Annotated in this window: 53 protein-coding genes, 1 other RNA gene and 2 pseudogenes (2 of these 56 only partly in view); 36 read left to right on the top strand and 20 right to left on the bottom strand. The window is 60.4% G+C overall.

The genetic code is table 11. From position 1 onward, the window contains the following. Both M0D69_RS07980 and M0D69_RS07975 read left to right on the top strand, forming a co-directional pair. Positions 1-301, top strand: partial view of a cation diffusion facilitator family transporter gene (locus M0D69_RS07980; RefSeq protein WP_301781502.1) — the 3' end only. It extends 737 nt beyond the left edge of the window; only the last 301 of its 1,038 coding nucleotides appear in the window; its start codon lies off the left edge, out of view; its stop codon occupies positions 299-301. 66 nt (positions 302-367) lie between these two features. Next, complete coding sequence (locus M0D69_RS07975) at positions 368-2,119, top strand: FAD-dependent monooxygenase (protein WP_301781501.1); 1,752 nt, start codon at positions 368-370, stop codon at positions 2,117-2,119. A gap of 4 nt (positions 2,120-2,123) precedes the next feature. On the opposite strand, the gene M0D69_RS07970 is transcribed toward M0D69_RS07975, so the two are convergent. The 4 genes from M0D69_RS07970 to M0D69_RS07955 are packed head-to-tail and all read right to left on the bottom strand — an operon-like array spanning position 2,124 to position 7,355. Continuing rightward, positions 2,124-2,372 (bottom strand): formate dehydrogenase subunit delta, encoded by a 249-nt coding sequence (locus tag M0D69_RS07970; protein ID WP_301781500.1) that lies wholly within the window; start codon positions 2,370-2,372, stop codon positions 2,124-2,126. Between the two features lie 2 nt (positions 2,373-2,374). Further along, entirely contained in the window at positions 2,375-5,287 is a 2,913-nt protein-coding gene (gene fdhF / locus M0D69_RS07965) for a formate dehydrogenase subunit alpha (protein WP_301781499.1), read from the bottom strand. Positions 5,288-5,301: 14 nt separating this feature from the next. Beyond that, complete coding sequence (locus M0D69_RS07960; protein ID WP_301781498.1) at positions 5,302-6,858, bottom strand: NADH-quinone oxidoreductase subunit NuoF; 1,557 nt, start codon at positions 6,856-6,858, stop codon at positions 5,302-5,304. Beyond that, complete coding sequence (locus tag M0D69_RS07955) at positions 6,855-7,355, bottom strand: NAD(P)H-dependent oxidoreductase subunit E (protein WP_235442669.1); 501 nt, start codon at positions 7,353-7,355, stop codon at positions 6,855-6,857. Before M0D69_RS07955 ends, M0D69_RS07960 begins: the two co-directional genes overlap by 4 nt. Positions 7,356-7,482: 127 nt before the next feature. On the opposite strand from M0D69_RS07955, the gene M0D69_RS07950 reads away from it, so the two are divergent. The 4 genes and pseudogenes from M0D69_RS07950 to M0D69_RS07935 all read left to right on the top strand — a co-directional run. Continuing rightward, positions 7,483-8,571: a substrate-binding domain-containing protein gene (locus M0D69_RS07950; protein WP_301781497.1), complete on the top strand. Its 1,089-nt coding sequence runs from the start codon at positions 7,483-7,485 to the stop codon at positions 8,569-8,571. 226 nt (positions 8,572-8,797) lie between these two features. After that, a complete protein-coding gene (locus M0D69_RS07945; protein ID WP_301781496.1) occupies positions 8,798-9,061 on the top strand; it encodes a hypothetical protein in 264 nt (87 codons plus the stop codon). A 472-nt stretch (positions 9,062-9,533) separates the two neighbouring features. Then, positions 9,534-10,610: a glycosyltransferase family 4 protein gene (locus tag M0D69_RS07940; protein ID WP_301781495.1), complete on the top strand. Its 1,077-nt coding sequence runs from the start codon at positions 9,534-9,536 to the stop codon at positions 10,608-10,610. A gap of 9 nt (positions 10,611-10,619) precedes the next feature. Next, positions 10,620-11,250: pseudogene (locus M0D69_RS07935) on the top strand (IS5 family transposase); the annotation flags it as partial. A 127-nt stretch (positions 11,251-11,377) separates the two neighbouring features. Here M0D69_RS07935 and M0D69_RS07930 read toward each other — a convergent pair. The 7 genes from M0D69_RS07930 to ompA all read right to left on the bottom strand — a co-directional run bounded on the left by M0D69_RS07930 (position 11,378) and on the right by ompA (position 16,507). Continuing rightward, on the bottom strand, positions 11,378-11,977 hold the full coding sequence (locus tag M0D69_RS07930; protein ID WP_301781494.1) for an RES family NAD+ phosphorylase: 600 nt from the start codon (positions 11,975-11,977) through the stop codon (positions 11,378-11,380). A gap of 2 nt (positions 11,978-11,979) precedes the next feature. Next, on the bottom strand, positions 11,980-12,786 hold the full coding sequence (locus M0D69_RS07925; RefSeq protein ID WP_301781493.1) for a hypothetical protein: 807 nt from the start codon (positions 12,784-12,786) through the stop codon (positions 11,980-11,982). A gap of 287 nt (positions 12,787-13,073) precedes the next feature. Further along, on the bottom strand, positions 13,074-13,481 hold the full coding sequence (locus tag M0D69_RS43710; protein WP_367619694.1) for an Arm DNA-binding domain-containing protein: 408 nt from the start codon (positions 13,479-13,481) through the stop codon (positions 13,074-13,076). Between the two features lie 234 nt (positions 13,482-13,715). Continuing rightward, positions 13,716-14,084: a transfer-messenger RNA gene (ssrA, locus tag M0D69_RS07920) on the bottom strand. Positions 14,085-14,164: 80 nt separating this feature from the next. Further along, on the bottom strand, positions 14,165-14,881 hold the full coding sequence (gene gph / locus M0D69_RS07915) for a phosphoglycolate phosphatase (protein ID WP_301781508.1): 717 nt from the start codon (positions 14,879-14,881) through the stop codon (positions 14,165-14,167). A gap of 77 nt (positions 14,882-14,958) precedes the next feature. Beyond that, complete coding sequence (gene ubiG / locus M0D69_RS07910) at positions 14,959-15,657, bottom strand: bifunctional 2-polyprenyl-6-hydroxyphenol methylase/3-demethylubiquinol 3-O-methyltransferase UbiG (protein WP_301781492.1); 699 nt, start codon at positions 15,655-15,657, stop codon at positions 14,959-14,961. A 196-nt stretch (positions 15,658-15,853) separates the two neighbouring features. After that, positions 15,854-16,507 carry an outer membrane protein OmpA gene (gene ompA / locus M0D69_RS07905; RefSeq protein ID WP_047844859.1) on the bottom strand — a complete coding sequence of 218 codons (654 nt, stop codon included), beginning with the start codon at positions 16,505-16,507 and terminating at the stop codon, positions 15,854-15,856. Between the two features lie 645 nt (positions 16,508-17,152). On the opposite strand from ompA, the gene gyrA reads away from it, so the two are divergent. The 17 genes and pseudogenes from gyrA to cysM all read left to right on the top strand — a co-directional run bounded on the left by gyrA (position 17,153) and on the right by cysM (position 36,808). Then, positions 17,153-19,849 (top strand): DNA gyrase subunit A, encoded by a 2,697-nt coding sequence (gene gyrA, locus M0D69_RS07900; RefSeq protein ID WP_301781491.1) that lies wholly within the window; start codon positions 17,153-17,155, stop codon positions 19,847-19,849. A 119-nt stretch (positions 19,850-19,968) separates the two neighbouring features. Continuing rightward, complete coding sequence (locus M0D69_RS07895; RefSeq protein ID WP_301781490.1) at positions 19,969-20,574, top strand: DUF2059 domain-containing protein; 606 nt, start codon at positions 19,969-19,971, stop codon at positions 20,572-20,574. A 200-nt stretch (positions 20,575-20,774) separates the two neighbouring features. Continuing rightward, positions 20,775-21,857: a 3-phosphoserine/phosphohydroxythreonine transaminase gene (gene serC, locus M0D69_RS07890; protein WP_301781489.1), complete on the top strand. Its 1,083-nt coding sequence runs from the start codon at positions 20,775-20,777 to the stop codon at positions 21,855-21,857. Positions 21,858-21,922: 65 nt separating this feature from the next. After that, the gene (gene pheA / locus M0D69_RS07885; RefSeq protein ID WP_301781488.1) at positions 21,923-23,005 is read left to right on the top strand and encodes a prephenate dehydratase; all 1,083 of its coding nucleotides are present in this window, start codon (positions 21,923-21,925) and stop codon (positions 23,003-23,005) included. A 431-nt stretch (positions 23,006-23,436) separates the two neighbouring features. After that, on the top strand, positions 23,437-24,552 hold the full coding sequence (hisC, locus tag M0D69_RS07880) for a histidinol-phosphate transaminase (protein WP_301781487.1): 1,116 nt from the start codon (positions 23,437-23,439) through the stop codon (positions 24,550-24,552). Between the two features lie 44 nt (positions 24,553-24,596). After that, complete coding sequence (locus M0D69_RS07875) at positions 24,597-25,565, top strand: prephenate dehydrogenase (protein WP_367619693.1); 969 nt, start codon at positions 24,597-24,599, stop codon at positions 25,563-25,565. 31 nt (positions 25,566-25,596) lie between these two features. Further along, positions 25,597-26,901, top strand: coding sequence for a 3-phosphoshikimate 1-carboxyvinyltransferase (gene aroA / locus M0D69_RS07870; RefSeq protein WP_301781485.1), 1,305 nt, complete (start codon positions 25,597-25,599; stop codon positions 26,899-26,901). A gap of 76 nt (positions 26,902-26,977) precedes the next feature. Beyond that, the gene (cmk, locus tag M0D69_RS07865) at positions 26,978-27,652 is read left to right on the top strand and encodes a (d)CMP kinase (protein WP_301781484.1); all 675 of its coding nucleotides are present in this window, start codon (positions 26,978-26,980) and stop codon (positions 27,650-27,652) included. A gap of 179 nt (positions 27,653-27,831) precedes the next feature. Further along, the gene (gene rpsA, locus M0D69_RS07860; RefSeq protein ID WP_031361047.1) at positions 27,832-29,547 is read left to right on the top strand and encodes a 30S ribosomal protein S1; all 1,716 of its coding nucleotides are present in this window, start codon (positions 27,832-27,834) and stop codon (positions 29,545-29,547) included. Between the two features lie 21 nt (positions 29,548-29,568). Then, a complete protein-coding gene (locus M0D69_RS07855) occupies positions 29,569-29,907 on the top strand; it encodes an integration host factor subunit beta (RefSeq protein WP_047844852.1) in 339 nt (112 codons plus the stop codon). 392 nt (positions 29,908-30,299) lie between these two features. Further along, entirely contained in the window at positions 30,300-30,593 is a 294-nt protein-coding gene (locus M0D69_RS07850; RefSeq protein ID WP_301781483.1) for a LapA family protein, read from the top strand. 75 nt (positions 30,594-30,668) lie between these two features. Beyond that, positions 30,669-31,844 carry a lipopolysaccharide assembly protein LapB gene (gene lapB / locus M0D69_RS07845; protein ID WP_301781482.1) on the top strand — a complete coding sequence of 392 codons (1,176 nt, stop codon included), beginning with the start codon at positions 30,669-30,671 and terminating at the stop codon, positions 31,842-31,844. A 128-nt stretch (positions 31,845-31,972) separates the two neighbouring features. Beyond that, positions 31,973-33,364, top strand: coding sequence for a UDP-glucose/GDP-mannose dehydrogenase family protein (locus tag M0D69_RS07840; protein ID WP_301781481.1), 1,392 nt, complete (start codon positions 31,973-31,975; stop codon positions 33,362-33,364). A 4-nt stretch (positions 33,365-33,368) separates the two neighbouring features. Then, positions 33,369-34,331 (top strand): D-glycero-beta-D-manno-heptose-7-phosphate kinase, encoded by a 963-nt coding sequence (gene rfaE1, locus M0D69_RS07835; protein ID WP_301781507.1) that lies wholly within the window; start codon positions 33,369-33,371, stop codon positions 34,329-34,331. A 7-nt stretch (positions 34,332-34,338) separates the two neighbouring features. Further along, positions 34,339-35,331, top strand: coding sequence for an ADP-glyceromanno-heptose 6-epimerase (rfaD, locus tag M0D69_RS07830; RefSeq protein ID WP_301781480.1), 993 nt, complete (start codon positions 34,339-34,341; stop codon positions 35,329-35,331). A 74-nt stretch (positions 35,332-35,405) separates the two neighbouring features. Next, positions 35,406-35,735, top strand: a pseudogene (locus tag M0D69_RS07825) (ComEA family DNA-binding protein). Positions 35,736-35,905: 170 nt separating this feature from the next. Then, the gene (gene cysM / locus M0D69_RS07820; RefSeq protein ID WP_047844847.1) at positions 35,906-36,808 is read left to right on the top strand and encodes a cysteine synthase CysM; all 903 of its coding nucleotides are present in this window, start codon (positions 35,906-35,908) and stop codon (positions 36,806-36,808) included. Positions 36,809-36,927: 119 nt separating this feature from the next. Here the strand turns inward: cysM and mltB are convergent, their stop codons facing one another. Then, positions 36,928-38,100: a lytic murein transglycosylase B gene (gene mltB, locus M0D69_RS07815; protein ID WP_301781479.1), complete on the bottom strand. Its 1,173-nt coding sequence runs from the start codon at positions 38,098-38,100 to the stop codon at positions 36,928-36,930. Positions 38,101-38,408: 308 nt separating this feature from the next. Between mltB and M0D69_RS07810 the strand changes: the two genes are divergently transcribed. After that, positions 38,409-39,332, top strand: a complete 924-nt coding sequence (locus tag M0D69_RS07810) for a histone deacetylase family protein (RefSeq protein WP_301781478.1) — start codon at positions 38,409-38,411, stop codon at positions 39,330-39,332. Between the two features lie 30 nt (positions 39,333-39,362). On the opposite strand, the gene M0D69_RS07805 is transcribed toward M0D69_RS07810, so the two are convergent. Beyond that, positions 39,363-40,259, bottom strand: a complete 897-nt coding sequence (locus M0D69_RS07805) for an alpha/beta hydrolase (RefSeq protein WP_301781477.1) — start codon at positions 40,257-40,259, stop codon at positions 39,363-39,365. A gap of 315 nt (positions 40,260-40,574) precedes the next feature. Between M0D69_RS07805 and M0D69_RS07800 the strand changes: the two genes are divergently transcribed. The 3 genes from M0D69_RS07800 (at position 40,575) to M0D69_RS07790 (ending at position 44,159) form a co-directional block, all read left to right on the top strand. Then, positions 40,575-41,324, top strand: coding sequence for an electron transfer flavoprotein subunit beta/FixA family protein (locus M0D69_RS07800; RefSeq protein ID WP_301781476.1), 750 nt, complete (start codon positions 40,575-40,577; stop codon positions 41,322-41,324). 13 nt (positions 41,325-41,337) lie between these two features. Further along, on the top strand, positions 41,338-42,273 hold the full coding sequence (locus tag M0D69_RS07795; protein ID WP_301781475.1) for an electron transfer flavoprotein subunit alpha/FixB family protein: 936 nt from the start codon (positions 41,338-41,340) through the stop codon (positions 42,271-42,273). Between the two features lie 95 nt (positions 42,274-42,368). Then, positions 42,369-44,159 carry an acyl-CoA dehydrogenase gene (locus M0D69_RS07790; RefSeq protein ID WP_301781474.1) on the top strand — a complete coding sequence of 597 codons (1,791 nt, stop codon included), beginning with the start codon at positions 42,369-42,371 and terminating at the stop codon, positions 44,157-44,159. A 102-nt stretch (positions 44,160-44,261) separates the two neighbouring features. Here the strand turns inward: M0D69_RS07790 and M0D69_RS07785 are convergent, their stop codons facing one another. Continuing rightward, positions 44,262-45,554: a D-amino acid dehydrogenase gene (locus M0D69_RS07785; protein ID WP_301781473.1), complete on the bottom strand. Its 1,293-nt coding sequence runs from the start codon at positions 45,552-45,554 to the stop codon at positions 44,262-44,264. A gap of 151 nt (positions 45,555-45,705) precedes the next feature. On the opposite strand from M0D69_RS07785, the gene M0D69_RS07780 reads away from it, so the two are divergent. Continuing rightward, entirely contained in the window at positions 45,706-46,194 is a 489-nt protein-coding gene (locus M0D69_RS07780) for an Lrp/AsnC ligand binding domain-containing protein (RefSeq protein WP_301781472.1), read from the top strand. Positions 46,195-46,262: 68 nt separating this feature from the next. Then, the gene (locus M0D69_RS07775; RefSeq protein ID WP_301781471.1) at positions 46,263-47,417 is read left to right on the top strand and encodes a PA0069 family radical SAM protein; all 1,155 of its coding nucleotides are present in this window, start codon (positions 46,263-46,265) and stop codon (positions 47,415-47,417) included. Positions 47,418-47,469: 52 nt separating this feature from the next. Here the strand turns inward: M0D69_RS07775 and M0D69_RS07770 are convergent, their stop codons facing one another. Next, positions 47,470-47,964, bottom strand: coding sequence for an NINE protein (locus tag M0D69_RS07770; RefSeq protein WP_301781470.1), 495 nt, complete (start codon positions 47,962-47,964; stop codon positions 47,470-47,472). A gap of 151 nt (positions 47,965-48,115) precedes the next feature. Then, on the bottom strand, positions 48,116-49,222 hold the full coding sequence (locus M0D69_RS07765; RefSeq protein WP_301781469.1) for a sorbosone dehydrogenase family protein: 1,107 nt from the start codon (positions 49,220-49,222) through the stop codon (positions 48,116-48,118). Between the two features lie 307 nt (positions 49,223-49,529). Between M0D69_RS07765 and rpsP the strand changes: the two genes are divergently transcribed. The 6 genes from rpsP to M0D69_RS07735 all read left to right on the top strand — a co-directional run bounded on the left by rpsP (position 49,530) and on the right by M0D69_RS07735 (position 53,796). Further along, positions 49,530-49,784, top strand: coding sequence for a 30S ribosomal protein S16 (gene rpsP, locus M0D69_RS07760; RefSeq protein ID WP_047844837.1), 255 nt, complete (start codon positions 49,530-49,532; stop codon positions 49,782-49,784). 79 nt (positions 49,785-49,863) lie between these two features. Beyond that, positions 49,864-50,571, top strand: a complete 708-nt coding sequence (rimM, locus tag M0D69_RS07755; protein WP_301781468.1) for a ribosome maturation factor RimM — start codon at positions 49,864-49,866, stop codon at positions 50,569-50,571. Positions 50,572-50,598: 27 nt separating this feature from the next. Then, complete coding sequence (gene trmD, locus M0D69_RS07750; RefSeq protein ID WP_301781467.1) at positions 50,599-51,369, top strand: tRNA (guanosine(37)-N1)-methyltransferase TrmD; 771 nt, start codon at positions 50,599-50,601, stop codon at positions 51,367-51,369. A 141-nt stretch (positions 51,370-51,510) separates the two neighbouring features. After that, positions 51,511-51,897: a 50S ribosomal protein L19 gene (gene rplS, locus M0D69_RS07745; protein WP_301781466.1), complete on the top strand. Its 387-nt coding sequence runs from the start codon at positions 51,511-51,513 to the stop codon at positions 51,895-51,897. A 159-nt stretch (positions 51,898-52,056) separates the two neighbouring features. Next, positions 52,057-52,743, top strand: coding sequence for a CoA pyrophosphatase (locus tag M0D69_RS07740; RefSeq protein WP_301781506.1), 687 nt, complete (start codon positions 52,057-52,059; stop codon positions 52,741-52,743). A gap of 114 nt (positions 52,744-52,857) precedes the next feature. Continuing rightward, entirely contained in the window at positions 52,858-53,796 is a 939-nt protein-coding gene (locus tag M0D69_RS07735) for a CobD/CbiB family protein (protein WP_301781465.1), read from the top strand. A 21-nt stretch (positions 53,797-53,817) separates the two neighbouring features. Here M0D69_RS07735 and M0D69_RS07730 read toward each other — a convergent pair whose 3' ends face one another. Genes M0D69_RS07730 through M0D69_RS07720 form a run of 3 tightly spaced genes read right to left on the bottom strand, consistent with a single transcriptional unit; the run spans position 53,818 to position 56,389 of the window. Beyond that, positions 53,818-54,144 carry a DUF2007 domain-containing protein gene (locus M0D69_RS07730; protein ID WP_301781464.1) on the bottom strand — a complete coding sequence of 109 codons (327 nt, stop codon included), beginning with the start codon at positions 54,142-54,144 and terminating at the stop codon, positions 53,818-53,820. A gap of 53 nt (positions 54,145-54,197) precedes the next feature. Continuing rightward, the gene (rsgA, locus tag M0D69_RS07725) at positions 54,198-55,124 is read right to left on the bottom strand and encodes a ribosome small subunit-dependent GTPase A (protein WP_301781463.1); all 927 of its coding nucleotides are present in this window, start codon (positions 55,122-55,124) and stop codon (positions 54,198-54,200) included. Next, positions 55,121-56,389 (bottom strand): M48 family metallopeptidase, encoded by a 1,269-nt coding sequence (locus tag M0D69_RS07720; RefSeq protein WP_301781462.1) that lies wholly within the window; start codon positions 56,387-56,389, stop codon positions 55,121-55,123. The genes rsgA and M0D69_RS07720 overlap by 4 nt, the downstream gene beginning before the upstream one ends. A gap of 123 nt (positions 56,390-56,512) precedes the next feature. Here M0D69_RS07720 and orn point away from each other — a divergent pair, with 123 nt between their 5' ends. Next, positions 56,513-57,133 carry an oligoribonuclease gene (gene orn / locus M0D69_RS07715; protein WP_301781461.1) on the top strand — a complete coding sequence of 207 codons (621 nt, stop codon included), beginning with the start codon at positions 56,513-56,515 and terminating at the stop codon, positions 57,131-57,133. A 23-nt stretch (positions 57,134-57,156) separates the two neighbouring features. On the opposite strand, the gene mog is transcribed toward orn, so the two are convergent. Next, positions 57,157-57,191, bottom strand: the 3' end of a protein-coding gene (gene mog, locus M0D69_RS07710; protein ID WP_301781460.1) for a molybdopterin adenylyltransferase. Its footprint extends 586 nt past the window's final position; 35 of the gene's 621 nt are visible here — the last part of the coding sequence; the start codon falls outside the window, past its right edge — the gene reads right to left on this strand; the stop codon is at positions 57,157-57,159.

Below are 57,191 nucleotides of genomic sequence, written 5' to 3'. Positions count from 1 at the left end.
CGCGGTCCCGCCCGGCGTGGACAAGCCGGGTATCGAACGGTATCTGGCGGGTTTGCCGGGCGTGACCGACGTCCACGATCTCCATGTCTGGGCACTGTCCACCACGGAGAACGCGATGACCGCGCATCTGGTGATGCCGCAAGGCCATCCCGGCGATGTATTCGTGGATGCCATCGTGGGGACCTTGCGCCGCGATCACGCGATGAACCACGCCACGCTTCAAGTCGAGCGGGGCACGACCGAGCATCGCTGTGCGCTGCACGAACGCTCGCCGGCACCGCCTAAGGCGCACGTGCATTGAGTGAGCAGTCGTTGGCGCGAACCGACCGGCGTACACTTGGCACTGTGAAGTTTGAGGGAGACGCGCATGCTCGCGCTGAAGCCGAATCGACACAAAGTCCTCGATGTGCCGCCGGTTCTGATCGCCGGCGCCGGTCCGACGGGCCTCGCCGCCGCCATGAGTTTGTCGCGCGCCGGCATTCCCGTGCGTCTTATCGATAAAGCCCGTGAACCCTCGCCGTGGTCGCGCGCCATCGGCATCCAGGCACGTACGCTCGAGCTTTTCGAGCAGCATCGGCTGGTTGAACCGTTTCTCGAACTCGGTCACCGGGGGCGCGTCGCCAACCTCTATTCGAACGGCCAGCGCCTCGCGCGGCTCGATTTCGATCCTCTGCAAACGCGTTATCCGTATCTGCTGTTCCTCGATCAATCCGTCACCGAGCGCCTGATGACGGAGCATCTTGCGTCGTTCGGCGTGCGCATTGAACGCGGCGTGGAATTGACGCGGTTTCGGGAAGGCTCAGCGGGGCTGGAGGCGGCGCTGCGGCACTCGAACGGAGCTGAAGAATCGTTGCGCCCGTCGTACCTGATCGGGGCGGATGGTGCGCACAGCACCGTGCGCCATGGTCTCGACGTCGAATTCGCCGGCAAGACTTTCGAACAAACCTTCCTGCTAGCCGATCTGCTCGCCGACACTGAATGGCCCGACGACGAATTCCATATCTTCGCGTCCGGCGAGGGTCTCGCCACGTTGTTTCCGATGGGCGGTGGCCGGGTGCGCCTGATCGCGGACAAGCGCGTGATATCAACTTCAAGCGCGACATCAAGCGTGACATCAAGCGCGCCGTCGAGTGAGGCGGTGGAAAGCCTGAATAAAAACGCAGTGCCGACGTTCGACGAGTGCCGCGCGATTATCGAGCGGCGCATTCACCATCGCGTGACGGCGAAAAGCCTTGAATGGTCATCGTATTTTCATCTGAATAACCGCATGGCCGAGCAGTTGCGTTCAGGCCGCGTTTTTCTCGCCGGCGACGCCGCGCATGTCCACAGTCCGGCCGGTGCGCAGGGCATGAACACGGGGATTCAGGAGGCGTTTAATCTCGGCTGGAAGATTGCGCGGATGCTGGCGGGCGTCGCGCCGGATCGCTTGCTCGATACGTATCACGCCGAGCGTCATCCGATCGAGCGTGAAGTGCTGCGGCAATCCAGTTTCATGACGCAGATGGCAGCCGCTGAGCACGGGCCAATGAAGCTGCTTCGCGATCACGTGATGCCGGCGTTATCGGCGATTGGCCCATTGCGCGATGCCGCGCGGCGCACGGTCAGCGAGCTGTCGATTCAATACCGGCGCAGTCCGCTCACGCTGGACCGTTCGCTCGATGGCGGTCCGCGTGCGGGTGAACGCGCGCCGGACGCGTGGGTGCATGTCATCGATGGCCCGCTCGGACGGGCGCCGGGTGTGGGCTGTCTTTTCGATCTCCACGATCCCGCGTGTTTCTCGTTGTTCTTGCTGGTGAATCCATCGCCGGAAGACGATATCGCGCTGGCGCCCGCAACGCTCACCGTCGCGCACGCTATCCGCGATAAGGATCTGGACGAGCTGGCGGTATCGGTGGAAGAGGTGTTGCCGAACACGGTGCGCGTGTGGCGCATCACCGATAAAGAAGGCGACGGCACGCGTTCGCTCACGGATGCGTATGGGCGCACGCGGCCGTGTTTTTATCTCGTGCGCCCCGATGGATATATCGCGGCGAGAGGGCGCGCGCCGTCGGATACGCAAGCGCTGCTGCGGCATTGTGAAACGTGGTTCGGTTCGACGCAGCCGCGGGGAGAGGGGTGAGCGATCAGGCGACCGGCGCCGCCGCCGGCGTCAACGCCAGCCGATGTTTCGTCAGCGCTTCCACCACGATCGGTTCAAGCGCGGCAACAACGCTCGGATCATCCAGCCCGTTAAGCAACGCGATTCGCATCCGTGGCGCCCAGAACCGGTGAATGTGATCGGCGACACTATCGACCGCTTCCGGGCGATCCGGCATCGAATCGAAAAATTCACCGATCTGGTTCGCCATTTCGATCAGGCTGTTCACATCCATGATTATTTCCCCGACGACGTGACAACCACATCACGCAGCTGGAGAAACTCCAACTGCTGCGTGTTGAAACGCGAATAATCCTTCTGCCATTGCGACGGTTGCTCCACCGGCATCACCTGCACCGCCGTCACCTTGTACTCGGGACAATTCGTGGCCCAATCGGAGGAGTCCGTGGTGATCACATTCGCGCCGGATTCAGGAAAGTGGAACGTTGTATACACCACGCCCGGCTGCATCCGCTCGGTAATCTTCGCGCGCAGCACGGTCTGCCCGGCACGCGATTCAATGCCCACCCAATCGTCCGCCTTGATCCCGCGTTCCTCGGCATCGTGCGGATGAATCTCCAGCCGATCCTCGTCGTGCCAGCGTGAATTTTCCGTGCGCCGGGTCTGCGCGCCTACGTTGTATTGCGACAGGATGCGGCCCGTCGTCAGCAGCAGCGGGAACTTGCGCGTGACCTTCTCGGGCGTCGCGATGAACTTCGTAATCACGAAGCGGCCCTTGCCACGCACGAACGCATCGATGTGCATCGTCGGCGTGCCATCCGGCGCTTGCGCGTTGCATGGCCACTGGATGCTGCCGAGTTCATCGAGACGTTTGTACGACACGCCGGTGAACGTGGGCGTCAGGCTCGCGATTTCGTCCATGATCTGCGACGGATGCGTGTAGTTCATTTCATAACCGAGCGCGCGGGCAAGCTTGATCGTCACTTCCCAGTCGGCCAGGCCTGGCAGTGGCGGCATGACCTTGCGCACGCGCGAGATGCGGCGCTCTGCGTTGGTGAATGTGCCGTCCTTTTCGAGGAACGATGAACCCGGCAGGAACACGTGTGCGTATTTGGCGGTCTCGTTGAGGAAGATGTCCTGTACGACGATGCATTCCATCGACGACAACGCCTTCGCGACGTGCTGCGTATTCGGATCGGATTGAACAATGTCCTCGCCCTGGCAATAAAGGCCGAGGAAGCTGCCATGCACAGCGGCGTCGAACATGTTCGGAATGCGCAAGCCCGGTTCCGATTGCAGCTTCACGCTCCATGCTTCTTCGAACAACGCGCGCACGGCGGCGTCGCTGATATGACGGTAACCCGGCAACTCGTGCGGGAACGAACCCATGTCGCAGGAACCCTGCACGTTGTTCTGACCACGCAGCGGATTTACGCCCACGCCTTCGCGGCCCACGTTGCCGGTTGCCATTGCGAGGTTCGCGATACCCATGACCATCGTCGAACCTTGCGCATGTTCTGTCACGCCAAGTCCGTAGTAGATCGCACCATTGCGGGCGTTCGCGTAGATGCGCGCGGCTTCGCGTATTGATTGCGCCGGCACGCCGGTGATGGCTTCCATCGCTTCCGGCGAGTTTTCTTCAAGGGCGATGAAGTCGCGCCATTGCTGGAACGCGCGCGGATCGCAGCGCTCGGCGACGAAATCTTCCTTCACCAGGCCTTCGGTCACGATCGTGTGCGCGAGCGCGTTGACCATGGCGACGTTCGTGCCGGGCCGCAACGCCAGATGATGCGACGCCTTCACGTGCGGGGTATCGACGATATCGATGCGCCGCGGATCGACCACGATCAGTTGCGCACCTTCACGCACCCGCCGTTTCAGCCGCGATGCGAACACGGGATGGCCATCGGTCGGATTCGCACCGATCACGACGATCACGTCGGCTTTGTCGACCGACGCAAAGGTCTGCGTTCCCGCCGATTCGCCCAGCGTCGTCTTCAGGCCGTACCCGGTCGGCGAGTGGCAAACACGGGCACAGGTATCGACATTGTTGTTGCCGAACGCCGCGCGCACGAGTTTCTGCACGAGGTAGGTTTCCTCGTTCGTGCATCTCGACGACGTAATCCCGCCGATCGAATCCACGCCGTGCTTGTCCTGGATGCGACGGAATTCGCTGGCCGCGTACGAGAGCGCTTCGTCCCAGCTCACTTCGCGCCACGGATCGGTGATCTTGGCGCGGATCATCGGCTTGGTGATGCGGTCCTTGTGCGTGGCGTAACCCCACGCAAAGCGGCCCTTCACGCAGGCGTGGCCGTCGTTGGCGTCGCCGTTCTTGTTCGGCACCATGCGCACGACCTGGCTGCCCTTCATCTCGGCTTTCAATGAACAGCCGACGCCGCAATACGCGCACGTTGTTGTGATCGAATGCTCGGGCTGGCCGAGCATGATCACGGTTTTTTCCTGCAGCGTCGCGGTCGGGCAAGCTGCCACGCACGCGCCGCACGACACGCATTCGGACTCCATGAACGGCTGGTTTTCGCTCGCGGCCACGCGCGATTCGAAACCACGCCCCGCAATAGTCAGCGCGAACGTTCCCTGTGTTTCCTCGCACGCGCGCACGCAGCGATTGCAGACGATGCACTTCGACGCGTCGTAGGTGAAATACGGATTCGATTCGTCCTTCTTGTCCTTCAGGTGGTTGGCACCTTCATAGCCGTAGCGGACTTCACGCAAGCCGACTACGCCCGCCATGTCCTGCAACTCACAATCGCCGTTGGCGGGGCAGGTGAGGCAATCGAGCGGGTGATCGGAGATGTACAGCTCCATCACGTTCTTGCGCAGCGACTGCAGCTTGTCCGTCTGCGTACGCACTTTCATGCCGGCTTCCACGGGCGTCGTGCACGACGCCGGATAACCGCGCTTGCCATCGATTTCAACCAGGCACAGACGGCACGAACCGAACGGCTCAAGCGAATCCGTCGCGCAGAGTTTCGGCACGTTGACACCGGCCTCGATCGCCGCGCGCATCACCGACGTTCCGGCCGGCACTGTGACGGATGTACCGTCGATATCGAGCGTCACGTCGATATCGGCATGGCGCAATGGCGTGCCGTAGTCGGTCTCGTCGAAGGGATCGCGAAGTTTCGTCTTGCACGCGCAATTACCGGAACCGCAGGATGAGTTGGACATTTTTTTGCTCCTTCTTAAGCCGCTTTCTGCGACGGCTTTTGCGAAAGACCGAAGTCTTCGGGGAAATGATCGAGTGCGGACAGCACCGGATACGGCGTCATGCCGCCCATGGCGCAGAGCGAGCCGGACACCATGGTGTCGCAGAGATCGCGCAGCAGCGTGACCTGTTTCGGCGATGTATCGCCGGCACGGATCTTCGCGATGACTTCAACGCCGCGCGTGGAACCGATTCGGCACGGCGTGCACTTGCCGCACGATTCGACGGCGCAAAAGTGCATCGCGTACTGGGCGAGATCGGCGAGATTCGAGGTGTCGTCATGAATCACGATACCGCCATGTCCGACCACCGCACCGACCGCCGCGTAGGCTTCGTAGTCCATGGGAATATCCCACTGGCTTTGCGGAAGATACGTGCCGAGCGGACCGCCGACTTGTGCCGCGCGCGCCGGCCGGCCGCTTGCCGTGCCGCCGCCATATTCATAGATCAGTTCACGCAAGGTCACGCCGAAGGCCAGTTCCACAAGGCCGCCTTGCTTCACATTGCCGGCTATCTGGAACGGCAGCGTGCCGCGCGAGCGGCCCATGCCGAAGTCGCGATAAAACGCCGCGCCCTTGGCGAAAATGATCGGTACGGTCGCCAACGTGATGACGTTATTGATCACGGTCGGCTGGCCGAACAAGCCGACGAGCGCAGGCACCGGCGGCTTTGCCCGGACCACGCCGCGTTTGCCTTCCAGCGATTCGAGCAGCGCCGTTTCCTCGCCGCAGACATAGGAACCCGCGCCTTTGGCCACTTCCAGTTCGAACACCTTGTCGCTGCCGAGCACGCTTTTGCCAAGCCAGCCGGCATCGCGGGCTTGATCGATGGCGCGATTGAGCGTGGCGATCGAGTGCGGATATTCGCTGCGCACATAGATGTAGCCCTTCGTCGCCCCGGTCACGATCCCCGCGATGATCATCCCTTCGATCAACATGTACGGGTCGCTTTCCATCACCAGCCGGTCCGAGAACGTACCGGAATCGCCTTCGTCGGCGTTGCAGACGATGTACTTCTGCGGCGCCTTTGCCGCGCGTACCGTGCGCCATTTGATACCGGCCGGGAACGCCGCGCCGCCGCGTCCGCGCAAGCCCGATTCGAGCAACGCTTCGCAAGCGGCATCGCCGTCGGTTTCGAGTGCTTTGCGCAAACCTTCGAGGCCGCCATGCTTCACGTAGTCATCGGTGGAAAGCGGATCCGTGATGCCGATGCGCGCGAACGTCAGGCGCTGCTGTTTGGCAAGCCAGGGCAATGTATCGACCACGCCGAGACGTTTTTCGTGCGCGCCGCCGTTTGCAAGATCGGCATCGAAGAGAGCGGCGACATCGTCTTCATCGACATTCGAATAACCGATGCGGCCTTCCGCCGTTTCCACTTCGACCAGCGGTTCGAGCCACAACATGCCGCGCGAGCCGTTACGCACGACCTCGACTTCAATACCGCGTTTCTGAGCTTCAGCCGCAACGGCGAGCGCGACGCGATCGGCGCCAAGCGCCAATGCCGACGAATCGCAAGGGACGTAGATGCGCGTCATACCAGGTCCTCCGCGCTCGCGCGCGCCGCTTCATATAGCCGGTCGAACTTCTGCGGCGTGACGCGAGCGTACAACTCGCCATTGATGGTCATGGCCGGCGACAACGCGCATTGTCCGAGGCAATACACGGTTTCCAGTTCAGTATCAGGCTGGTGACCGGAATCGAACTTGCATCCCGTATGCCCTTCGATATGCGCCGCCAGCGCCTCCGTGCCCATGCTCCGGCAGGCCTCGGCGCGACACAACTGCACGGTCACGCGTGCGGGCGGTTCGGAGCGGAAATGATGGTAATAGGTGATCACGCCGTGCACTTCCGCGCGCGAAAGCGACATGGCCTGAGCAAGCGGGCCGATGACGTCGGCGGGAATGTAGCCGGCCTCGTCCTGAATGGCGTGCAGCACGGCGAGCAGCGACGCATCCTTTTTCAGATGACGCGCGACGCGCTCTTCGGGCGTGCCGGCCGGCTGATTCGGGGTGTTGTGGGACATCTGGATCATGGGGGATCTCCATTGCTCGGCATATGTTTTATGAATGCATATATCGGTCTTATAATTGCAGCACCGAGCCCGTGATATGCAAGATACGAGGCTATCCGGCCGATGGCAATAGGAACTAAAGGTACATATGATCGATGTCGAATGCCGTACTGAACTTGTCCTGCGCGATGCAACGGGCCGCGAAGCCAGTCTCAGCGCGGCCGTGCCGCTTTTGCTGCTGGTTTCGCAGACAGGCAGCATCGCGCAAGCCGCGTCGGCTAAGGGTTTGTCCTATCGGCACGCGTGGGGCCTATTGCGCGAAATTGAAACACGGCTGGGTGGCGCGCTGATTACGAAGTCGCGCGGACGCGGGTCGGTGCTGTCCGAACTCGGCGAGGCGGTGTTGCGGGCGCAGCGTTTATCGAACGAGCGGCTCGATGGGCCGCTCCAGGCGCTGGCGAGCGAAGTGGCCGGTGAGCTGAACCGGCGGCTGTCGCGCGCGGTCGGCGAGATACGGATTCACGCGTCGCACGGGTACGCGGTTGCGGCGCTGGTGGGTGCGCTGGCGGCCAAGCGAATTCCCGCCGACATCAAATACCGCGAGAGCGCCGAAGCGGTGAGCGCGCTCGCGCGCGGTGAGTGCGAACTGGCCGGATTCCACTTGCCTATCGGCGAATTTCGCGCGAGTTGCGCCGAGATCTACCGGCCATGGCTCGACGCGGGGCGGCATCGGCTGATTCATCTGACGCGGCGCACGCAGGGCCTGTTTCTGCCGAAGGGCAATCCGAAAGGCATACGCGGCTTGCAGGATCTCGCTCGCGACGACATCCGCTTCGTCAACCGTCAGCCCGGGTCGGGCACGCGCATGCTGCTGGATCTGGCGCTGCGCCAGATCGGCGTCAATCCCGCGGCAATCAACGGCTACGCCACCGCCGAGCTCACCCATTCGGCTATTGCCGCGTTCGTCGCGAGCGGCATGGCCGATCTGGGTTTCGGCGTGCAGCCCGCGGCGCAACAATTCGCGCTCGACTTCATCCCGGTTATCGAAGAGGACTATTTGTTCGCGTGCGATCGCGACAAACTCGACGATGCCCGGCTCAGTGGCGTGCTTGAGATTTTGCGCAGCGACGCATTTCGTGAGAGCGTCACGCATCTGGAAGGGTATGACCCGGCTTTTTGCGGGCAGTTGCTCGAACTCGAGTCGGCCCTCAGCGGGGCGACAGGAAACGAGCGGTAACTAAATAGAGGCTGGGTGTCCTGCCGATCCAAAGCCTTACGTTTAGAATTGCGCTAACCTCATGGATAGCGGGGAAGGCCGGTGGATTTGCTTGCGATGTGTTGATGTCGCTCATTGATGGCACCCATTGATGGCACCCATTGATGTCACTCAGTAAGCAGAATCCGGAATACGCCGCTCACCAACCGTTTAACCGATCACCGTTTTACTCACTGTTATTGCCGCCATGAAATTGCTTTTGAGCGTTGCCGCATTGATCGCGTTCGTTGTTAGCGCCGTCGCCTTTGTGCCCGTCGCTTTTGCCCAGAATTCTCCCGGTGTCCCTGGCGGCATTCTGCAGGACCAGTTTCGCCTGAAAGAACACCCGCAGATGCAGTTTGCCGCTTCAGCACCGACGGACAAGTATCAGAGCGGCGTGTCAGAGAAGCGCAAGCGCGGTGACCTGGGCGATCCGAACGGCTGTAACCTGCAGTGTCCGAAGGATCAATAAGCGGCCGGACTCCTGATAGCGCAGTAGTCCGGACACACGCTCGGCGGCTTTCATCGAAGCCGCCGATCTGCTTTCGATCATCGCAAACGCCAGGTCTCGCAGCAGTCGAAAAGCCGCCAAACCATCCGGCTTGTGTCGAGCAAACAGCGTTAACCCTGCCTTTTTACGTCAACTTTCCGCCGCGCCGGCGTCTTTTAAACGCGTTCCCCAGCTTAGCGTCTGTTACCACTCATTACCGACGGAATAATGCTACTTGATGGCGGTGTCCATGGGATGCGCTCGGGTATCTTATCGATGCGTGCATTGAGTTGGTGCTTGATTTTGGACGCATCTATTTATCATAAAAAAACAATGAAGCGAGCTGCCGGCGTCCACGCCAGAGAAGCGTGTGGCGCGGGATGCGGATAAGCACTATCCGCATGACGGCATGCTCGCAAAGGGACATTCGGAACGCCGAGGGGAAGACAATCATATGAGAATTCTTCAGGTCATTCTTGCACCCCGATTGTCCGGTGCCGAGGTGCTTGCAAAAGGCGTGGCCATTGGGCATCAGCAAGGCGGTCATGACGTTTGCATTACCTCGCTGATGCCGGAACACAACGATTTTGAACATATCAGCGCCGAATTGCGCGCGAACAATGTCCTCTGTTTTTTCCCGCAGCGCGCGCTTGGCAAGATCGGCCGGCTGCTGTTCCTGCACCGCGCCATTCGCCGTTTCAAGCCCGACATCATCTTCGCGCACGCCACCATTCCGGCCTTGTATGTGCGTGCGTTGCCTACGCGCGTGCCGATCGTCTGGGTCATGCACTCCGGCGCCAATGACTTCGCCAACAATGCGCTGCTGTTCGCCGAGCGTTTGCTCTCGGGGCGGGCGAAAGCGGTGATCGGCGTGTCGCAGAAGAATATCGACGATTACGTGAAGGAAGTCGGCTCGCATCCCTCGATGATCGTGGTGCCGAACGGTGTCGATATCTCGCGTTTCGAGCAGGTGAGCGAGCCGCTGCCATCGACGGGATTCAGGCAGATCGTCCAGATCGGCCGCTATATCCCGGAGAAGAACCAGTTGCAGACCGTGCAGGCGTTCGCGCGTGTTGCCGCAGCCGCGCCCGATGTGCGTCTGCTGCTGTGTGGCGTGATTGAAAACCTGAACTATCACGCGGCCATCTTGAAACTCGTGGACGACCTGGGATTGACGGATCGTGTGAGGGTGATCGGGCCGCAGTCGAATGTCGCGGAGATTTTGCGCAGCTCGCACGCGTTCGCGATGCCGTCGAGTTTCGAGGCGCACAGCATCGGGTTCCTGGAGGCGCTCGCGTCGGGGATTCCTGTGGTCGGCAATGCGATTCCTTCGTTCGCGTTTGCCGACAATTTCCCGGGCGTGGAATTGCTCGATACCAGCGACGCCGATGCCTACGGCCGCGCGTTGCTCGAGGCGTTGTCGCAGCCGCGAGCCACGCGCCCGCTCAATGGCTTGACGTTGCAGAGCACGGCAGACCGTTATCTGGCGATTGCCTGCGATGTGCTCAATCCGAGTGTGCGGCTGAGTTAAGCAGGCTCGGGCTGCGGCTCGGGCGTGAGCTGCTGGCGCCGGCTGCGCGACTGGCAGCAAGCCGGAGTCTGGGACCGGTTGCACGAAGTACTGCTGGCCAGACTGCGTGCGGCCGATCGCATCGACTGGTCACGTGTCATCGTCGATTCCTCCTCCGTTCGTGCGGTGGGATCAGGTCAAAAACAGGACCTAATCCCACCGATCGCGCTTGACCCGGTTCAAAACACCATCTCGTCACCGAAGCGCAAGGCATCCCGCTCGCGCTGATTCTGACCGGTGCCAAACGGCATGACGTTATGCAACTGCTGCCGCTGATCGACGCCTCCCGTCGATTCGTAGCAAGCGGGGCCGACTGCAGTCAACACGGGCGATCGTGCAGCGCGATCGTGGCTACGATCACGACAAATACCGCAGGCCGTTACACGCCGCCGACATCACGACCCAGATCGCTCGTCGGGGTGAGCTGCACGGCAGTGGCCTTGGCAAAATCCGACGGGTCGTTGAACGTACAATCGCCTGGCGGCACAACTTCAGGCGCCTGCGCGTTCGATTCGAACGCCTCGCCTTCATCCACGAAGCGTTCATGAAAATCGCCTGCGGCATCATCTGCTCGGGGCAACTGCAACCTTCATTGTGTTAGCGCTTCTTAGTACACGGTCGGCGGCGGTCGAGAGGCGGCACGAAAGGAAGTGATTATCATGAGCTGGAGCGCGGGGCGACGCGTTGCGAGTGGCGAGACCCGAGCGCGCCACGAAGCGGGCGCAGCGTTAGACGTACCGGATGTTCAGGTCGCTCTCGACTTTTCGGAAAGCGGCGCTCTGGGGCAGGGCAGTCGACTTGGCCTTGATCACCTGAAGGCTGGTTCCGTGGTCGAATAGTACGACGGCCTTATTCGGCGTCAACAGCCGGGACACATAGATGAAGCCGTCTACGGCCGCCGGGTGTTCGTAGACTGCGCGCGACCATAACATCGGGAGATCGTAACTCCATGTGCCAAACAACTCAGCATGGCCGCCCAGCACGTTCAGATGGTGCCCGGTGAGATCCGCCAGACGGATCGGGTTGCCGGTGAACCTGTGGACGTACGAGCTCGCTGCTTTGTCTGCAGCGATGTTGTAGCCGCCCTGAACGGGTTCGAGGTCGTGAAGAATCGATTCCGCAACGGCCGTGGCAAGGTTTAGACCGAGGTAACAGGTGCCGTACTTCCGGTCCGGGTCGTCGAATCGGTGGCTTGCGCTCTTACCAAAGTACGGCTCCCCGGTCAGGTGCGACGAAATCCGAAATAGCTTCTCGGGCGCAAACGCTACGATTTTCAGCGAAAGCGTGCTGAACTGGGTGTCTGGTGCTTTGAGAATACGTACTGACATCGTTACTCCGCCACGTAGGCGGCAGCCGCCTTTAGAACCGTGGACATATCAATCCTGCTGCTTGCTTCGGCACCCGCGCCGTCGCGCTGCCTGGGCTTCGCCCCAGCGATTACCTCGAGCGGCGTCAGCCCTCCCAGAGAGAGTCGTGGGCTCGTGAAAAAAGCCCACTTGCTCGCACCGGGCAAATCGTCCAGCGCGCGCGCCACGCGCCGGACTGCCCGCCGTTCATAATCTGCATCCACGAAAAAGGCCGGGTAGTAGCTGACGCCCTGCGGACCGTCGACGGTGAACAACGAACCCGTCTGGATCTGCTGATTGATAGCTTGCCGGCTTACCCCAGAGCGCTCAACGAACTGCGCGGGCGTCAGCAGCTTGCCTTCTACCGCAAGCTTCGCCCGGGCAGTCATCGCCTGCTCGAACATCGAAACCCGGTGCGTACGGGCCGAACCGGGTTTCGTCGGCGTAGCCTTCGCCTCGGGGCGCCGCTCTGATCCTGCTGCGGCCCGTGAGTCTGCGCGTGCCACCGGAGCCCCGCCCCGAACGACGATAGGAGGGACCTTTTTGCGCGGGTTGACGAACTTCGCCGAGGCGGCGGTCACTGACGCCAGCGCGTCATCAAAGCCCTTTGCGATTGAGACGACATAATCCTGCCGTCTTCCGGCCGGCAGTTGCGCGAGCCCCGCCTGCACGGCCCGCGCCACGATTTTGCGGATGGCAGCAGGCGTCGCAGCACCAGTGAGCTCCAGCTCTTTCGCCGCCTGCTTGAAAAGCCGCGCCGTTTCCGACTTTCGGCTTGTGGACGTGGACATGACAATTCTCCCAAAAACAGCAGACTACGCTCGTGCGGGACATTCGACAAGGTTGTCAAGGAAGTAAAGGTTAGCCGAAGATGGTCGGACTACCTTTTCTGATCGGTCGGCGACGGCGTGCAACATGATGGACGGTAAGCTGCTGCTCGTGACCAATACAAAGAATCCAGCCGCCCAGGAGGTCGTGACCCGTTAGAAGTCGCTTGCAGATGTCGAATGCCGGTTCAAGGTGCTCAAGTCGGATAAGAGAGCGCACGCGGTGCGCCGTCTCAAGTGTAGCTTTACGCTCAATACGCTGTAGCACGTCGAGTATTGGCGGGGCGTCTAGTTCCATGGTCGGACGTTTGCCGATGTGCGGGACGCGTGTATTTCAAGACGTCTGAAATTACGGGTCGCATGCGACTCGGAAAGCTCGCCCGAGAATTTCGCGTGCCATTCGCGCGCACCTGCCTCGAACGAATTTTCAGCATTAATAAACTGCGTTCGATTCTCCGCCTTGCCCGCTTCGCTGGGGTCGACGCCGACTGCAAGTTTTTTCTTCGCCGCCTCTCGCTTTTCTCGTGCCTCTTTACGCGCACCCCTGGATACACTCCGAGCGCAAGCGACTTCTGCTTGCCGGCATACCGGTACTTCAACCGCCAGTAGCGAGCGCCGTTCGGCTGCACTTCCGGAAACATGCCGCCAGCGTCGAACAGCTTGTACAGCGTTTCGCCTGGGGCGCTTTTGCGAATCGCTGTGTCTGCAAGTAGCGTGTGTTGCCCCCCGTGATCTTTGTGCTCGGGTACAGGTCGAAGCCACTACACCGGGTACCCCGGAAGTATCCCCTGATTCGGCCGGATGATGATAAACGAGTTCGGAAATGAAAAACCCCGCTGAGCCTTACGGCACGCGGGGTTCTGAATGATTCGGCACTCGTCCGAATCGGCTATTGGTGGAGGCGGCGGGAATCGAACCCGCGTCCAGTAGCGCTCTACGACCAGTTCTACATACTTAGTTCTATCATTTGATTTAACCTGGCGACGCGGACGAACACGCTTCGCTTCGGCGATTCACTAAATTTTCGACCTTGGCGTCGCAACGCCGACAAGGCTTATCTGACGTATATGACCTCTCGCGGTATTGCTACCGGTCTTGCGACTCTAGTCCGTCAGTAAACTAGGGAGAGGCAGGCGGCCCTTAGGCTGCCAGTGCGAACGTTTCGTCGTTTGCAGTTACGTTTTTCCCATTGATTTACGAGGTGACGGGTCCTCGGTATGCCCTAGCCGCTTCGCAACCCCTGTCGAAACCAGGTCGCCCCCGAAGCATTGGCTATTATCTCACAGTTCCGTGCGGGATTTCGCCGCAAAGCGGGCCCGCACGGTCGTGGCAGTCACTGCACTTACTGTACGTCGCGCAGCAGATGCTGCAATTCGATCGTCGTTTCCACCACGTGATCCGCGTGCCACCGGGTGGGCGGCAAGTCCGTCCCGCAGTACCCGTAGGCGGCCGCCACCGTGACCATGCCGGCCGCGAAACCGGCCTGGACGTCGCGCAGATCGTCGCCCACGTACACCACGCGCTCCGGCGCCTCTTCCATCAGTTCCGCCGCATGCAGCAACGGCGCCGGATGCGGCTTCGAATGCGGAGTGGTATCGCCGCAGACGAGACACGCCGCGCGCTCGTCGAGTCCGAGCAGCGCCACCAGCGGTTCGGCCAGCCGCGTCACTTTGTTGGTCACGATGCCCCAGCGCACGCCGCGTGCGTCCAACTGATCGAGCAATTGGTCGATACCCGGAAAGAGCGTCGTCTCGATGCACAAATCCGCTTCATAGTTGGCGAGAAACTCCTCGCGCATGGGCGCGTAATCAGGATGCTGCGGGCCGATCTCGAACGCACCGGCAAGCAAACCGCGTGCACCCGCCGACGCCAATGGCCGCAAGGTCTCGAGCGGCCGCATTTCCAGCCCGCGGTCATGCCGCATCTTATTGACGGCGGCGACGAGGTCGGGCGCGGTATCGGCGATCGTGCCGTCGAGGTCGAACAAAATCGCGTGGCAGAGATTGAGCCGGGACTTGTCGATCTGATGCTGGGGCAGGGGCGTCGGGTCGTCGCTCATGAAAGTCCGTACAGGTTCGATGACGCTCGGCGGCGTGGGATCGGCGTCACTGGGGTGTTCGTTCATGTTCGTTCCCGTCAGGCTACGCGACGGCAAGCCATCAGGTAGTTGATGCTGGAGTCGTCGGAGAGACTGAAGCGCTTGCTGAGCGGTCGGTACGTAATCCCCTTGATTTCCACGATATCAAGTTGCGCAGAACGCACGAATTGCGCAAGTTCTGACGGCTTGATGAAACGCGCGTAATCATGCGTGCCGCGCGGCAGCATCCGGGCGATGTATTCCGCGCCGATGACCGCGAACAGATACGCCCTGGCATTGCGATTGAGCGTGGAGAAAAACACCCAGCCGCCGGGTTTGACAAGCGTTGCGCACGCGTGAACGATTCCCGCTGGATCCGGTACGTGCTCGAGCATCTCCATGCACGTCACCACGTCATAGCTGCCGGGTTCGCGCGCGGCCAGCGCCTCAGCCGCGATCTCTTCGTATTCGACCTCGACGCCGCTTTCCAGGCTATGCAGATCGGCCACGCCCAGCGCGCTCGAGGACAAATCCACACCTTTTACCTTGGCGCCGCGAACGGCCATCGACTCAGACAGGATGCCGCCGCCACAGCCGATATCCAGCGCGCGCTTGCCCGACAAATGGGCATGTTTGTCGATCCAGTCAAGCCGCACAGGGTTGAGTTCGTGCAGCGGTTTGAATTCCGCATTCGGGTCCCACCAGCGATGAGCCAGCTCGCTGAATTTCTGAAGCTCGTGGGGATCGGCATTGATCATGTGCGGATAGCCTTGAAACATAAGGTCGAAAACAGTCAAGCACCAAGTATATAGGCGCTCGCGAGAGCCGGTAAAACGAGGCAAGGACGGAGTCCCGGTCAAGCAGGGGTAGCCGCGACCTTAAGGCCAAGACACGCAGTGCATAAAAAAAGCCCCGCCGAAGCGGGGCTTTGATCCTGCGGCAATCAGTCGCTTATTACTGCGGCTGACGCGAGGTTCCAACAACTTCGACTTCCACGCGACGATCCGGTGCGAGGCAAGCGACAAGTTGCTTGTGGTTCTTCTGGTTGCAACCCGTGGTAACCGGGTTGCGCTTGCCCTTGCCTTCCGTATAGATACGGTTGGCTTCGATGCCCTTGCTGACCAAGTATGCCTTGACAGCTTGTGCACGACGCAGGGACAGGCGATCGTTGTACTTGTCCGAACCGATACGGTCCGTGTAACCCGTTGCGACCACGACTTCCAGGTTCAGGTCGCCAATCTTCGATGCGAGATCGTCAAGCTTGGCCTTACCAGCCGGCTTCAGGATGGCCTTGTCGAAGTCGAACAGAGCGTCAGCTTGGTACGTAACCTTCTGGCTTTGGATAACCGGAGCCGGTGCCGGTGCGACCGGCGGCTGCGGTGCCTGGGCTACCAGCGCGCCATCGCACTTTGCGTTGGCCGTTGCCGGGGTCCAGAACGCGTCACGCCAGCAAAGCTCGTTCGTGCCGTTCATCCACACGTATTCGCCCGTGCCGTTCACCCAGTTGTCGTTCACTGCCTGACGCGAAGCCGGGACCGATTGCGCCATAGCCGATGCAGCCATAACTGCGGTAGCTGCAATGAACGCGAGCTTTGAAAGTTTATTCATATTTCTCCTCTCGAAATTGAGATTACCGCAGGTTTACTGCGAGCCTTGTTGACAAAGACAAGTCATACATTGCTCGAAGTATAACATTACCGCGGAACAAAACGCTGTGTGTAGACTTCGAGCAGTGTCTAACTTTGTGCGTTCGCATTTTGCCATATCGTTCCCTTGCAACGAAAAAAATATCCCTGGCCTCCGCTTCCCGCAACCTTATGTGGTGCATGCGCAACAAGACGGGGCATGGGAATCGCAGGGTTTGATACGCGCGAAACGTGCGCACAATACGTGCCACCCCGGAACTTTTTCCCAAAACATCAATACATTCTTTTCGACGATTTTGCGCGCGTAAATTGGCGGCCTCAAAACCCGTGAGGGCGAATGATAGCGGGTTAGTCTGACGTTTTCACTTTGTTCCGTGAGGGAATTTGTAAGCTTTCGCTACCATTTGCGTTCGCGCCCCCTGCAAAGGTTCCCGGCGACTCACTCTATGTATACGCAGCGGTCCCGGGCACGGATGCCGCGCATGTTAGAATCGCGTGATGCGTTGCGTTCGCAGCGCCGATGCCAAACGACGGTGAATCCGGGCAAAACGCCGCAAAAAAGGGCTTTTGTTCCGCGCCGGCGCCGCACAGTTCAAGACACGGATAAATGGATCAATTCGCCAAAGAGACCCTGCCAATCTCCCTCGAGGAGGAAATGCGCCGCTCATATCTCGATTACGCGATGAGCGTGATCGTGGGGCGAGCGCTCCCCGATGTCCGCGACGGCCTCAAGCCAGTCCACCGTCGCGCGCTCTATTCCATGCACGAACTGAACAACGACTGGAATCGCGCTTACAAGAAGTCGGCGCGTATTGTGGGCGACGTGATCGGTAAATATCACCCGCACGGTGACCAGTCGGTCTACGACACCATCGTCCGGATGGCGCAGCCTTTCTCGCTTCGCTACATGCTGGTCGACGGGCAAGGGAATTTCGGTTCGGTCGACGGCGACAACGCCGCGGCCATGCGTTACACCGAAATCCGCATGGCGAAGATAGGCCATGAGTTGCTGGCGGACATCGACAAGGAAACGGTCGACTTCGGTCCGAACTACGACGGCAGCGAAAGCGAACCGCTCGTTCTGCCGGCGCGGATTCCCAATCTTCTGATCAATGGTTCGGCCGGTATCGCCGTGGGCATGGCGACGAACATTCCGCCGCACAACCTGCGCGAAATCGTCGATGCCTGCATGCATCTGCTGAATAACCCCGATACCACGATTGACGAACTGATCGAGATCGTGCCCGCGCCCGATTTCCCGACAGCCGGCGTGATCTACGGCGTCTCGGGCGTAAGGGACGGCTATCGAACGGGTCGCGGACGCGTTGTGATGCGCGCGACCACGCACTTCGAAGAGATCGACCGCGGCCAGCGGATGGCGATCATCGTCGACGAAATCCCGTATCAGGTGAACAAGCGCACGCTGCTCGAGCGCATTGCCGAGCTGGTGAACGAGAAGAAGATTGAAGGCATCTCGGACATCCGCGACGAATCCGACAAGAGCGGCATGCGCGTGGTGGTCGAGATGAAGCGCGGCGAAGTGCCTGAAGTGGTGCTGAATAATCTGTACAAGATGACGCAGCTTCAGGACACGTTCGGCATCAACATGGTCGCGCTGGTCGACGGCCAGCCGCGCCTCTTGAACCTGAAGCAGATGCTGGAGTGTTTCCTGTCGCATCGGCGGGAAGTGCTGACGCGGCGCACTGTATACGAGCTGCGCAAAGCGCGGGATCGCGGCCACGTGCTGGAAGGCCTGGCGGTGGCGCTGGCGAATATCGACGAATTCATCCGCATCATCAAGGCCGCACCGACTCCGCCGATCGCGAAGCAGGACTTGATGAACAACGCCTGGGACTCGGAAATCGTGCGCGAAATGCTCTCGCGCGCGGAAACCGAGGAATCGGGCGGGCGTCAGGCGTATCGGCCGGAAGGGCTGAATCCGGCGTACGGCATGCAGGCCGACGGCTTGTACAAGCTGTCGGACGTCCAGGCGCAGGAAATTCTGCAAATGCGCCTGCAACGCCTCACCGGGCTCGAGCAGGACAAGATTGTCGGCGAGTACAAGGAAGTGATGGCGCAAATCGCCGACCTGCTCGACATCCTGGCGCGGCCGGAACGGATTCGCGCGATCATCGTGGAAGAGCTGGCGTCAATTCGTGCGGAATTCGGCGACGACCGTCGTTCGCGCATCGAACTGAACGCAACCGAACTGAACACCGAAGACCTGATCACGCCGCAGGAAATGGTCGTGACCATGTCGCACACCGGCTACGTGAAGTCGCAGCCGCTGTCGGAATATCGGGCGCAAAAGCGTGGTGGCCGCGGCAAGCAGGCCACGCAGATGAAGGAAGACGACTGGATCGACACGCTCTTCATCGCGAACACGCATGACCACATGCTGTGTTTCTCGAACCGCGGGCGTGTTTACTGGATCAAGGTCTACGAAGTGCCGCAGGGTTCGCGGAACTCGCGCGGCCGTCCGATCGTCAACATGTTCCCGCTGCAAGACGGCGAGAAGATCAACGTCGTGTTGCCGATCAAGGAATTTTCTGCGGATAAATACGTCTTCATGGCGACCTCGCTGGGTACGGTGAAGAAGACGCCGCTGGAAGCATTCAGCCGGCCGTTGCGCAAGGGCATTATCGCGGTCGGTCTGGATGAGGGCGATTTCCTGATTGGCGCTGCGATCACCGACGGCCAGCATGACGTGATGCTGTTCTCGGATTCGGGCAAAGCCGTGCGTTTCGATGAAAACGACGTGCGCGCAATGGGCCGCGAAGCCCGTGGCGTGCGTGGCATGCAACTGGAAGAAGGGCAGCAGGTCATCGCCTTGCTGGTGGCGGGCGGTGAAAACCAGTCGGTGCTGACCGCGACCGAGAACGGCTTCGGCAAGCGCACGCCAATCGACGAATACACGCGTCACGGCCGTGGCACGAAGGGCATGATTGCTATCCAGACGTCGGAACGTAACGGTAAGGTAGTCGCCGCGACGCTCGTCGAGCCAGAGAGCGAGATCATGCTGATCACCAATACCGGCGTGCTGATCCGCACGCGGGTCTCGGAGATCCGTGAAATGGGTCGTGCAACTCAAGGTGTTACACTCATCAGTCTTGACGACGGCACCAAGCTGTCCGGCTTGCAGCATATCGCCGAGGCGGAAGTAGCAGTCGAACTCGACGCCGATCTGGAAGGTGATGCGGGTGACGTCGGCGAACCTCTCAACGGGTCATCGGCTGATGATGCTGCTGATACGGGTGACAATCCGGGCGACACGTCGGAAGGTGATGAGGACGGCACGTCCTGACCGATTATTCGCGACCGGCGCCTGTTCTGTTCCTGAAAGCTTGAGTGGATAAGCTGCGCGACTTGAGCACATGCCGAGTTGCGCCGCGATGGAAACGAAAATTTTTTAAGGGAGTAATGATGCAAAAACAGTTTAAACAATGGATGTTGCTGGCTGCTTTGGTACCGGCTTTCGCATCGGCTCAATCGCTCCAGAGCCAAGCGACGACGCCGGCTGCAGATGCAGCCACAGCGGCACCGGATCCGGCGAAGCAAGCTGCGATCAAGGACCTGCTGGATGCAATCGACGCGCAAAAGCTCGTCGGCGCCATTGGTAACAGTGCACAAATGCAGTCGAAGCAACTGGTTCCGGCCATCCTGTCCGACGCTTTGAGCGAGAACAAGACCCTGAACGACAAGCAGAAGCAAGCGGCCGTTCCTCAGCTCCAGAAGGACACGGTACCGAAGCTGGTGGATTCCGCTGGTCAGGTCTTCGCGACCGACTCGTTCCGTCAGGACGCCATGCAGGCACAGTACGACGCGTACGCGAAGTACTACACGACGGCTGAAATCAAAGACCTGACGACGTTCTACAAGAGCCCTACGGGTCGCAAGTTCATCCAGGTTCAGGACCAGGTTGGTCGTGACGTGGTGAACGGTCTGATGCAGAAGTACATGCCGCAATCGATCAAGGCCACCCGCGCGCAAGCGGACAAGGAAGTGGCTTCTGTCAAGCCGGGCAAGTAAGCCAGGCTGTCGAAACCCGCCGCCGCTCATGTGGCTGAAGCACGCGGCTGTAGTTTGGCGGGTTTATGGGACGGTGCGATAATGGCTGTTTGCGTTCAGACGCAAACAGCCATTTGTTTTTCGTGGCGCGGTTCAGGCGTTATTCAGCTTTTCTCGTCGGCGCTCTCCCAGTGCGTCCGGCTTTTCGGGGTGTTTATCAGATGCGCGTGTTCAATTTCTCCGCTGGTCCTGCAGCAATGCCCGAGGACGTACTCCGTCAAGCCGCCGACGAAATGCTCGACTGGCACGGCAGCGGCATGAGCGTGATGGAAATGAGTCATCGCGGGGCTGAATTCATGTCGATACATGAAGCCGCGCTCACCGACCTTCGCGACCTGCTGAAAGTGCCCGCGTCGCACAGGATCTTGTTCCTGCAGGGCGGAGGCATCGGTGAGAACGCGATCGTGCCGCTGAACATGCTCGGCGCGCGTAAAACCGCGGACTTTGTCGTGACCGGTTCGTGGTCGCAGAAATCGTTCAAGGAAGCGCAGAAGTACGGCACGCCGCACATCGCCGCAAACGGCAAGACGGCGCAGGGTTTTACGCACGTGCCGAAGGTCGACGAGTGGCATCTTTCGGACGACCCCGCCTACGTCCATATCTGCACGAACGAAACCATCGACGGTGTAGAGACCTTCGAGATTCCCGATCTCGGTGCGATTCCGCTGGTGGCCGATGCGTCGTCGCACATTCTTTCCCGCCCAATGGACATCGCGAAATACGGCGTGCTGTTTGGCGGCGCGCAGAAGAACATCGGCATGGCGGGCGTGACGGTCGTGATCGTGCGCGAAGATCTGCTCGACCGGGCGCTTGCCATCTGCCCGTCGGCGTTCGAATGGAAGACCGTCGCCGAGAACAATTCCATGTACAACACGCCGCCAACGTACGCGATCTACATCGCAGGCCTCGTGTTCAAGTGGCTGAAAAAACAGGGCGGCCTGGAGGCGATGGAAGCTCGCAGCATCGAGAAGTCGACGCTGCTCTACGACACCATCGACGCCAGCGGTTTCTATCTGAACAAAGTCGAGCGCCAGTCGCGCTCAAGGATGAACGTACCGTTCTTTCTCGCCGACGAATCCCGCAACGAAGCATTCCTGGCCGGCGCGAAAGCGCGCGGCCTGCTGCAGCTGAAAGGCCACAAGTCGGTCGGCGGCATGCGCGCGTCCATCTATAACGCGGTGCCGCTCGAAGCGGTGAAGACGCTCGTTGGGTATATGAAGGAATTCGAGCAGGCCAGTGCCTGAGCCCAGGCCTCGCCTCCCAATCCGATGCTTGCATGCAAGCCGGATCGACTCATCTCATACAACGCATGGACGACGACCTTAATTCACGACTCATACCGCTGCGCGAACGCATCGATGCGCTCGACGCGCAGCTCATCGCGCTGCTGAACCAGCGTGCCGCCGTGGCGCTCGAAGTGGGCGAGGTGAAGAAGCATTTCAACGCGCCGGTGTTTCGTCCCGAGCGCGAGATGCAGGTTATCGCGCGGCTTCAGGAGATGAGCGAAGGCCCGCTTGGGGCAGATCACATCAGCTCGATCTGGCGCGAGATCATGGCCGCGAGCCGCGCGCTGGAACAGACGCTGCGCGCGGCGTATCTCGGTCCGGTCGGCACCTACAGCGAGCAGGCGATGTTCGAGTATTTCGGACATTCCATCGAAGGTGTGCCGTGTCCTTCCATCGATGAAGTGTTTCGCTCGGTTGAGGCCGGCGCCGCCGAATTCGGCGTCGTGCCGGTCGAGAATTCCGCAGAAGGCGCCGTATCGCGCACGCTCGATTTGTTGCTGCAAACGTCGCTCGTGATCAGCGGCGAGCTGGCGTTGCCGATCCACCACAATTTGCTCACCGCATCCGGCACGCTCAATGGCGTCACGCGCGTGTTCGCGCATCCGCAAGCCCTCGCGCAATGCCAGCACTGGCTCACCGCGAACGCGCCTACGCTTGCACGCCAGGCGGTATCGAGCAACGCGGAAGCGGCGCGCCTTGCCGTTGGCGATCCGACTATTGCGGCTATCGCGGGCGATCGGGCGGCCACGCACTACGGCCTCGGCGTGGTGAGCGCGCTGATCCAGGACGACCCGCACAACCGCACGCGCTTCGTGATGATCGGCAAAGAGCGTACGGGCGTAAGCGGCTACGACCAGACGTCGCTGATCGTGTCGGTGGCGAACGAGCCGGGCGCGTTGCTGAAATTGCTGGAGCCGCTCGCGCGTCACGGGGTATCGATGACACGTTTTGAATCGCGTCCTGCGCGCGTGGGCACGTGGGAATACTACTTTTATATCGACGTGGAAGGACATCGCGACGACGCGCCGGTCACCGCCGCGCTCGAAGAACTGGGTAAAAAAGCGGAGTTCCTCAAGATCCTCGGCTCGTATCCGCGCGCTCGTTGAGTTGAGCCCTTTAAAAACGCTGGAGAAAACGTCAACTACCCCGCCCTGAATGGCGGAGCTTGCAGAATACCGCGAGCTCGGGTTGACCAGACTAAGCGCTCCGGATGGCTTAATCCGGACTTCATTGCCGAGTAGGGCGGGCGCTACGTTGTGCATAGGTTCAAGACCCACCCTGGGATGCTTCCTCAGTCCCCGGCACTGGAAGTCCCGGTTGCAGGCAAGCGACAGGGTAAGTACGAAACGGATCGGGACGAAATGCCGGTGCACAACATTGTCGAGGGGAGCGAGTCGCAAGACTGCGTTACTAGGCCCTTACGGGCAGAGTCGCAAGACCCTGATGGGTGGAAAGCCCGTCACCTATTTAACGAGACGGAGTTAAAACCGTCTCCTTACCTCCCCGGCCTGAAGTCCGGGGTTTCACGGAGACCCTGATGACATCGCAATTCGGCCCTTCCTACGTGCGCGCGATCGCGCCTTATATTGCCGGCAAGCCCATCTCGGAAGTGGCGCGTGAATTCGGACTGAACGAAGCGGACATCGTGAAGCTCGCGTCGAATGAAAATCCGCTCGGCATGCCTGAATCCGCCAAGCTCGCGATGGCGCAAGCCGTGGCGGAACTCGGCCGTTATCCGGACTCGAACGGTTTCGATTTGAAGGCCGCGCTAAGCGAGCGTTATGGCGTGCCGCCCGAATGGGTCACGCTCGGCAACGGCAGCAACGACATCCTCGAAATCGCCGCGCATGCGTTCGTCGAGAAGGGCCAGTCGATTGTCTATTCGCAGTATTCGTTCGCCGTGTATGCACTCGCTACACAGGGTTTGGGCGCGCGTGCGATCGTCGTGCCGGCCGTGAAATACGGTCACGATCTCGATGCGATGCTTCAGAGCATCGCCGACGACACGCGTCTCGTGTTCGTTGCGAATCCGAATAATCCGACGGGCACATTTATCGAAGGCCCGGCGCTCGAGGCGTTCATCGCGCGCGTGCCGCGGCACGTGGCGATCGTGCTCGACGAGGCGTACACGGAATATCTGGCGAAGGACAAGCGCTACGATTCCATCGACTGGGTGCGCCGTTATCCGAATCTGCTCGTGTCGCGGACATTTTCGAAGGCGTTTGGGCTAGCCGGATTGCGCGTGGGCTTTGCCATCGCGCAGCCGGAACTGACCGATCTGCTCAATCGCCTGCGTCAGCCGTTCAACGTCAATTCGCTGGCGCAAGCCGCTGCGATTGCCGCGTTGAAGGACACCGCGTTTCTCGCGAAGAGCGCAGAGATCAATGCGGCGGGTTATCGCCGCCTGACTGAAGCCTTCGACAAACTCGGTCTGGAATATGTACCATCGCACGGCAACTTCGTGATGGTGCGCGTGGGTCATGACGACGCCGCCGGACAACGCGTGAACCTCGAATTGCTCAAGCAAGGCGTGATCGTGCGGCCGGTTGCCAACTATGGCTTGTTTCCATGGCTGCGTATCACGATTGGCTTGCCGCAAGAAAACGAAGCATTTATCGCAGCGCTTGAAAAGGCGCTGTCGGCTACGGCTTGATTGGTTTCGCTCGGGCTTTTTTAGATAAAGCCCGAGCTCGTTCGATTGCTCACCCCTCGCGCCGAAAGGCGCGTTTTTATCGATGTCTCGTGGCCGCGTTCTCATTCAATAAACTCGTGATTTTCGGCGTCGGCCTGATCGGCGGATCGCTCGCGCGCGCTTTGCGTGAACGCGCAGGTGCGGCCGGCGAGGTCGTAGGCGTCGGGCGTTCGATGAAGTCTGTCGAACGCGCGCTGGAACTCGGCGTGATCGATTCGGCCGTGCTTCTCGACGATGACCGAGCGCTCGAGCATGCGCTGAGTGATGCCGATTTCGTGCTGATCGCAGCTCCTGTCGCGCAAACGGAACCGTTGCTGCGGCGGATCGCGCCGTTTCTCGACGCACGCACTATCGTCACCGATGCCGGCAGCACAAAAAATGACGCCGTCGCGGCAGCGCGTGCGGCGCTCGGCGATCGCGCTGCGCAGTTCGTGCCGGGGCACCCGATTGCCGGGCGCGAATCGAGCGGTGTCGATGCCGCATTGCCCGATCTCTACGTCGATCGAAATGTAGTGCTGTGTCCGTTGCCGGAGAACACGCCGGAGTCGGTGGAGCGGGTCGCCGCGATGTGGCTTGCGACTGGCGCGAGCGTGCATCGAATGAGCGCGCAGCAGCATGACGGCGTGTTCGCCTCGGTGAGCCATTTGCCGCACGTGTTGTCGTTTGCGCTCGTCGAGCAGATTCTGCAAGCGCCGGACGCCGCGCTAAAGTTCTCGTTCGCAGCCGGGGGTTTTCGCGATTTCACGCGCATCGCGGCGTCGAGCCCGGAAATGTGGCGCGACGTGTGTATCGCGAACCGGGCGGCGCTGCTGACTGAAATCGATGCCTATACCAAGGTGCTTGCGCGTTTTCGCGAGGCTATAGATGCCTCCGACGGCGCTGCGCTCGAAGCCGCATTCGAACGCTCGCGCACCGCGCGTAGCGTTTGGCAACAAGGCGGCGCGATCAAAGCCGCCGATGATTCCACACAATAGCTGGCTGGACCTGACTAACTGGACTTGACCCATGGAACACCTCGATCTCGGACCTTTTTCACGTGCATCCGGCACGGTCCGGCTACCCGGATCGAAGAGTATTTCTAACCGTGTTTTGCTGCTCGCCGCACTGGCTGAGGGCGAAACGGTGATTACAAATCTGCTCGATTCCGACGACACCCGCGTGATGCTCGCCGCGCTCGACAAGCTCGGCGTCGAAGTGAAGAACGACGCCGAGCGATGTGTCGTTAAAGGCACGGGCGGCGGTTTCCCGGTGAAATCGGCGGAGCTTTTTCTTGGCAACGCAGGAACGGCAGTGCGTCCGCTCACCGCCGCGTTGGCGCTGAACGGCGGTGAATATCGTGTGCACGGTGTGCCGCGCATGCATGAACGGCCGATCGGCGATCTCGTCGATGGCTTGCGGCAGATCGGCGCGCGGATCGATTACGAGGCGAGCGACGGTTTTCCGCCGCTGCGCATTCATCCGGCCGAGATTGCCGTCGATCAGCCGATCCGTGTTCGCGGCGATGTCTCCAGCCAGTTCCTGACGGCGTTGCTGATGAGCTTGCCGCTGGCGCAGAGCACGCGCGGCCCGATCATCGTGCAAGTGGATGGCGAGCTGATCTCGAAGCCATACATCGACATCACGATCAAGCTGATGGAGCGTTTCGGCATGATCGTCGAGCGCGATGGCTGGAAGAGCTTCACGTTGCCCGCTGGCGCGCGCTACGCGTCGCCGGGGACGATCGCGGTGGAGGGCGACGCGTCGTCGGCGTCCTACTTCCTCGCGGCGGGTGCGCTCGGCGGCGGACCACTACGAGTGGAAGGCGTCGGCCGCGCGAGCATCCAGGGCGACGTGAACTTCGCCGATGCGCTGATCCGCATGGGCGCCAACGTGATGCTCGGCGACGACTGGATAGAAGTGCGCGGCGTGGAGTCCGAGGACGGCAAACTGATGGCCATCGACATGGATTTCAACCTGATTCCCGACGCGGCGATGACGATTGCCGTCGCCGCGCTGTTCGCCACGGGCACGACCACGCTGCGCAATATCGCTAGCTGGCGCGTGAAGGAGACGGACCGGATCGCCGCGATGGCCACTGAGCTGCGCAAGGTCGGCGCGACGGTGGAAGAGGGTGCGGATTACCTCGTGGTGACGCCACCGGGTCAACTTACGCCGAACGCAGCCATCGATACCTACGACGACCATCGCATGGCGATGTGTTTCTCGCTCGTGAGCCTGGGCGGCGTGCCGGTGCGCATCAACGACCCGAAGTGTGTCGGCAAGACCTTCCCGGATTACTTCGAGCAATTTACAAAGCTCGCGAAGGCGTGACGACCATGACTAATATAAATGTAACGATGAAAGCCCCGACCCCGCGTGCAGCCGCCCGCCGATCCGGACGTCTCCGATGAAACACGCTCGTCCCTTTCACCAGACTCCGGTTATCACTATCGACGGCCCGACGGCTTCGGGCAAAGGCACGGTCGCCGCGGTTGTCGCGGCCACGCTAGGTTTCCACTTACTCGATAGCGGCGCGTTGTACAGGCTGACGGCGCTTGCGAGCGCGCGCTACAACATCGAACCCGACGACGGCGACGCGCTCGCCGAGCTTGTCGCAGACCTTCACATCACGTTCCGGGAAGGCCTGGCGCAGCTCGACGGCGTGGATGTATCGACGGAAATTCGCGCCGAGGAAACCGGCAATCGCGCCTCCGCAATCGCGGTCCACGCCCAGGTCAGGACAGCGCTGATTGCCCGCCAGCGGGCGTTCCGCAAGCCTCCGGGCCTCGTTGCCGACGGCCGCGACATGGGCACCGTTATTTTCCCCGATGCAACGCTCAAGGTGTTTCTCACGGCCAGCGTTGAAGCGCGGGCTGCCCGGCGGCATAAGCAATTGATACAAAAAGGCTTTTCTGCTAATATGGAAGACTTGCTGAGAGATTTGCGCGAGCGTGACGCACGGGACAGTAACCGTGTGGCCGCACCGCTCAAGCCCGCAGCGGACGCGAAGACGCTGGACACCTCCGGGTTATCTGTCGACCAGGCTGTCGATCAGATCATCGGTTGGTTTCATTTGGTTTAGCGCAATTCACGTGTAGTTTGTTGCAAAAAGCCGACGTTTGGCGGCTTTGCTTTGGAGCTCCATGAGAAACATGGAGCGTGTTTTAACCCCTCAACCCCGTGTGGCGCTCGCCTTTTTTGCCATCGGCCCGAACTGATTCGGGCAGGCATCGCGAAGCAGCTGCGCAACTATCGATTTTTATGTCCGACCTGCAAACATCTACCCCGATTACCGAATCTTTTGCGGCTCTGTTCGAAGAGTCGCTGACCAAGCAGGACATGCGTGCGGGTGAAGTCATTTCCGCCGAAGTCGTGCGCGTCGACCACAATTTCGTGGTCGTCAACGCTGGTCTCAAGTCCGAAGCCTACATCCCGCTCGAAGAATTCCTGAACGACGCGGGCGAGGTAGAAGTGCAGGCGGGCGACTTTGTTTCCGTGGCTATCGACGCCCTGGAAAACGGTTATGGCGACACCATCCTGTCGCGCGACAAAGCGAAGCGTCTGGCTTCGTGGCTGTCGCTGGAAAAAGCGCTCGACAACAACGAACTCGTGACCGGCACGATCACGGGCAAGGTCAAGGGCGGCATGACCGTCATGGTCAACGGCATCCGCGCGTTCCTGCCGGGTTCGCTGGTTGACACGCGTCCGGTCAAGGACACCACGCCGTACGAAGGCAAGACCCTCGAATTCCGCGTGATCAAGCTTGACCGCAAGCGTAACAACGTCGTGTTGTCGCGCCGCGCTGTGATCGAAGCCACCCAAGGCGAAGAGCGCGCAAAGCTGCTCGAAACGCTGAAGGAAGGCGCGATCGTGGAAGGCGTGGTCAAGAACATCACGGACTACGGCGCATTCGTGGACCTCGGCGGTATCGACGGCCTGCTGCACATCACGGACATCGCATGGCGTCGTGTGCGTCACCCGAGCGAAGTGCTGTCGGTTGGCCAGGAAGTGACCGCGAAGATCCTCAAGTTCGACCAAGAGAAGAACCGCGTTTCGCTGGGTATCAAGCAACTCGGCGACGATCCGTGGGAAGGCATTTCCCGCCGTTACCCGTCGGGCACGCGCCTGTTCGGTAAGGTCACCAACATCACCGACTACGGCGCATTCGTCGAAGTGGAATCGGGCATCGAGGGCCTGGTTCACGTGTCGGAAATGGACTGGACGAACAAGAACGTTGCACCGTCGAAGGTTGTGCAGCTGGGCGACGAAGTCGAAGTCATGGTTCTCGAAATCGACGAAGACCGCCGCCGTATCAGCCTCGGCATGAAGCAGTGCAAGCCGAACCCGTGGGACGACTTCAGCCGCAACTTCAAGAAGGGCGACAAGCTGGAAGGCGCCATCAAGTCGATCACCGACTTCGGCGTGTTCATCGGTTTGCCGGGCGGCATCGACGGTCTGGTTCACCTCTCGGACCTGTCATGGAGCGAAACGGGCGAAGAAGCTGTTCGCAAGTACAAGAAGGGCGACGAAGTCCAGGCTATCGTTCTGGGTATCGACGTCGAGAAGGAACGCATTTCGCTGGGTATCAAGCAACTCGAAGGCGATCCGTTCAGCAACTTCGTGGCAATGAACGACAAGGGCGCGACGGTTGACGGCGTGGTCAAGTCGGTTGACGCGAAGGGCGCAGTCGTGACGTTGACGGCGGACGTGGAGGGTTATCTGCGCGCCTCGGAAATCGCTCAGGACCGCGTGGAAGATGCTCGCAACGTGCTGAAGGAAGGCGACAAGGTCAACGCGATGATCATCAACATCGATCGCAAGTCGCGTGGCATCAACCTGTCGATCAAGGCCAAGGATTCGGCTGAACAGCAGGAAGCGATCCGTGGTCTGGCTTCGGCTGACTCGAGCACGGCTGCTACCGGCACGACGAACCTTGGCGCGCTGTTGAAGGCCAAGCTCGACGGCCAGAACGGCTAAGCCGCAAGGTATTGCTGCAGTATGACCAAATCGGAATTGGTCGCCCAACTGGCGCTGCGATTTCCGCAACTTGTTCTTAAAGATGCGGATTTCGCGGTGAAGACGATGCTCGATGCGATGTCGGACGCTTTGGCCAACGGTCATCGCATCGAAATCCGCGGCTTCGGCAGTTTCGGCCTCAATCGTCGTCCATCGCGCGTTGGACGCAATCCCAAGTCTGGGGAGAAGGTGCTGGTACCGGAGAAATTCGTACCGCATTTCAAACCGGGCAAGGAGTTGCGTGAACGGGTAGATGGGCGGGCGGGAGAGCCGCTGAAGCAGTCGAACGAATCGGACAGTGACGAAGACGACGACGTTTAAGCGGCGTCTGCGTTGCTTCGGTCGAAGTCAGCACGCGGATCGAAACAGCCAGCGGCAAATGACCGAAAAAAGCACCCGTGAGGGTGCTTTTTTTTATACCTCGCGGCCGTGCGTACATTGCTCCCGCTGCCGTTGCGCACGCTCGTTCGTTATCGTTATTTTGCCCGCCGCCGCGCACCGGTAAACTCCCGCAAACGTCCTGCCGATCGGCCTATCGTCCCAAGCCGTTGCGCATTGCCCCATACGCTTCAATTACAATACCGGACGCCAACAACCAAGGGCAGCGTGGCCCGCGCTTTGCGTCACTCGTGGATCCCGGTGTGTATCGGTGCTGTATCCGGTGCCCGCGTTACCCTCTGCGTCGTTCCGCTATTGCCGTCAAAGAGACCCTTATGAAATTTTTTGTCTGGCTGATCCGTGTACTGGTTTTCGTACTCCTGCTCGTGCTGGCATTGGCCAACACGCAAAGTGCGACCCTCAATTTCCTCGCCGGCTACTTCTGGCAAGCGCCGCTGATTCTCATCGGGCTGGCGTTTTTTGTCGTCGGCTTGCTGGCTGGATTGCTCTCGTCGCTGCCGTCGCTGTTTCGCCTGCGGATGGAAAATGCCCGGCTCAAACGTGAATTGCGTGTGGCGCACGATGTCCCCGTCGTGCCAATGGAACCGCCTATGCCGCCGCTGATCTGACCGGCTCGCGCCAGTGCGGCCGGGTGCCCGCTTCCGGCACCCCGCGCTGGCCCTTAACTCTTTTCACGAATCCGCATGGATCTAGACTTCTGGTGGCTGCTTGTCATTCCGATCGCATTCGCTCTGGGTTGGATGGCATCCCGCTATGACCTGAAAACGCTGCTGTCCGAAAACGCGAATCTGCCGCGCTCGTATTTTCGCGGCCTCAATTTCCTGCTCAACGAGCAACACGACAAGGCGATCGACGCTTTTATCGAAGTGGCGAAGCTCGACCCTGAAACCATCGAATTGCACTTCGCGCTGGGTAACCTGTTTCGCCGGCGCGGCGAGACGGACCGGGCGATTCGCGTGCATCAGAATCTGCTGAGCCGCTCTGATCTACCGGTTGCCGAACGCGATCACGCGCTGTTCGAACTCGGCCAGGACTTTCTGAAAGCGGGTTTGCTGGACCGCGCCGAGGAGACGTTCCGTTCGCTCGAAGCCGGCGAATATGCGCTCGGCGCGCAGCGTGCGTTGCTGACGATCTACGAGATCGAGAAGGACTGGAAAAAGTCGATTGCAACCGCCGGGCGGATCGAAGAGATGGGCGCAGCGTCGCTCGAGAAGGAAGTCGCACAATTCCATTGCGAACTCGCGCAGGAAGCGCTGCAGCGCAAGAATCCAGCGGAAGCACGGGAGGAACTCAAGCTCGCGCTCGCGGCCAATCCCGACAACGTGCGGGCGACAATCCTGGTTGGCGACGTCGATGCCGCCGGTGGTGATCTGGAGTCCGCCATCGCGTGCTGGCGTCGCGTGGAAGCGCAAAATGCTGCGTATCTGCCGCTCGTCGCGGAAAAGCTCGTGCAGGCGTATACGCAACTCGGCCGAACGGATGAGGGTGTTGATCTGCTCGTTGACTACGTGAATCGCTATCCGTCGAACGATCTGCTCGATGTGGCGTTCAAGCACGTCGCGGAACTGCGCGGACTGGACGCGGCACACACGCTCGCTCGCCATCAGATGCAGACGTCGCCCAATGTTGCCGGCATGACGCGGCTGCTGGAAGCGCAGGTTGCCACGGCCGAGGAACCGCGTCGCAGCGAACTCGAACTGATGCGCACGCTCGTCAAGCAGCGGACCAAGAACCTGCCGCGCTACACGTGCCAGAATTGCGGTTTCCGCGCGCGTCTTTTTTACTGGCAGTGTCCTGGCTGCAGCGGCTGGGAAACCTATGCGCCGCGCCGCGTCGAGCCGATCCCCGCATCCGCCTGAACGCGGATTCGTGACCACGGACTCAAGCGCGGCCCGGCTCGCACGGGACGTGCAATGTTTGAAACGATCGGACTTCGCGGCCGTTTTGGCCTGATCCTTCGATAATCACCGGTTTCTCCGGAACGCTTATGAAAATATCCATCATCGGAACGGGCTACGTCGGACTAGTGACCGGCGCCTGCCTCGCTGAAATTGGCAACGACGTGCTGTGCCTGGACGTCGATGCACGCAAGATCGAGATCCTCAACAACGGCGGCGTGCCGATTCACGAGCCGGGCTTGCACGAGATACTAAAACGTACCCGGGCCGCCGGCCGCATTCGCTTTTCCACCGATATCAAGGAAAGCGTCGAGCACGGCGAGATCCAGTTCATCGCGGTGGGAACGCCGCCGGATGAAGACGGTTCCGCCGACCTGCAGTACGTGCTCGAGGCGGCGCGCAACATCGGGCGTTATGCGAACGGCTTCAAGGTGATCGTCGATAAATCCACGGTCCCGGTCGGCACGGCGCAGCACGTGCGCAACGTGGTCGAAGAGGAATTGAAGGCGCGTGGGATTGAGCCGGCGGGCAAGAACGCCTTTTCGGTTTTATCGAATCCGGAGTTCCTGAAGGAAGGCGCCGCCGTCGACGATTTCATGCGCCCCGACCGCATCGTGCTCGGCGTGGACGACGACGAAGCCGGTGAGCGGGCGCGCGAAATGATCAAGCGCCTTTATGCGCCGTTCAACCGCAATCACGATCGAACGCTCTACATGGACGTGCGTTCGGCGGAATTCACGAAGTACGCCGCGAACGCAATGCTCGCCACGCGCATCTCGTTCATGAACGATCTGTCGAATCTTGCCGATGCCGTGGGCGCGGATATTGAAGCGGTGCGTCGTGGCATCGGCTCGGATCCGCGCATCGGGTATCACTTCCTGTATGCCGGCTGTGGTTACGGCGGCTCGTGTTTCCCGAAGGATGTGCAGGCGTTGGCGCAGACGGCGCGCGAGAACGGGCATCGGCTGCGGATTCTGGAAGCCGTGGAAGAAGTGAACGATCTGCAGAAGGAAGTCCTGGTCGGCAAGATCACGAAGCGCATGGGTGAAGACTTGCGCGGCCGTACGTTTGCCGTGTGGGGACTCGCGTTCAAGCCGAATACCGACGACATGCGCGAGGCGTCGAGCCGTCGGCTGATTGGCGCGCTGCTTGAGCGTGGCGCGACGGTTCGCGCTTACGATCCCGTGGCGCTGCCGGAAAGCCGTCGTGTATTCGCGCTCGATCTCGCCGATAAACCGCAGCAACTCGAGCGCCTGCATTTCGTCGATTCGCAGAAGGACGCGTTGCCCGGCGCAGATGCCCTCGTGATCGTGACCGAGTGGAAGGAGTTCAAGAGCCCGGACTTCGCGCATTTGAAGAGCGAGCTCAAGATGCCGGTCATCTTCGATGGCCGCAACCTGTATGAACCTGAAGCGATGGCGGAACTCGGCATCGACTATTTTGCAATAGGACGTCCCCATGTCGAATTTCCCGTCGCCTGACGCAATGGTGCCCGCCGTCGGGTCGAGCGCTCCCGTTCCACCGGTCTCGCGTGCGCGCATTGCGGCGGCGCGTGTGCTGGTGGTCGGCGACGTGATGCTCGACCGCTACTGGTTCGGCGATGTGAACCGTATTTCTCCGGAAGCGCCGGTGCCGGTCGTGCACGTGCAGCGCAAGGAAGACCGGCTTGGCGGTGCGGCGAACGTGGCGCGCAACGCGGCTGCACTGGGTGCGCAGGCGGGCTTGCTGTGCGTAGTCGGACATGATGAGCCGGGTGAACGCATTGTGGAATTGCTGGGCGAGAGCCGGGTCACTGCGTTCCTCGAACGCGATCCCGAATTGCTCACGACCATCAAGTTGCGCGTGCTGTCGCGGCAGCAACAACTGCTGCGCGTCGATTTCGAAAATTCGCCGACGCACGAAGTCCTGAGCGCGTGTCTCGCCCGATTCGAAACGCTCTTGCCGCAACACGATGTGATCCTGATGTCGGACTACGCGAAGGGCGGCCTGACGCATGTGACGCAAATGATCGCCAATGCGAAGCGCGCCGGCAAACCGGTGCTGGTCGACCCGAAAGGCGACGACTGGGACCGCTACCGGGGCGCTACGCTGATCACGCCGAATCGCGCGGAATTGCGCGAAGTGGTCGGACGCTGGAACTCGGAAGAAGACTTGCTCGCACGTGTCACGGCGTTGCGTGAATCGCTCGATATCAGCGCGTTGCTGCTCACGCGCTCGGAAGAGGGCATGACGCTCTTCACCGCCGATAAAGTGGTTCACACGCAGGCCGACGCACGCGAAGTGTATGATGTTTCGGGTGCCGGCGACACGGTCATTGCGACCGTTGCAACCATGCTGGGCGCGGGTGTGCCGCTGATTGACTGCATCGCTTACGCCAACCGGGCAGCGGGAATCGTCGTCGGGAAACTGGGTACGGCGACCGTCGACTACAACGAACTTTTCGCCTGACATCATCATGACAATCATCGTTACCGGCGCGGCCGGATTTATCGGCAGCAACATCGTCAAGGCGCTCAACGAGCGTGGCGAACACCGTGTGATCGCGGTGGACAATCTGACGCGCGCCGACAAGTTCAAGAACCTGGTCGATTGCGAGATCGACGATTACCTCGATAAAACCGAGTTTGTCGCGCGCTTCAAACGTGGCGACTTCGGCAAGGTCAAAGCGATTTTCCACGAAGGCGCATGTTCGGACACGATGGAAACCGACGGCCGCTACATGATGGACAACAACTTCCGCTACAGCCGCGACGTGCTTGATACGTGCCTGGAGCAGGGCGTGCAGTTCCTGTATGCATCGTCGGCGGCGGTGTATGGCGGATCGAGTGAGTTCGTGGAAAGCCGTGAAGTGGAAAAGCCGCTGAATGTGTACGGCTACTCGAAATTTCTCTTCGATCAGGTCATCCGCCAGATCTTGCCGACTGCGCGCAGCCAGATTGCCGGCTTTCGTTATTTCAATGTGTACGGGCAGCGCGAAAGCCATAAAGGGCGCATGGCGTCAGTGGCGTTCCACAACTTCAACCAGTTTCGCGCCGAGGGCAAGGTCAAGCTCTTTGGCGAATACAACGGGTATGGCGCGGGTGAGCAGACGCGCGATTTCGTCTCCGTGGAAGACGTGACGAAAGTCAATCTGCACTTCTTCGATCATCCGGAGCAGTCGGGCATTTTCAACCTCGGCACGGGGCGCGCGCAGCCGTTCAACGACATTGCATCGACGGTGGTGAATTCGTTGCGGGCAATTGATGGTGAAGCGCCGTTGTCGCTGGCGGAGCTCGTGCAGCGTGGGTTGATCGAATACATTCCGTTTCCTGACGCGCTGCGCGGCAAGTACCAGTGCTTCACGCAGGCGAACCAGTCGAAGTTGCGCGAGGCGGGATACGATGCACCGTTCCTGACGGTTCAGGAGGGCGTTGATCGCTATGTGCGTTGGCTGTTCGGTCAGCTGTAAAAGCACTCGCCGTTTTCCTACACTGGGTCTCCCGGTCAGCGATCGTCGCCGACCGGTTTTCAGGGGAGACTCACATGATCAAGAAACTTCTCGCAGCCTTCATGCTGGCTGTATCCATTGGTTCGGCGTTCGCTGCCGTTGATATCAACAACGCCAATTCCGACGCTCTACGCGGCATCAAGGGCATTGGGCCGGCCAAGGCGAAAGCCATTCTCGATGAACGCGAAGCACACGGTCCATTTTAAGACGCGGCCGAGTTGAGCAAACGCGTCAAGGGCATGGGCGGCAAGACCGTTGAGCGTCTGCAGGCCGAGGGGCTGACCATTGGACCGGGTGGGGCGCAGGTGGCGGCAGCGGCCGCCGGGACCAAACCGGCTGGCGCTGCGGTTACTGTGAAGAAGTAGCGCGGGCTGGCGCATCGCTCGGCGCGCCGGTCGATGGATGCGCCTTCGTTCGCCGGCAGCCCCCAAAGCGCCGGCAAACCATCCCCTCCGTCCAATAGGGCCGCCCGGCACCCAGAAACCCCCTAGGCTACAATCGATAGCTTATCGACCGCAGCAACCCACGACCCGCTATGGCTTACAAGACTATCGAAGACACCATCGGCAATACCCCGCTGGTGCAACTGGTCCGCATTCCGGACGACGAAATTCGCAGCCGCAACAACGTGATTCTCGGCAAGCTCGAGGGCAACAACCCGGCGGGGTCGGTGAAGGACCGCCCGGCGCTCTCGATGATCAAGAAAGCGGAAGAGCGCGGCCGCATCAAGCCCGGCGACACGCTGATCGAATCGACCAGCGGCAACACTGGCATCGCGCTCGCCATGGCCGCAGCTATTCGCGGCTACAAAATGGTGCTGCTGATGCCGGAAGACCTGTCGATCGAACGTCGCCAAAGCATGGCTGCCTATGGCGCGCAAATCGTGCTCACGCCGGTAACCGGCGGCATGGAATACGCGCGCGATCTGGCAGAACAAATGCAGCGCGACGGCAAGGGCATCATCCTTGATCAATTCGCGAATCCGGATAATCCACTCGCCCACTACGAGACGACCGGCCCGGAACTCTGGCGCGACACCGAAGGCCGCATCACGCACTTCGTGTCCGCCATGGGCACGACCGGCACGATCATGGGCGTGTCGCAATATCTGAAGGAACAGAACGAGAACATCGAGATCATCGGGGCGCAGCCGGAAGAGGGCTCACGTATCCCGGGCATTCGTAAATGGCCCGAAGCGTATCTGCCGAAAATCTTCGATCGCAGCCGCGTGGATCGCACGGAAAGCGTCAGCCAGGCCGCATCCGAAGCAATGGCGCGGCGGCTGGCATCGGTGGAAGGTATCTTTAGCGGGATTTCTTCCGGCGGCGCGTGTGAAGTGGCGCTGCGCGTGGCGCGCCAGGTCGAGAATGCGACCATCGTGTTCGTAGTCTGCGATCGCGGTGACCGCTACTTGTCGACGGGCGTGTTCCCGGCCTGACATCGGCTTGGTCATACGCGAAGGCCAAAACTAAAGCGCACAAAAAGCCCGGCAACTACCGGGCTTTTTGTGTTCTGCCTTTTTGTATCCTGCGTCAGCTACGACGCCTCACCGCTATGTCATTGCGACGCTGAAACACCCGCATCACCCGCCGACATCTGCGCCTTCACCGCTTCACCAAGCTGATACACCGCGAGCGCATAAAAGAAGCTGCGGTTGTAGCGTGTGAGCACATAGAAGTTCTTCAGGCCGAGCGTGTATTCGGTCGCACGGCCCGGCGTGGGCAAGTCGACCACCGTCACCGGCGTACCCGCTTCCGCCATTGTGTTGAGCCCCGGCTCGCTCATCAGCATCCCGGCTTTCGTGAGTTGCGCGAGCGACCAGTGCGGTTCGGGCTGACCATCGGCGGCGGCTTGCGCAACGCCTTGACTGCCGGTGTCGCCGGCGATCCTCCAGACCACCGGCCGTCCCGATTCCCAGCCGTGCTGCTTCAGATAATTCGCGACGCTGCCGATGGCATCGGCGGGACTGCTCCGCAAATCGATATGGCCGTTGCCATCGAAATCCACCGCGTACTGAACGATGCTGCTAGGCAGGAATTGCGGAATGCCGATCGCGCCCGTGTACGAACCGAGCACGGTGGTCGGATCGATTTGCTGGCCGTGCGTCCAGACCAGCAAATCCTCGAGATTCTTGCGGAACGTCGCCTGGCGCTCGGCGCGATTCGGCGTGTCGGGGTAATCGAAGGTCAGCGTGGTCAAAGCATCGAGCGCGCGGAAATTGCCCATGTAGCGGCCATAGATGGTTTCCACGCCGATAATCCCGACAATCGCTTCGGGCGGCACGCCATATTGATCCGACGCACGCTGCAGCGCGGCCTGATTCGCGCGCCAGAATTTCACACCGGCCGCAATGCGTATCGGCTCCACAAAGCGTGCCTGGTACGCGCGCCAGTTCTTGCTGGCAGGCGTGGGCGAAGGCAGCACCAGTTTCACGGCCGTCGCCGAATAACTCACGCGATTGAACAGGTCGTGCAAGGCGGCGGAATCGAAGTCGTAACGCGCGACGAGATCGTTGATGAACGCATCCACATTGGGATTGTTCGCGTAACGCTGCGGCACGATTTCCTCTTCGAACATCTGCCCTTGCGGTGTCGGAGATTGCGGCTGCGATTGCGCAACTGCCTGACCGATACCCAGTGTGCCGAGTGCGCCAACGAGGCAAGCAACTGAGGCGAAGCGCGCAGTTCGCGCCGAAAGAGGCAAGACGGTCGATGCAAACTTAAAGGTCATAGTGTGCGTAAATGTGGCGGTGTAACGCGAGGCGCGCTGGAAAAACGCGCAGGGCATACGAGAGTCGGATCAGTATAACCGACGCGTTTTCGGCGCTATCCCGAAAGCCCTGCCGGCGAGCGCGGAGGCCGCAAAAACGGTGGCGCGGGACGATGTCATTTTCAGTGTGGTAACTTAACAAGGACCCGCGCGGTGCGGTGTTCGGCTGCTATCGAAGCAGGTGGCCGAAAGCGTTGGCATCGCGTACGACAAAAACATCCAAACGATTCGAGACACGCGGCACGGCACGCCCTGCTGCACATACCATCATGGCTACCGGCTTTTATTCCCATCCAGATTGCCTTCTTCACGACATGGGGCCGTGGCATCCCGAATGCCCCGCGCGTCTTCAGGCGATCGAGGATCAGTTGATTGCGAGCCGTATCGACACCTTGATCGAGCGCGAAGAAGCCCCGCTCGCGAGTGAAGAGGACCTGGCGCGGGTTCATACGCGGGCGCATATCGATTTCGTCAAAGAGACGGCGCCCTCGGTCGGCCGCGCGGAGATCGACCCGGATACGATGATGTCGCCGGGTTCTTATCACGCCGCGTTGCGCGCGGCGGGCGCCGCGGTCGCCGCCACCGATGCCGTGATTGCCGGCACTTACGACAACGCGTTCTGCAGCGTGCGGCCACCGGGACATCACGCGGAACCGGCGCGTGCGATGGGCTTCTGCTTCTTCAACAACATTGCGATCGCGGCGCGTCACGCGCTCGAAGTGCATGGTCTGGAGCGCGTGGCCATCATCGATTTCGATGTGCATCACGGCAACGGCACGGAAGCCGCGTTCTCGGGCGATCCGCGCGTGCTGATGTGCAGCTTTTTCCAGCATCCGTTCTACCCGTATAGCGGCGCCGACAATCACGCGCCGAACATGGTCAATCTGCCGATGCCAGCGCGTACGAAAGGCATGGCCGTGCGCGAAGCCGTCGACCTGATGTGGCTGCCGAGACTCGATGAATTCAAGCCGCAGATGATCTTCGTCTCCGCAGGGTTCGATGCGCATCGAGAGGACGATCTCGGCAATATGGGTCTGGTCGAGGACGACTACACGTGGCTGACCGAGCAGATCCGCGCGGTGGCGAAGCGGCATGCGAAGGGCCGTATTGTCAGTAGTCTCGAGGGCGGGTACAACCTGTCGGCGCTCGGGCGCAGCGTGGTCGCGCATGTGCGCGCGCTGGCCGAGATCTGAGCGTCTGCGCTTTTAGGGAAGACCGCAAACCTACATGCGCGTTCGCTGAAGCTCTGCGCGCACGAGCGTCCAGTCGATCAGCGCCTTGATCACGCGATCCCGGTCGAGGTCGTTGAGCGTCTCGTGATAGCTGCCTTCCAGGATCATCAGCGTGCTATCCGTCGAACCGGTATTGGCTTCGAATTCGCGGCTGCCGTCCGGGTTGGTGAGCGCGTCCTGCGTGCCGTGAAACACGAACAACGGCAGGTTGATCGAGGCACGTCCAGCAGCGATGCGCCGCATGGCGGCCACGATCTGCGCCGCCGTTCGAGCAGGTATCGGCCGATGATGAACGAGCGGATCGCGCCGGTTCGCCTCGACCACGCCGTGCGCGCGCGACAACGTGGCTGGATCGATGGTCATCGCAGCGAAGTGCGGCATCAGGCGGCTGATTAAACCACCTAGTTTGAGCTTCCAGCGCGGCGCGTTCGCCGGCGGTTTTAGCGCCGCGCTCGACAGGATCAGCCCGGCAAGTTTCCGACCGTTCTCCGGCAGGCGCTCGATTGCGTAAAGCGCTGCTATCGCGCCACCCATGCTATGTCCCATCAGGAACAACGGAGTCTTGAGCGGCTCGGTCGTTTCCGCCGCGTTGAGGAGGGCGTCGGTGTCGAGCAGATAGTCGTCGAAGGATTCAATCCATACGCTCTCGCCCGGCGATTTGCCGTGGCCGCGCAGATCCGCCGCAATCAATTCGATGCCAGCCGCGTTCAGGCGCAGCGCGAAGGCGTCGTATCGGCGCGCGTGTTCTGCCAACCCGTGCACAAGCGCAATTCTCGCCAGCGGCTTGGGGAACGTTGCAGCGGCTTGCCAGCGGTGAAGATGAAGGTCGATGCCATCGCGTGTGGCGATGCTGCTGGTCGAATACGTGCTGTGCGCGGGTTTTTGCATGGTCTGGCGGCCAAATCGGGATTCCGCAGATGATAGTCCCGTTGCACATCACAAGCCCGCTGCTTGTCTGGAACAAAAGGGTCACAAGAACCGCTAGCCAAAAAGTCGCAAATGTGCGGGTTTTTGGAGCACAACCCTGATTGTCATCCGTGGGGTTCTATGTGTAAAATAGAACGATCGTGCTGTAAAAATAAGCGTCTACTGATTGTGCAAAGCCTGACGGACTTCGCCCGATCCGCCCTAAGCATTCGGCGGCGGGGAGTCACTCGCTATAATGGGCTTGGGATGACGTATTCGTAACTTAGGAGCGTGTGCATGAAAATCTTGGTGCCAGTCAAACGCGTGGTCGACTACAACGTGAAAGTCCGGGTCAAACCGGATGGCAGTGCGGTCGACATCGCGAACGTGAAGATGTCGATGAACCCGTTCGACGAAATCGCCGTGGAAGAAGCCGTGCGCCTGCGCGAAGCGGGCGTGGCGACGGAGGTGATTGTGGTGTCGTGCGGCGTGACGCAATGTCAGGAAACGCTGCGCACGGCCTTGGCGATCGGTGCGGATCGCGCGATCCTGGTCGAATCGACTGAGGAATTGCAGCCGCTGGCGGTCGCGAAGATCCTCAAGGCTTTAGTCGATAAAGAACAACCGCAACTGATCATCCTCGGCAAGCAAGCTATTGACGACGACTCGAACCAGACCGGTCAGATGCTTGCTGCGCTGGCCGGTTTGCCGCAAGCGACGTTCGCCTCGAAGGTGACGGTGGCTGATGGCAAAGTCACGGTTGCGCGTGAAGTCGATGGTGGTTCGGAAACGCTATCCCTGACGTTGCCAGCGGTTATTACCACGGACTTGCGCCTGAACGAGCCGCGTTACGTGACGCTGCCGAACATCATGAAGGCCAAGAAGAAGCCGATGGAAACGCTCAAGCCCGCGGACCTGGGTGTCGACGTTACGCCGCGTCTGAAGACGCTGAAGGTTGCCGAGCCGCCGCAGCGCTCCGCAGGCGTGAAGGTGCCGGACGTGAAGACGCTGGTCGAGAAGTTGAAGACCGAAGCCAAGGTTCTGTGAGGGAGTTTCCAAAGTGACCATTCTTGTAATTGCAGAACACGACAACGCATCGATCAAAGCAGCGACGTTGAATACCATCGCGGCTGCTTCGAAGATCGGTGGCGATATCCACGTGCTGGTCGCGGGTTCCAACGCGCAAGCAGCAGCGGATGCAGCAGCGAAGATTGCGGGCGTGAGCAAAGTGTTGCTCGCCGACGCACCGCAACTCGCCGATGGCCTCGCCGAGAACATCGACGGAACGGTGCTTCAGATTGCGAAGAGCTATTCGCATATCCTGGCGCCGGCGACGGCCTACGGTAAGAACATCGCGCCGCGCATTGCGGCCCATCTGGACGTGGCGCAGATCAGCGACATCACGGCAGTGGACAGCGCGGACACATTCGAGCGTCCGATCTACGCAGGCAACGCCATCGCCACCGTTCAATCAAGCGATGCGATCAAGGTCATCACGGTTCGTTCCACCGGTTTCGATCCGGTCGCGGCCGAGGGCGGCAGTGCATCGGTAGAGAAAATCGAAGCTTCGGCCGACGCGGGCATCTCCAAGTTCGTGAGCCGCGAATTGACGAAGCTGGACCGGCCGGAACTGACGTCGGCGCAGATTATCGTGTCGGGCGGACGGGGTTTGGGCAGCGGCGAAAACTACACGAAAGTGCTCGAACCGCTGGCGGACAAACTCGGCGCGGCGCTGGGTGCATCGCGTGCAGCAGTGGACGCTGGCTTCGTTCCGAACGACTATCAAGTCGGTCAAACCGGCAAGATCGTGGCGCCTAACCTGTACGTCGCCGTCGGCATCTCGGGCGCGATCCAGCACTTGGCCGGGATGAAGGATTCGAAGGTCATCGTTGCAATCAACAAGGACGCGGAAGCGCCGATCTTCGGCGTCGCCGACTACGGACTCGTGGGTGACTTGTTCACAGTCGTGCCGGATCTCGTGAAAGAACTTGGCTGATCGTTTTTAAGGCCACTGGCTGGAAAGAAAGCAAGACCGAAAAAAGGGGGCGACGCACGTGCGCCCCTTTTTACATCTGTTGGGGGAGACAAGACATGAGCTATAGAGCGCCCGTCAAGGACATGCTGTTCGTGATGAAGGAACTAGCCGATATCGAAAGCATTGCAGCACTACCGGGTTTCGAGGACGCCAGTCTCGATACGGCTCAGGCCGTACTTGAAGAAGCCGCGCGCTTTAACGGCGAAGTGGTTGCGCCGTTGAATTTCGAAGGCGACAAGAATCCGAGCTTTTGGAAGAACGGCGAGGTCACGACTACACCCGGTTTCAAGGAAGCTTTCCGCCAGTTCGGTGAGGGCGGCTGGCAAGGCGTGCTGCATCCGCTCGAGTACGACGGTCAGGGCTTGCCGAAGCTAATCGCTACACCGTGTATCGAAATGTTGAACGCGGCAAACCTGTCGTTTGCGTTGTGCCCGCTGCTCACCGATGGCGCTATCGAAGCGTTGCTCACGGCTGGCACCGAGGAGCAGAAGCAGCTCTATGTGCCGAAACTGATTTCAGGCGAGTGGACCGGTACGATGAATCTCACCGAGCCGCAAGCAGGCTCCGATCTCGCGCTGGTGCGCACGCGCGCCGAGCCGCAGGGCGACGGCTCGTTCAAGGTGTTCGGCACGAAGATTTTCATCACCTACGGCGAGCACGATATGGCGAAGAACATCGTCCATCTCGTGCTGGCGCGTACGCCCGGGGCGCCCGACGGCGTGAAGGGTATTTCGCTCTTCCTGGTACCCAAATTTCTCACCAACAAAGACGGCACGCTCGGCGCTCGCAACGACGTGCATTGCGTGTCGATTGAACACAAGCTCGGGATCAAGGCCAGTCCGACCGCCGTGCTGCAATTTGGCGATCACGGCGGCGCGATCGGTTATTTGATCGGCGAGGAAAATCGCGGGCTGGAGTACATGTTCATCATGATGAACGCGGCGCGCTTCGCGGTCGGCTTGCAGGGCGTGGCCGTGTCGGAGCGGGCGTATCAGAAGGCCGTCGCGTTTGCGAAGGATCGCGTGCAAAGCCGGCCTGTCGATGGCTCCGCCAAACAGCCTGTGTCGATCATTCACCACCCCGACGTGCGCCGCATGCTCCTGACCATGCGCGCGCTGACGGAAGCGTCGCGCGCGCTGGCTTACGTCGCGGCGGCGCATTGCGACTTTGCGCACCATCATCCCGATCAAGCGGCGCGAGCCAGTCATCAGGATATCTATGAATTTCTCGTGCCGATCGTGAAGGGCTGGAGCACGGAGCTTTCCATCGATGTCACGAGCCTCGGCGTGCAGGTCCACGGCGGTATGGGGTTCATCGAGGAAACGGGCGCGGCGCAGTATTACCGCGATGCCAGAATTCTCACCATCTACGAAGGCACGACCGCGATCCAGGCCAACGATCTGATCGGCCGCAAAACCGTACGCGACGGCGGCGCGACCGCGCAGGCGATTTTTGCGCAGATCGATCAGACCGTCGCGCAGCTGGCCGACCGCGACGGGCAGGCGTTCAAGTCGATGCATCGGTATTTGAGCGCCGGAAGTCTCGCGTTGGCGCGGGTGGTCGAGTTCATGGTGGCGAAGGTGAGAAGCGATCCCAACGCGGTATTCGCCGGCGGCGTGCCGTACCTGAAGCTGGCAGGCATTGTGTTGGGCGGATGGCAGATGGCGCGCGCGCTGCTGGCGGCAACGCAGAAGCGCAGCGAGGACGAAGCGTTTTATGGCGCCAAGATCGCGACGGCGCAGTTCTTCGCCGAGCATATTTTGTCGCAGGCGCCGGGCATCGAAGCATCGATTGTCAGCGGCAATGGGCAGGAAGGATATCTCGCGTTGAGCGAGGATCAGTTCTGATTCGCTGCGCCGCTTGCAGCGCCTATGAAAAATGCCGTCCCGACGAAAGTCGGGACGGCATTTTTGTTGAAACGTGCGCTTCGCTACGCGTGCAAATCCGAATCAAGCACGCGCATAAGAAGGACGGGTGCTCGTGCGCGTTTCGCCCAGATAGCGATGCACCGACAAATCGTCGGACTGGATCGCCGGCTGTTTACCCGATATCAAATCCGCCAGCAACTGACCGGAGCCGCATGACATTGTCCAGCCGAGCGTGCCGTGGCCCGTGTTCAGGAACAGGTTCGACAGCGGCGTACGGCCGACGATCGGCGTGCCGTCCGGCGTCATCGGACGCAAGCCGGTCCAGAACGATGCCTTCTCGGTATCGCCGCCGCCGGGGAACAGGTCGTTCACGCACATTTCCAGCGTTTCGCGACGTGCCTGGCTCAGCGATTTGTCGAAGCCGACGATCTCCGCCATTCCACCGACGCGAATCCGGTCATCGAAACGGGTAATCGCGATCTTGTACGTTTCGTCGAGCACGGTAGAAACTGGCGCGGCGTTTTCGTTGACGATGGGCGCGGTGATCGAATAACCCTTGAGCGGATAAACAGGGATATTGACGAGATTGCCCAGCAATTTCGTGGAGTACGAGCCGAGCGCGACAACGTATGAATCACCGTGAATGGTCTCGCCGCCGCACTGCACGCCGGCGATCCGGCCGCCGCTGACCGCGAGCGCGTCGATGGGCGTGTTGTAGCGGAACTTGACGCCGAGTTGCTCCGCCATGGCGGCGAGGTGCGTGGTGAATTTCTGGCAGTCGCCGGTTTCGTCGTTCGGCAGACGCAAACCGCCGGTCAATTTGTGCGACACAGCGGCAAGCGCCGGTTCCGCACTTTGCAGTTCAGCTGGCGTGAGCAGTTCGAACGGCACGTTCGCGTCGCGCAATACGGCGATGTCCTTTGCCGCGCCATCCAGTTGCTGCTGGGTCCGGAAAACTTGCAGCGTGCCGCCGGTACGGCCTTCGTAATTAATGCCGGTATCCGCGCGCAGTGCCTGCAGGCAGTCGCGGCTATATTCGGCCAGGCGCACCATGCGCCCCTTGTTGACCGAATAACGTGCCTGCGTGCAGTTCTGCAGCATCTGCCACATCCACTTCAATTGAAACGATGTTCCGTCCAGGCGGATCGCGAGCGGCGCGTGTTTCTCGAACATCCACTTGACCGCCTTGAGCGGCACGCCAGGCGCAGCCCACGGCGAAGCGTAGCCGGGCGAGATCTGACCCGCGTTGGCGAAACTCGTTTCAAGCGCCGGTCCCGCTGCACGATCGATCACGGTCACTTCATGGCCCGCGCGCGCCAGATAGTAGGCGCTCGTGACACCGACAACACCGCTTCCCAGAATTACGACTCGCATGTCTTGCTCCGTGCAAAGTGACATTCCGCCGGTCATTCGCTTCGCTTTGACTGAAGCCGTGTGAGTAGCGGGTTACATAGTGGTATCGACTATAGTATTGATACTATGGTAGGTTTTGTTATTGTATTTATTAACTTTTCAGTGGAAAGCAATGAGAATCCAACGAAATTCAGTAAGGGAGCTCGACCGGATCGATCGCCGTATCCTGAAGATCCTTCAGAAGGAGGGTCGTATCGCGATGAAAGACCTGGCGGAGCAGGTCGGGCTCTCGGTGACGCCGTGCATCGAGCGCGTCAAACGCATGGAGCGCGACGAGGTGATCGCGGGCTATTACGCGCGGGTGAATCCGCATCAGTTGGGTGCGTCACTACTGGTATTCGTGGAGATCACCCTCGATCACAAAAGCGGCAACATGTTCGAGCAGTTCCGCCGCGAAGTGCAGCGCATTCCCGAAGTGCTGGAATGCCATCTCGTTTCCGGTGATTTCGACTATCTGATCAAGGCGCGTATTGGCGAAATGGCCGATTACCGCAAGTTGCTCGGCGACATCCTGCTGCAACTGCCCGGCGCGGTGCAGTCGAAAAGTTATGTAGTGATGGAGGAGATCAAGGAGACGCTGACCATCGACGTCGATGCCTGAAATGAGCTTGCGAGCGGAGTAATTTACTGTATATTTATACAGTACTTTCTCTCTTTCGATTGTTGGCCATGCCTTCTCACGACCGCGAATATCCCGTTGCTCCGCCTGCGCCGCTCAAAGGCCGAGGGGCGGTCACGAACCTTCAGGGACGCTACGAGAAGGACGAGCGCGAGCGTATTGACGACGGCTGGACGCATGTTAGCGAGGACGGGGAAACGGAAGGTGCGCCGGCCCTGCGCACACAAGTATTTGAAGAACGCGCGAAGAGCATTCTTACGCGCAATTCGTCGCCGGATATTCCGTTCGAGGTTTCACTGAATCCGTACCGTGGCTGCGAGCACGGCTGTATCTATTGCTTCGCGCGGCCTACGCATAGTTACTTGGGGTTATCGCCGGGACTGGATTTCGAAAGCCGAATCTACGCGAAGCTCAACGCCGGCGAATTGCTCGAGCGGGAGCTGGACAAGCCGTCATATCAGCCGGAGCCTATCGCACTGGGCGTGGTGACGGACGCGTACCAGCCCGTCGAGCGGAATCTGCGCATTACGCGGCGCGTGGTCGAGATCCTGAGTGAGCGAGGGCATCCGTTCGCGGCAATCACGAAGTCGTCGCTGATCGAGCGGGATATCGACCTGCTCGCGCCAATGGCGCAAAAAGGCCAAGTAATGGTTGCCGTCACCATCACCACGCTCGACGCGCAGATTGCCCGCACGCTCGAACCGCGTACCGCCACGCCGTCAAGGAGGCTGCGCACCATCCGGGCGTTGAGCGAGGCGGGGATTCCAGTAGGCGTCAGCGTCGCGCCCATGATTCCGTTCGTCACGGAACCGGATATGGAGCGAGTGCTTGAGGCGTGTGCCGAAGCCGGCGCGACGAGCGCGAGTTATATCGTTTTGCGCTTGCCGTGGGAGGTCGCGCCGTTGTTCAAGGACTGGCTCGCGGCGCATTTTCCGGATCGCGCGGAACGCGTGATGGGGCGCGTGCGTGACATGCGCGGCGGCAAGGACTACGACTCGGATTTCTCGAAGCGGATGAAAGGCGAGGGCTTATGGGCCGACATGCTCAAGCAGCGCTTTCATAACGCGTCGAAGCGGCTGGGTTTGAATCAACGGCAGCGCGGAATTCTGGATATGTCGGAATTTCGGCACGTTGAGAAGGTGGTGAACAAGCGCGCGGTGGGCAAGCGTCCGGTCGAGGACAGTGCGCAGATGAAGCTGTTTTGAAGCGTGGCGAGCGGCAGCGACTCCGGGCAGAGCCGCTACGGCCGCGGCAGCCTTACTGCGACAACTCTTTAGCGGCTTGAACCTGGCCTTCGAAGTAAGTCTGGAAGGTGAGCGCAAGACCTGCCATTAACAGGAAAGCGCCGAACAGCAGCGAAAAGATTACGACAAAGATGACGGTCCAACCCGATTCGCTATGCCGGCCGGTTTGCGCGTTGAACTGGGAGTCCCATTTTTCGTCTGGGCGTAAGCCGTAGACAATCGCCGACAAAAACGCCGCCAGCAGCGAAACTGCGCCGGGTACGACGAGGATCCAGCCGAGTGTCGACGCGCGATCGGTCGCTGCGAGCAGCATGTAACCAACAATGCCAAGCAGGATGCCGACAATGTGCGCCCAGCCGAATTTGTCGCGGAAACCGTACAGATAGAAGCGATGCGCACCGATACTGCCGAAAAAGAAGGCAAGCGCGGCAGTCAGCGTTTTCGAGCGGAAATGCCCGTGCGGCGCCGGGTTTGATGGATGCGTGGCAGTGGACGACGGGTTGTTCATCGGGAAACGAAAAAAGAAGCAATGGAGGCGGATTGGCGCAAGAGGCAACCGGATTGGCGCAAGAGGCAACCCTTTCGCGCCGACGCGGCATTCTACGCCCGCGGCCGTCCGGCGTTCACGCGGAGAATCGGCTCAGTGCACGGTGGTTGAATCACGGTTGCGCATACGTGATCCGGTAGATTGCACCGGCATAGTCGTCGCTCACGAGCAGCGAGCCGTCGGGCATCGGCAGGACATCGGCGGGGCGACCCCACACGTCACCGTTCGGGCGAAGCCAGCCTTGCGCGAACGGTTCCATGCGTGGTTTTGCGCCACTCGCATCCACTACGACCCGCACCACGCGATAACCCACTTTCGTACTGCGGTTCCAGGAGCCGTGTTCCGCGATGAACACGTTGTTCTTATAGTCGGCGGGAAACATCGCGCCTGTATAAAAGCGCATGCCGAGCGAGGCCACGTGCGCGCCGAGCTTGGCCACGGGCGGCGTGAACCCGGAGCACGGATGGCCCGCGCCGTATTGCGGGTCGGCAACGTCGCCACCATGGCAGTAGGGATAACCGAAGTCCATGCCGGCTTTCGGCGCGCGATTGAGTTTGTCATCGGGGACGTCGTCGCCGAGCATGTCGCGGCCGTTATCGGTGAACCAGAGCTCTTTCGTCTGCGGATTCCAGTCGAACCCCACCGTGTTGCGGATGCCGTGCGCGAACACTTCGTAGCCGCTGCCGTCCGGGTTCATCCGGCCGATCAGCGCATAGCGCTTGCGATCCGGCTCGCAGATGTTGCACGGCGCGCCGGTCGGCACATACAGTTTGCCATCCGGGCCAAACGCGATGAATTTCCAGCCGTGGTGCCGATCAGAAGGCAGTCTGTCGGTGACAACGACGGGCTTTGGCGGCGCATCGAGGTGGTTGTCTATGTCATCGAAGCGCAGAATGCGGGAGATGGCAGAGACGTACAGCGCGCCGTCGCGAAACGTCACGCCCGCTGGCTCGTCCAGCCCGGACGCGATCACATGTTTCGCTGCCACGTGCCCGTTTTGCAATTCGAGCGCGTAGACGTGCCCGTCGAGGCTGCCGGCATAAAGCACCCCTTTCGGCGACAAAACCATGGCGCGGGCGCTCTCGACGTCATCGGAGAGAACGGAGATTCTGAAGCCCGGCGGCAGCTTGATCTGGTCGATAGGCAGCGCCGCGCGGGCGCTGGCCGCGATGAACGCGCCGGCCAGTACAATTAGCAGGCTCGCCGCTAGAAATGCCAAATGGACCAAACGCGCCCGCAATCGGCCGAAACCGCATGCTCGCCGCGAGTCACTATAAGAAAAACGAGAAAAACGGTTTTCGCTCAAAGCCATATCTGTCTCCCCAAAATGACACCTCACGCTGCTCGGCGAAAATCTTGAAAAACCCGCAGCACCGCGCCTCAGGGCGGGCGACGACCGGCAGAACGGCACGCCGAAGGTTACGTTTCATCTTGATTAATCGACGCAAGTGTTTGTTAAGGCTTCGTTTTGCCGCTATAATCGCGTGTTTTGGTAGTTCCGAACCCCGGTTTTCAAGGATTTCAGCATGGTTATCATCCGCTTGGCTCGTGGCGGCTCCAAGAAGCGCCCGTTTTACAATATCGTCGCAACCGATTCGCGTAGCCGCCGTGATGGCCGCTTCATCGAACGCGTGGGTTTCTACAACCCCGTCGCGACCAAAGGCGAAGCATTGCGCATCGCTCAAGACCGCCTGACGTACTGGCAAGACAACGGCGCGCAGTTGTCGCCGACCGTTGCACGTCTGGTCAAGCAATCGCAGCAAGCTCAGCCGGCTGCTTAAGTGCAGCTGCTGCAGTCAATCGTTCGGGTACTTGTGATCCGATCGATTTTTGCTGCCGAGGTTCGCGGGAGATTGGCTCATGTCGACGCGTGATTCTGCTTCAAACTCAGGTTTGACAGCCGAACGTGGCGAAAAGCCCGGGCAGGACGAAGCCACGTTTGGCGCGTTTGTCCGTAAGCCGGCAGCGCGTCGCGTGGCTATCGACGCTTCAGATAGCGCAGGATCGATCGAGACCGTCGAAAGTTTGCCCGATGACGCCATTGAAGTGGGTGCGATCGTCGACGCTTACGGACTGAAGGGCTGGGTCAAGATTGCGCCGCACGCGCATGCGGGACATGGCGGCGACGCAATGCTCGCGGCAAAGCGCTGGTGGCTGGTCAAGGGAAACGAGCGCAAGGCGGTTCGGTGCCTGCAGTCGAAAGTGCATAGCGACACAGTTGTCGCGCACTTTGCCGGTTGCGATGACCGCGACACGGCGTACGCATTGCGTGGCCACAGCATCCATGTGTTGCGCAGTGATTTCCCGAAGCTGACTGGCGACGACGAATTCTACTGGGTCGATCTGATCGGCCTGGACGTCGTGAATGACGCGGGCGTGGCTTTAGGCCAGGTCGCGGGCATGATCGACAACGGCGCGCATTCCATCATGCGCGTGGAATTTCCGACTACGGGCAAGGACGGCTCGCCCACAACTGGCGAGCGGTTGATTCCGTTTGTCGGCGTTTATGTCAAGACAGTGGATCAGGCGGCGCGCAGGATTGTCGTCGACTGGGACCCTGACTATTGATCCATCGATCACTGCAAGGAGAGAGCGATGCAGTTTGACGTCGTAACGCTCTTTCCCGAGATGTTTCGCGCGCTGACCGATTGGGGTATTACCAGCCGGGCAGTCAAGCAGGAACGGTTCAATTTGCGCACGTGGAATCCTCGCGATTTCACCACGGACAATTATCGAACCATTGACGATCGCCCGTATGGCGGTGGTCCCGGTATGGTGATGCTGGCGCGACCGCTGGAAGATGCGATTTCGGCCGCGAAAGCGGCGCAGGCGGAGCAGGGCATCAGCGGGTCGCGTGTGGTGATGATGTCGCCGCAAGGGAAAACGCTGCATCATGAGCGCGTGATGCAATTCGCTCAGGAGCCAGGTCTGGTGGTGCTGTGCGGTCGTTATGAAGCCATCGATCAACGTCTGATCGATCGTGTGGTGGATGAAGAAGTGAGTCTCGGCGACTTTGTGTTGTCGGGCGGCGAATTGCCGGCCATGGCGCTCATGGACGCCGTGGTGCGCCAGTTGCCCGGCGTGCTGAACGACTCGCAGTCGGCGGTACAGGATAGTTTTGTCGATGTCCTGCTCGATTGTCCGCATTACACGCGCCCGGAAGAATACGGCGGTGTGCGGGTTCCGGATGTGCTGCTTGGCGGCCATCACAAGGAAATCGAAGCGTGGCGCCGGCGCGAATCACTCAAGAATACGCAGGAAAAGCGGCCTGATCTGATAGAAAAGGCGCGCAGCAATAAAATGTTGAGCCGTGCCGATGAGGCATGGCTTGCAAGTCTCGCCAAGGAACGCTCGAAAGCGCAGTAGGCTCTCGAAGGCGGATACAAGGCGAGACGAAAGGGCGGTGCCAGGCTTGTGAATTCAAGCGGGCGCCAGATGTGAACCCATCCTCTACCGGGGCCACTAATATGGCAAACAACTCCGGCAAGATGGCTCCAGGAGTCAGTAATGAATCTGATTGAACAACTAGAGAAAGAAGAAATCGCGCGCGCACTCGGCGAGAAGTCGATTCCCGAATTCGCCCCGGGCGACACGGTGATCGTCAGCGTCAACGTGGTCGAAGGTACGCGCAAGCGTGTCCAGGCTTACGAAGGCGTCGTGATCTCGAAGCGCAACCGTGGTTTGAACTCGAATTTCATCGTCCGCAAGATTTCGTCGGGCGAAGGCGTCGAGCGTACGTTCCAGACCTACTCGCCGCTGCTGGCGAGCATCGTCGTGAAGCGTCGCGGTGACGTGCGTCGTGCAAAGCTGTACTACCTGCGCGATCGTTCGGGCAAGTCGGCTCGGATCAAGGAAAAGCTCGTGTCGAAAGACCGCGCTGCTTCCAAGGCGTAAGAGGCTGCACCGCGCTGCACCGGAAAAAGCACCCTCACGGGTGCTTTTTTCTTTGGTGTGGTCAAATCATGTCTGGCGTCTTATTTGCGTCTCAAGCACTGCGTTTTTCCAAGAACCATCCAAGAGCTAACGCTAAAACCCCTCGTGTCTGCGACCAAGCTGTCGACTCCCCGTATCCTCGAGCCTCAGATCCTGCCGATCGAATCGACCGGCGCAGATCTGCCGCGACTTCGCGACGAACTCCTGACGCCGTCCGGACTGCGCGCACGGTTCAAGCAGACGCTCGACTGGACGCCGGACGCGCGTGACGACAGGATCAAGGCGCTGGGCGGCGATCCACGCGTGGCATCGGTGCTGATTGCGCTTGTGTTACGCGAGACGGGCTTGACCGTGCTGCTCACGCAACGCGCTGACCATCTTTCGGATCACGCAGGGCAGATCAGCTTTCCGGGCGGGCGCCGCGAGCCGGAAGACCTCGACGCCTCAGCGACTGCACTTCGCGAAGCGCAAGAGGAAGTGGGCCTCGCGGCGAAGCACGTGGAAGTGCTTGGCGAGTTGCCCGAGTATCTGACGGGCACCGGTTTTCGCGTGACGCCGGTTGTTGCGCTGGTGCATCCACCGTTCGAACTCCACGCCGATACCCTCGAAGTCGCCGATATCTTCGAAGTCCCGCTCGCGTTTCTCATGAACCCGGCGAGTCACCAGGTCCGCGTGTTTCGCTGGGAAGGTGGCGAGCGTCGTTTTTTTGCGATGCCTTTTTCACCTGCCGAGAATGTGGCTCCGTATTTCATCTGGGGCGCAACGGCGGGCATGTTACGCAATTTCTATCGCTTCCTCGCGGCTTGACGCTTAACGTGCCGAGGCCCGGCTAGCAGTGCGGGCGATGTGTCCCTCTTGCGCGCACGGTGCTGTGCTATCTTTACAAGAAATTCGTAAAACTCGAATGTCTCGGCGCATCGCATGACTTTTTTCTCCGTATTGCTGGCTCTCATCATCGAGCAGTTGCGCGCGCTCTCGCCGCAGAACCCCATTTCGGCGTTGCTTCAATACCATGCGGAATCCGCAGCTCATGGCTTCGATGCCGGCAAGCAGCGGCATGGCGTGCTCGCCTGGCTCGTGGTCGTGGTGCCATGGACGTTAGCCGTCGGGCTTATCTATTACGTGCTCTATCGCATCAACTTCGCGCTGGCGTTCTTGTGGAACGTCGTGATCGTGTATTTCACGTTGGGCTTTCGGCAGTTCAGCCACTATTTCACCGATATCCACCTCGCCCTGAACAACGACGACGTGCCCCGGGCTCGCGAGATCCTCAACGAGTGGACCGGCATCGATACGCTCGATATGCCCGTGAGCGAGATCGTTCGGCATACCTTGGTTCATGCGGTCGTGGCGTCGCATCGGCATGTATTTGGCGTGTTTTTCTGGTTCCTGATTCCGATCGGACCGGCAGGGGCGGTGTTTTATCGGATCGCGGAGTATCTGGCGAGGTCGTGGGTCCAGCCGACCGACGAACGCACGCCGGCGTTTTCCACGTTCGCTCAGCGGGCGTTCTTTTTCATCGATTGGGTGCCGGCGCGCTTGACTGCGTTGGGCTTCGCGATCGTTGGGAATTTCGAGGACGCTATTTATGCGTGGCGCAATCACGCCCGCCAATGGCCTGATGCCAACGAAGGAGTTTTGCTCGCTGCCGGTAGCGGGGCGCTAGGTGCTCGATTGGCGGGACCGTTAGCGGAGCCGCTGAGCGTCGAGGCATTGGCCGTGGGGGATGCGAGTCCGTTGCCAGTGGGCGATGACTGCACGCCCAGGACGCTGCAATCCGCGGTCGGGCTGGTCTGGCGTGCTGTGATTCTCTGGATGCTGTTGCTGCTCATGCTGAGCATCGCGGTTTGGCTCGCCTAGAGCTTTGCTTCTCCGCCGTGCTTACTCGTCGTTCAACGGATCCCTCGCCGTTCCGCATTGCCAGCAAACCGTGAATTGCGCTTCCAGCGACTCACCGCATTGCTGGCAGCGCCATCCTCGTGCATTTGTCATCGGGCCGGTTCTTGCGCGGTCCAATATTCCCGTCGCCAATACCTCGTCGCGGTCATCCAATATCCAGATCTCAGGCGCGCACTGGTCCGCTGGAATCTCGCCCATCGCACCACTCAAATAGCGGTTGTGCAACTCGCACCCTATCCCTGCTGTCACCAGCACATTCACCCAGTGATGCGCCGTAATCAGATTCGGAGCCCGCGTCAGTTTCTTCATCCCGTCGCAATCTTTTTTAGATGACGTCGCCCATGCTTATCGAATCATGGAGATCATCGAACAATCTGGCTGGCTTCATGCACCAGTTGCGCATACAACTGATGTCGTGCCGGCCTGATCTTTCCTTGCGCCATTGCTTCAAGAATCGCACAACCCGGTTCATGCAGATGCCGGCAGTTATAGAAGCGGCACTTACCCAGGAACGGCCGGAAGTCCGCGAACGAACGCTCTAGCTGCCCCTCCGATAAATGATGCAACCCAAACTCCTGGAAGCCCGGCGAGTCGATCAGCGATCCCCCGCCCGGCAACGGATACAAGCGCGTGAACGTGGTCGTGTGTCGGCCGCTGTTCAACGCCTTCGATATCTCCCGCGTCGCGACTTCGGCATTCGGCACGAGGATGTTCACCAGCGTCGATTTCCCCATCCCCGATTGCCCGAGCAGCAAGGTGGCGCGGTTGGCCAGACGGGCATCGAGTTCTTCATGGACGTGCTCAGGCGCCGCTTTCGCCGATAACTCCACTACCGTGTATCCAAGCTCCCGATACAGCGCCAACCGCTTGCGCGCGACCGCCAGCGGTCCTTCCATATCGATCTTGTTCAACACGATCAATGGCTCGAGGCCATGCGCCTCTGCTGCTATCAACGCGCGTCCGAGCAAGTCCTCGCTAAAGTGCGGCTCCGTACCCAGCACGATCATTAATTGATCGAGATTGGCGGCGAAGAGCTTCGATTTGAACTGGTCGGATCGGTACAGCAGGTTGCGCCGCTCGCCAATCTCGACAATCACCCCCTGATCCGCCGACGACTGCTCGTAATGCACCTGGTCGCCAACAGCAATCTCGCTGCGCTTGCCGCGTGGAAAACATTGGAGCATGGCGCTGCCGTCGGCGGGGGCGACCAGATAATGCCGTCCGTGTGCGGCAATGACCTTTCCTTCGATGCGCGCGTTCGCAGCTTTCTTCGCGTTGCGCGCCCTCATGCGGCGTATTGCATCAAGCGCTCGATGCGCTGCGATGCAGGCGGATGCGACGCGTAGAACGCGGTGTAAAGCGGATCGGGCGTGAGCGTTGATGCGTTGTCCTCGTACAGCTTCACCAGCGCGTTGACGAGGTCGCGCGGATCGGTCTGGCTCGCAGCGAACGCATCGGCTTCGAATTCATGCTTGCGCGAACTCAGGCTGCCCAGTGGCGTCACGAAGAACATGAAGACGGGCAACACCAGCATGAACAGCACGAGCGCGAGGCCATGGTTGTTTCCCAGCAGCGACGGCCGCACGCCAAGCCCTTCGTAGAACCACACGCATTGCGCCAGCCAGCCAAGCAGTGCAAGCATTGCGAGGCTGAGCACGAACGTGACAATCAAACGCTTGATCACATGACGCCGCTTGAAGTGGCCGAGCTCATGCGCGAGCACCGCTTCGATCTCGTTGCCGGAGAGCCGGGCGAGGAGGGTATCGAAGAAAACGATTCGCTTCGCCGCGCCGAAACCGGTGAAATAGGCGTTGCCGTGCGCCGAACGGCGGCTGCCGTCCATGACGAACAAGCCCTTCGCAGCGAAGCCGGTTCGCGACATCAGGTTCTCGATACGCGCCCGCAACGCTTCATCCTTCAGCGGTTCGAACTTGTTGAACAGCGGGGCGATAAAGGTCGGATACAAGATCAAGACGAGCATCTGGAAGGCGACCAGCAGCACCCACGCCCACAGCCACCACAAGGCGCCGGCCTGGTTCATCAGCCACAGCGTCACGAACAGCACCGGCAAGCCGATCGCCGCGCCCAGCACGATGCCTTTCAGCAGATCGAGGAAAAAGAGCTTTTTCGTCATCCGGTTGAAGCCGAATTTCTCTTCGATCACAAAGTGCCGGATGTAGTCGAACGGCAGATCGACCACGCCGGTGATCGCCACCACGATGGCAACCAGCGCCATCTGTCCCACGTAACCTCGGCCTAGCCAGTCGGTAACCGCGAGATCGATCTGCTGGATGGCGCCCAGCAACGTCAGCGCGATCAGCAGCGCTGCGCTGATGACGACCTCGACCATGGTCAGGCGCGTGCGCTCGACGGTGTAATCGGCCGCGCGCTGGTGAGCGGCGAGCGGAATGGTTTGCAGGAACTGCACCGGCACATCCTTGCGATGCGCGGCGACGTGCCGGATCTGACGCGAAGCCAGCCACAGCTTGGTGGCGACCATGCCGACCAGCGCTACGACAAACACGACCGAGAAGGCGAGATTGATATTGGACATCAGCGGGAATCCGATTGAATTATGCGAGAATTATAGGTTCTTGGCCGTCGCCGCGCGCGGTCTGTGTTTGTTATCCAAAACCGCGCCTGGCAAGGCGTCAAACCCCTCTCAGGTTGCCCTAATATGGCCGATCCCGTGCTCGATCCCGCTTCTTCCGCCAGCTCGTCGGACCTTGTTCGCAGCGACATGAACCTCGTGTGGCTCGACATGGAAATGACGGGTCTCGAACCTGATACCGACCGCATTATCGAAATTGCGGTGGTCGTCACGAATTCGACGCTCGACAAGCTTGTGGAAGGCCCGGTACTCGCCATTCATCAGGACGAAACGGCGCTCGGCAAAATGGATGAGTGGAACCGCAACACGCACGGCCGGTCGGGGCTGACGGAACGTGTACGGGCGTCGACGGTGAACGAGGCCGAAGCCACGCGGCAAATCCGCGAATTCCTCGGTCAGTACGTCCCGCCGGGCAAGTCGCCGATGTGCGGCAATTCCATCTGTCAGGACCGGCGTTTCATGGCCCGGTGGATGCCGGAACTGGAAACGTTTTTCCACTATCGCAATCTCGATGTGAGCACGCTAAAGGAATTGTGCCGCCGTTGGCAGCCGGCCATCTACAAGGGTTTTCAGAAGCGCGCAATGCATACCGCGCTCGCCGATATCCACGAATCCATCGACGAACTCAAGTATTACCGCGAGCATTTCCTGATCCCGTCGGCGACCGGCAACGTCGCGCCGGTTTAACGGGCCGGGTTGCGAAAAACCGGTCAGGCTGTTGGCGGCCGGATCGCGTTTTTCGGCC

This window comes from Caballeronia sp. SEWSISQ10-4 2, from assembly GCF_030464885.1.
Taxonomy (GTDB): domain Bacteria; phylum Pseudomonadota; class Gammaproteobacteria; order Burkholderiales; family Burkholderiaceae; genus Caballeronia.
Note: the sequence above shows the minus strand (reverse complement) of the source record. Positions and strands in the feature narration are given on the sequence as shown.

Excerpts from the sequence above, each read along its gene's own strand:
- M0D69_RS07975 (WP_301781501.1), top strand. The coding sequence starts at position 368 with ATGCTCGCGCTGAAGCCGAATCGACACAAAGTCCTCGATGTGCCGCCG.
- M0D69_RS07970 (WP_301781500.1), bottom strand. The coding sequence starts at position 2,372 with ATGGATGTGAACAGCCTGATCGAAATGGCGAACCAGATCGGTGAATTT.
- fdhF (WP_301781499.1), bottom strand. The coding sequence starts at position 5,287 with ATGTCCAACTCATCCTGCGGTTCCGGTAATTGCGCGTGCAAGACGAAA.
- M0D69_RS07960 (WP_301781498.1), bottom strand. The coding sequence starts at position 6,858 with ATGACGCGCATCTACGTCCCTTGCGATTCGTCGGCATTGGCGCTTGGC.
- M0D69_RS07955 (WP_235442669.1), bottom strand. The coding sequence starts at position 7,355 with ATGATCCAGATGTCCCACAACACCCCGAATCAGCCGGCCGGCACGCCC.
- M0D69_RS07950 (WP_301781497.1), top strand. The coding sequence starts at position 7,483 with ATGATCGATGTCGAATGCCGTACTGAACTTGTCCTGCGCGATGCAACG.
- M0D69_RS07945 (WP_301781496.1), top strand. The coding sequence starts at position 8,798 with ATGAAATTGCTTTTGAGCGTTGCCGCATTGATCGCGTTCGTTGTTAGC.
- M0D69_RS07940 (WP_301781495.1), top strand. The coding sequence starts at position 9,534 with ATGAGAATTCTTCAGGTCATTCTTGCACCCCGATTGTCCGGTGCCGAG.
- M0D69_RS07930 (WP_301781494.1), bottom strand. The coding sequence starts at position 11,977 with ATGTCAGTACGTATTCTCAAAGCACCAGACACCCAGTTCAGCACGCTT.
- M0D69_RS07925 (WP_301781493.1), bottom strand. The coding sequence starts at position 12,786 with ATGTCCACGTCCACAAGCCGAAAGTCGGAAACGGCGCGGCTTTTCAAG.
- gph (WP_301781508.1), bottom strand. The coding sequence starts at position 14,881 with ATGAGCGACGACCCGACGCCCCTGCCCCAGCATCAGATCGACAAGTCC.
- ubiG (WP_301781492.1), bottom strand. The coding sequence starts at position 15,657 with ATGATCAATGCCGATCCCCACGAGCTTCAGAAATTCAGCGAGCTGGCT.
- ompA (WP_047844859.1), bottom strand. The coding sequence starts at position 16,507 with ATGAATAAACTTTCAAAGCTCGCGTTCATTGCAGCTACCGCAGTTATG.
- gyrA (WP_301781491.1), top strand. The coding sequence starts at position 17,153 with ATGGATCAATTCGCCAAAGAGACCCTGCCAATCTCCCTCGAGGAGGAA.
- M0D69_RS07895 (WP_301781490.1), top strand. The coding sequence starts at position 19,969 with ATGCAAAAACAGTTTAAACAATGGATGTTGCTGGCTGCTTTGGTACCG.
- serC (WP_301781489.1), top strand. The coding sequence starts at position 20,775 with ATGCGCGTGTTCAATTTCTCCGCTGGTCCTGCAGCAATGCCCGAGGAC.
- pheA (WP_301781488.1), top strand. The coding sequence starts at position 21,923 with ATGGACGACGACCTTAATTCACGACTCATACCGCTGCGCGAACGCATC.
- hisC (WP_301781487.1), top strand. The coding sequence starts at position 23,437 with ATGACATCGCAATTCGGCCCTTCCTACGTGCGCGCGATCGCGCCTTAT.
- aroA (WP_301781485.1), top strand. The coding sequence starts at position 25,597 with ATGGAACACCTCGATCTCGGACCTTTTTCACGTGCATCCGGCACGGTC.
- cmk (WP_301781484.1), top strand. The coding sequence starts at position 26,978 with ATGAAACACGCTCGTCCCTTTCACCAGACTCCGGTTATCACTATCGAC.
- rpsA (WP_031361047.1), top strand. The coding sequence starts at position 27,832 with ATGTCCGACCTGCAAACATCTACCCCGATTACCGAATCTTTTGCGGCT.
- M0D69_RS07855 (WP_047844852.1), top strand. The coding sequence starts at position 29,569 with ATGACCAAATCGGAATTGGTCGCCCAACTGGCGCTGCGATTTCCGCAA.
- M0D69_RS07850 (WP_301781483.1), top strand. The coding sequence starts at position 30,300 with ATGAAATTTTTTGTCTGGCTGATCCGTGTACTGGTTTTCGTACTCCTG.
- lapB (WP_301781482.1), top strand. The coding sequence starts at position 30,669 with ATGGATCTAGACTTCTGGTGGCTGCTTGTCATTCCGATCGCATTCGCT.
- M0D69_RS07840 (WP_301781481.1), top strand. The coding sequence starts at position 31,973 with ATGAAAATATCCATCATCGGAACGGGCTACGTCGGACTAGTGACCGGC.
- rfaE1 (WP_301781507.1), top strand. The coding sequence starts at position 33,369 with ATGGTGCCCGCCGTCGGGTCGAGCGCTCCCGTTCCACCGGTCTCGCGT.
- rfaD (WP_301781480.1), top strand. The coding sequence starts at position 34,339 with ATGACAATCATCGTTACCGGCGCGGCCGGATTTATCGGCAGCAACATC.
- cysM (WP_047844847.1), top strand. The coding sequence starts at position 35,906 with ATGGCTTACAAGACTATCGAAGACACCATCGGCAATACCCCGCTGGTG.
- mltB (WP_301781479.1), bottom strand. The coding sequence starts at position 38,100 with ATGACCTTTAAGTTTGCATCGACCGTCTTGCCTCTTTCGGCGCGAACT.
- M0D69_RS07810 (WP_301781478.1), top strand. The coding sequence starts at position 38,409 with ATGGCTACCGGCTTTTATTCCCATCCAGATTGCCTTCTTCACGACATG.
- M0D69_RS07805 (WP_301781477.1), bottom strand. The coding sequence starts at position 40,259 with ATGCAAAAACCCGCGCACAGCACGTATTCGACCAGCAGCATCGCCACA.
- M0D69_RS07800 (WP_301781476.1), top strand. The coding sequence starts at position 40,575 with ATGAAAATCTTGGTGCCAGTCAAACGCGTGGTCGACTACAACGTGAAA.
- M0D69_RS07790 (WP_301781474.1), top strand. The coding sequence starts at position 42,369 with ATGAGCTATAGAGCGCCCGTCAAGGACATGCTGTTCGTGATGAAGGAA.
- M0D69_RS07785 (WP_301781473.1), bottom strand. The coding sequence starts at position 45,554 with ATGCGAGTCGTAATTCTGGGAAGCGGTGTTGTCGGTGTCACGAGCGCC.
- M0D69_RS07780 (WP_301781472.1), top strand. The coding sequence starts at position 45,706 with ATGAGAATCCAACGAAATTCAGTAAGGGAGCTCGACCGGATCGATCGC.
- M0D69_RS07775 (WP_301781471.1), top strand. The coding sequence starts at position 46,263 with ATGCCTTCTCACGACCGCGAATATCCCGTTGCTCCGCCTGCGCCGCTC.
- M0D69_RS07770 (WP_301781470.1), bottom strand. The coding sequence starts at position 47,964 with ATGAACAACCCGTCGTCCACTGCCACGCATCCATCAAACCCGGCGCCG.
- rpsP (WP_047844837.1), top strand. The coding sequence starts at position 49,530 with ATGGTTATCATCCGCTTGGCTCGTGGCGGCTCCAAGAAGCGCCCGTTT.
- rimM (WP_301781468.1), top strand. The coding sequence starts at position 49,864 with ATGTCGACGCGTGATTCTGCTTCAAACTCAGGTTTGACAGCCGAACGT.
- trmD (WP_301781467.1), top strand. The coding sequence starts at position 50,599 with ATGCAGTTTGACGTCGTAACGCTCTTTCCCGAGATGTTTCGCGCGCTG.
- rplS (WP_301781466.1), top strand. The coding sequence starts at position 51,511 with ATGAATCTGATTGAACAACTAGAGAAAGAAGAAATCGCGCGCGCACTC.
- M0D69_RS07735 (WP_301781465.1), top strand. The coding sequence starts at position 52,858 with ATGACTTTTTTCTCCGTATTGCTGGCTCTCATCATCGAGCAGTTGCGC.
- M0D69_RS07730 (WP_301781464.1), bottom strand. The coding sequence starts at position 54,144 with ATGAAGAAACTGACGCGGGCTCCGAATCTGATTACGGCGCATCACTGG.
- rsgA (WP_301781463.1), bottom strand. The coding sequence starts at position 55,124 with ATGAGGGCGCGCAACGCGAAGAAAGCTGCGAACGCGCGCATCGAAGGA.
- M0D69_RS07720 (WP_301781462.1), bottom strand. The coding sequence starts at position 56,389 with ATGTCCAATATCAATCTCGCCTTCTCGGTCGTGTTTGTCGTAGCGCTG.
- orn (WP_301781461.1), top strand. The coding sequence starts at position 56,513 with ATGGCCGATCCCGTGCTCGATCCCGCTTCTTCCGCCAGCTCGTCGGAC.